Source organism: Actinoplanes sp. CA-142083 (assembly GCF_050942195.1).
Lineage (GTDB): Bacteria > Actinomycetota > Actinomycetes > Mycobacteriales > Micromonosporaceae > Actinoplanes.
In genome coordinates this window covers 5,242,870-5,298,795 of sequence record NZ_CP192076.1, presented here as the reverse complement: position 1 = coordinate 5,298,795, position 55,926 = coordinate 5,242,870, and the positions used below count along the sequence as shown (strand labels likewise).

The 55,926-nt window shown below is 72.1% G+C and carries 55 protein-coding genes and 1 pseudogene (2 of these 56 cut by a window edge); 29 read left to right on the top strand and 27 right to left on the bottom strand.

All coding sequences use genetic code 11. The annotated features are described in order from the left end of the window. Window positions 1–592 carry the 3' end of a sensor histidine kinase gene (locus ACQPZX_RS24240; protein WP_433384682.1) on the top strand. Its footprint begins 632 nt before the window's first position, so the window shows 592 of its 1,224 coding nt (coding positions 633–1,224); the start codon falls outside the window, past its left edge; the stop codon is at window positions 590–592. Next, entirely contained in the window at window positions 585–1,229 is a 645-nt protein-coding gene (locus ACQPZX_RS24235; RefSeq protein WP_433384679.1) for a response regulator, read from the top strand. Before ACQPZX_RS24240 ends, ACQPZX_RS24235 begins: the two co-directional genes overlap by 8 nt. On the opposite strand, the gene ACQPZX_RS24230 is transcribed toward ACQPZX_RS24235, so the two are convergent. Further along, window positions 1,213–3,747 carry a LuxR C-terminal-related transcriptional regulator gene (locus ACQPZX_RS24230; protein WP_433384676.1) on the bottom strand — a complete coding sequence of 845 codons (2,535 nt, stop codon included), beginning with the start codon at window positions 3,745–3,747 and terminating at the stop codon, window positions 1,213–1,215. The genes ACQPZX_RS24235 and ACQPZX_RS24230 overlap by 17 nt on opposite strands. 104 nt (window positions 3,748–3,851) lie before the next feature. Here ACQPZX_RS24230 and ACQPZX_RS24225 point away from each other — a divergent pair, with 104 nt between their 5' ends. Beyond that, window positions 3,852–4,193, top strand: coding sequence for a hypothetical protein (locus ACQPZX_RS24225; RefSeq protein ID WP_433384673.1), 342 nt, complete (start codon window positions 3,852–3,854; stop codon window positions 4,191–4,193). Beyond that, a complete protein-coding gene (locus ACQPZX_RS24220; protein ID WP_433384670.1) occupies window positions 4,190–4,822 on the top strand; it encodes a nucleotidyl transferase AbiEii/AbiGii toxin family protein in 633 nt (210 codons plus the stop codon). Before ACQPZX_RS24225 ends, ACQPZX_RS24220 begins: the two co-directional genes overlap by 4 nt. Here the strand turns inward: ACQPZX_RS24220 and ACQPZX_RS24215 are convergent. After that, entirely contained in the window at window positions 4,819–5,538 is a 720-nt protein-coding gene (locus tag ACQPZX_RS24215; protein ID WP_433384667.1) for a methyltransferase domain-containing protein, read from the bottom strand. The genes ACQPZX_RS24220 and ACQPZX_RS24215 overlap by 4 nt on opposite strands. A gap of 90 nt (window positions 5,539–5,628) precedes the next feature. Between ACQPZX_RS24215 and ACQPZX_RS24210 the strand changes: the two genes are divergently transcribed. From ACQPZX_RS24210 to ACQPZX_RS24195, 4 genes and pseudogenes are all read left to right on the top strand, one after another. After that, window positions 5,629–8,121 (top strand): DEAD/DEAH box helicase, encoded by a 2,493-nt coding sequence (locus ACQPZX_RS24210; RefSeq protein ID WP_433384664.1) that lies wholly within the window; start codon window positions 5,629–5,631, stop codon window positions 8,119–8,121. 151 nt (window positions 8,122–8,272) lie between these two features. Continuing rightward, window positions 8,273–9,823 (top strand): annotated as a pseudogene (locus ACQPZX_RS24205) (sensor histidine kinase); the annotation flags it as partial. Next, a complete protein-coding gene (locus ACQPZX_RS24200; RefSeq protein WP_433384661.1) occupies window positions 9,820–10,488 on the top strand; it encodes a response regulator in 669 nt (222 codons plus the stop codon). The pseudogene ACQPZX_RS24205 and the gene ACQPZX_RS24200, both read left to right, overlap by 4 nt. Before the next feature lie 124 nt (window positions 10,489–10,612). Continuing rightward, window positions 10,613–11,545, top strand: coding sequence for an alpha/beta fold hydrolase (locus tag ACQPZX_RS24195; RefSeq protein ID WP_433385403.1), 933 nt, complete (start codon window positions 10,613–10,615; stop codon window positions 11,543–11,545). On the opposite strand, the gene ACQPZX_RS24190 is transcribed toward ACQPZX_RS24195, so the two are convergent. The 3 genes from ACQPZX_RS24190 to ACQPZX_RS24180 are packed head-to-tail and all read right to left on the bottom strand — an operon-like array spanning window position 11,534 to window position 14,585. Next, complete coding sequence (locus tag ACQPZX_RS24190) at window positions 11,534–12,877, bottom strand: pyridoxal phosphate-dependent decarboxylase family protein (protein WP_433384658.1); 1,344 nt, start codon at window positions 12,875–12,877, stop codon at window positions 11,534–11,536. The two genes, ACQPZX_RS24195 and ACQPZX_RS24190, sit on opposite strands and share 12 nt — an antisense overlap. Window positions 12,878–12,886: 9 nt before the next feature. Next, window positions 12,887–13,741 (bottom strand): alpha/beta fold hydrolase, encoded by an 855-nt coding sequence (locus tag ACQPZX_RS24185; RefSeq protein ID WP_433384655.1) that lies wholly within the window; start codon window positions 13,739–13,741, stop codon window positions 12,887–12,889. A gap of 46 nt (window positions 13,742–13,787) precedes the next feature. After that, window positions 13,788–14,585, bottom strand: a complete 798-nt coding sequence (locus tag ACQPZX_RS24180) for an endonuclease/exonuclease/phosphatase family protein (RefSeq protein WP_433384652.1) — start codon at window positions 14,583–14,585, stop codon at window positions 13,788–13,790. Between the two features lie 100 nt (window positions 14,586–14,685). Between ACQPZX_RS24180 and ACQPZX_RS24175 the strand changes: the two genes are divergently transcribed. Further along, window positions 14,686–15,465 (top strand): class I SAM-dependent methyltransferase, encoded by a 780-nt coding sequence (locus ACQPZX_RS24175; protein ID WP_433384649.1) that lies wholly within the window; start codon window positions 14,686–14,688, stop codon window positions 15,463–15,465. A gap of 687 nt (window positions 15,466–16,152) precedes the next feature. Here ACQPZX_RS24175 and ACQPZX_RS24170 read toward each other — a convergent pair. After that, window positions 16,153–17,220, bottom strand: a complete 1,068-nt coding sequence (locus ACQPZX_RS24170; protein WP_433384646.1) for an epoxide hydrolase family protein — start codon at window positions 17,218–17,220, stop codon at window positions 16,153–16,155. A gap of 62 nt (window positions 17,221–17,282) precedes the next feature. On the opposite strand from ACQPZX_RS24170, the gene ACQPZX_RS24165 reads away from it, so the two are divergent. The 3 genes from ACQPZX_RS24165 to ACQPZX_RS24155 all read left to right on the top strand — a co-directional run bounded on the left by ACQPZX_RS24165 (window position 17,283) and on the right by ACQPZX_RS24155 (window position 19,545). Beyond that, window positions 17,283–18,221 carry a helix-turn-helix transcriptional regulator gene (locus ACQPZX_RS24165; protein ID WP_433384643.1) on the top strand — a complete coding sequence of 313 codons (939 nt, stop codon included), beginning with the start codon at window positions 17,283–17,285 and terminating at the stop codon, window positions 18,219–18,221. 25 nt (window positions 18,222–18,246) lie between these two features. Next, entirely contained in the window at window positions 18,247–19,035 is a 789-nt protein-coding gene (locus ACQPZX_RS24160) for a transglutaminase-like domain-containing protein (protein ID WP_433384640.1), read from the top strand. 102 nt (window positions 19,036–19,137) lie between these two features. Beyond that, complete coding sequence (locus ACQPZX_RS24155; RefSeq protein ID WP_433384638.1) at window positions 19,138–19,545, top strand: GNAT family N-acetyltransferase; 408 nt, start codon at window positions 19,138–19,140, stop codon at window positions 19,543–19,545. Between the two features lie 13 nt (window positions 19,546–19,558). Here the strand turns inward: ACQPZX_RS24155 and ACQPZX_RS24150 are convergent, their stop codons facing one another. The 6 genes from ACQPZX_RS24150 to ACQPZX_RS24125 form a co-directional block, all read right to left on the bottom strand. Continuing rightward, entirely contained in the window at window positions 19,559–20,170 is a 612-nt protein-coding gene (locus tag ACQPZX_RS24150) for a transposase (protein ID WP_433385239.1), read from the bottom strand. After that, a complete protein-coding gene (locus ACQPZX_RS24145; protein ID WP_433377869.1) occupies window positions 20,095–20,583 on the bottom strand; it encodes a winged helix-turn-helix domain-containing protein in 489 nt (162 codons plus the stop codon). Before ACQPZX_RS24145 ends, ACQPZX_RS24150 begins: the two co-directional genes overlap by 76 nt. Window positions 20,584–20,729: 146 nt before the next feature. After that, window positions 20,730–24,572: an FxSxx-COOH system tetratricopeptide repeat protein gene (gene fxsT / locus ACQPZX_RS24140; protein WP_433384635.1), complete on the bottom strand. Its 3,843-nt coding sequence runs from the start codon at window positions 24,570–24,572 to the stop codon at window positions 20,730–20,732. Continuing rightward, the gene (locus ACQPZX_RS24135; RefSeq protein WP_433384632.1) at window positions 24,562–25,524 is read right to left on the bottom strand and encodes a hypothetical protein; all 963 of its coding nucleotides are present in this window, start codon (window positions 25,522–25,524) and stop codon (window positions 24,562–24,564) included. Before ACQPZX_RS24135 ends, fxsT begins: the two co-directional genes overlap by 11 nt. Then, window positions 25,525–27,507, bottom strand: coding sequence for an FxsB family cyclophane-forming radical SAM/SPASM peptide maturase (locus tag ACQPZX_RS24130; protein ID WP_433384629.1), 1,983 nt, complete (start codon window positions 27,505–27,507; stop codon window positions 25,525–25,527). A 9-nt stretch (window positions 27,508–27,516) separates the two neighbouring features. Then, entirely contained in the window at window positions 27,517–27,651 is a 135-nt protein-coding gene (locus ACQPZX_RS24125; protein ID WP_433384626.1) for a hypothetical protein, read from the bottom strand. Between the two features lie 68 nt (window positions 27,652–27,719). On the opposite strand from ACQPZX_RS24125, the gene ACQPZX_RS24120 reads away from it, so the two are divergent. Then, the gene (locus tag ACQPZX_RS24120) at window positions 27,720–28,334 is read left to right on the top strand and encodes a nitroreductase family protein (RefSeq protein WP_433384623.1); all 615 of its coding nucleotides are present in this window, start codon (window positions 27,720–27,722) and stop codon (window positions 28,332–28,334) included. Between the two features lie 103 nt (window positions 28,335–28,437). Here ACQPZX_RS24120 and ACQPZX_RS24115 read toward each other — a convergent pair whose 3' ends face one another. Genes ACQPZX_RS24115 through ACQPZX_RS24105 form a run of 3 tightly spaced genes read right to left on the bottom strand, consistent with a single transcriptional unit; the run spans window position 28,438 to window position 29,096 of the window. Beyond that, window positions 28,438–28,650, bottom strand: a complete 213-nt coding sequence (locus tag ACQPZX_RS24115) for a hypothetical protein (protein ID WP_433384620.1) — start codon at window positions 28,648–28,650, stop codon at window positions 28,438–28,440. 54 nt (window positions 28,651–28,704) lie between these two features. Beyond that, window positions 28,705–28,830: a LuxR C-terminal-related transcriptional regulator gene (locus ACQPZX_RS24110; protein ID WP_433384617.1), complete on the bottom strand. Its 126-nt coding sequence runs from the start codon at window positions 28,828–28,830 to the stop codon at window positions 28,705–28,707. Beyond that, a complete protein-coding gene (locus tag ACQPZX_RS24105) occupies window positions 28,809–29,096 on the bottom strand; it encodes a hypothetical protein (protein ID WP_433384614.1) in 288 nt (95 codons plus the stop codon). Before ACQPZX_RS24105 ends, ACQPZX_RS24110 begins: the two co-directional genes overlap by 22 nt. A 100-nt stretch (window positions 29,097–29,196) precedes the next feature. On the opposite strand from ACQPZX_RS24105, the gene ACQPZX_RS24100 reads away from it, so the two are divergent. From ACQPZX_RS24100 to ACQPZX_RS24085, 4 genes are all read left to right on the top strand, one after another. Next, complete coding sequence (locus ACQPZX_RS24100; RefSeq protein WP_433384611.1) at window positions 29,197–29,535, top strand: VOC family protein; 339 nt, start codon at window positions 29,197–29,199, stop codon at window positions 29,533–29,535. A gap of 72 nt (window positions 29,536–29,607) precedes the next feature. Then, entirely contained in the window at window positions 29,608–29,913 is a 306-nt protein-coding gene (locus ACQPZX_RS24095; protein WP_433384608.1) for a hypothetical protein, read from the top strand. A 194-nt stretch (window positions 29,914–30,107) separates the two neighbouring features. Beyond that, a complete protein-coding gene (locus ACQPZX_RS24090; protein WP_433384605.1) occupies window positions 30,108–30,812 on the top strand; it encodes a hypothetical protein in 705 nt (234 codons plus the stop codon). A gap of 105 nt (window positions 30,813–30,917) precedes the next feature. Then, on the top strand, window positions 30,918–31,667 hold the full coding sequence (locus tag ACQPZX_RS24085) for a hypothetical protein (RefSeq protein WP_433384602.1): 750 nt from the start codon (window positions 30,918–30,920) through the stop codon (window positions 31,665–31,667). Between the two features lie 57 nt (window positions 31,668–31,724). Here ACQPZX_RS24085 and ACQPZX_RS24080 read toward each other — a convergent pair whose 3' ends face one another. Further along, window positions 31,725–32,459, bottom strand: a complete 735-nt coding sequence (locus tag ACQPZX_RS24080) for an RDD family protein (protein ID WP_433384599.1) — start codon at window positions 32,457–32,459, stop codon at window positions 31,725–31,727. Between the two features lie 162 nt (window positions 32,460–32,621). Between ACQPZX_RS24080 and ACQPZX_RS24075 the strand changes: the two genes are divergently transcribed. Next, window positions 32,622–33,566, top strand: coding sequence for a DUF3500 domain-containing protein (locus ACQPZX_RS24075; protein WP_433384596.1), 945 nt, complete (start codon window positions 32,622–32,624; stop codon window positions 33,564–33,566). Here the strand turns inward: ACQPZX_RS24075 and ACQPZX_RS24070 are convergent. Both ACQPZX_RS24070 and ACQPZX_RS24065 read right to left on the bottom strand, forming a co-directional pair. Next, window positions 33,563–34,369, bottom strand: coding sequence for a hypothetical protein (locus ACQPZX_RS24070; protein WP_433384593.1), 807 nt, complete (start codon window positions 34,367–34,369; stop codon window positions 33,563–33,565). The two genes, ACQPZX_RS24075 and ACQPZX_RS24070, sit on opposite strands and share 4 nt — an antisense overlap. 182 nt (window positions 34,370–34,551) lie before the next feature. Further along, entirely contained in the window at window positions 34,552–35,403 is an 852-nt protein-coding gene (locus ACQPZX_RS24065) for an oxidoreductase (protein ID WP_433384590.1), read from the bottom strand. Window positions 35,404–35,501: 98 nt separating this feature from the next. Between ACQPZX_RS24065 and ACQPZX_RS24060 the strand changes: the two genes are divergently transcribed. Both ACQPZX_RS24060 and ACQPZX_RS24055 read left to right on the top strand, forming a co-directional pair. Further along, complete coding sequence (locus tag ACQPZX_RS24060) at window positions 35,502–36,473, top strand: aminoglycoside phosphotransferase family protein (RefSeq protein ID WP_433384587.1); 972 nt, start codon at window positions 35,502–35,504, stop codon at window positions 36,471–36,473. 28 nt (window positions 36,474–36,501) lie between these two features. Beyond that, window positions 36,502–36,807 carry a trypco2 family protein gene (locus tag ACQPZX_RS24055; RefSeq protein ID WP_433384584.1) on the top strand — a complete coding sequence of 102 codons (306 nt, stop codon included), beginning with the start codon at window positions 36,502–36,504 and terminating at the stop codon, window positions 36,805–36,807. A gap of 38 nt (window positions 36,808–36,845) precedes the next feature. Here the strand turns inward: ACQPZX_RS24055 and ACQPZX_RS24050 are convergent, their stop codons facing one another. After that, window positions 36,846–37,484 (bottom strand): hypothetical protein, encoded by a 639-nt coding sequence (locus ACQPZX_RS24050; protein WP_433384581.1) that lies wholly within the window; start codon window positions 37,482–37,484, stop codon window positions 36,846–36,848. A 75-nt stretch (window positions 37,485–37,559) separates the two neighbouring features. Continuing rightward, window positions 37,560–39,320: an ABC transporter ATP-binding protein gene (locus tag ACQPZX_RS24045; RefSeq protein ID WP_433384578.1), complete on the bottom strand. Its 1,761-nt coding sequence runs from the start codon at window positions 39,318–39,320 to the stop codon at window positions 37,560–37,562. 81 nt (window positions 39,321–39,401) lie between these two features. Between ACQPZX_RS24045 and ACQPZX_RS24040 the strand changes: the two genes are divergently transcribed. The 3 genes from ACQPZX_RS24040 (at window position 39,402) to ACQPZX_RS24030 (ending at window position 41,088) form a co-directional block, all read left to right on the top strand. Beyond that, entirely contained in the window at window positions 39,402–39,812 is a 411-nt protein-coding gene (locus ACQPZX_RS24040) for a MarR family winged helix-turn-helix transcriptional regulator (protein WP_433384575.1), read from the top strand. A 107-nt stretch (window positions 39,813–39,919) separates the two neighbouring features. Next, the gene (locus ACQPZX_RS24035; protein ID WP_433384573.1) at window positions 39,920–40,654 is read left to right on the top strand and encodes a phosphotransferase enzyme family protein; all 735 of its coding nucleotides are present in this window, start codon (window positions 39,920–39,922) and stop codon (window positions 40,652–40,654) included. A gap of 14 nt (window positions 40,655–40,668) precedes the next feature. Continuing rightward, window positions 40,669–41,088, top strand: a complete 420-nt coding sequence (locus tag ACQPZX_RS24030) for a hypothetical protein (RefSeq protein WP_433384570.1) — start codon at window positions 40,669–40,671, stop codon at window positions 41,086–41,088. 86 nt (window positions 41,089–41,174) lie between these two features. Here ACQPZX_RS24030 and ACQPZX_RS24025 read toward each other — a convergent pair whose 3' ends face one another. From ACQPZX_RS24025 to ACQPZX_RS24010, 4 genes are all read right to left on the bottom strand, one after another. After that, window positions 41,175–42,011 (bottom strand): tetratricopeptide repeat protein, encoded by an 837-nt coding sequence (locus tag ACQPZX_RS24025; RefSeq protein ID WP_433384567.1) that lies wholly within the window; start codon window positions 42,009–42,011, stop codon window positions 41,175–41,177. 69 nt (window positions 42,012–42,080) lie between these two features. Further along, window positions 42,081–44,258, bottom strand: a complete 2,178-nt coding sequence (locus ACQPZX_RS24020) for an FtsX-like permease family protein (protein WP_433384564.1) — start codon at window positions 44,256–44,258, stop codon at window positions 42,081–42,083. After that, entirely contained in the window at window positions 44,255–44,929 is a 675-nt protein-coding gene (locus ACQPZX_RS24015; protein WP_433384561.1) for an ABC transporter ATP-binding protein, read from the bottom strand. Before ACQPZX_RS24015 ends, ACQPZX_RS24020 begins: the two co-directional genes overlap by 4 nt. Next, window positions 44,926–45,450, bottom strand: coding sequence for a PadR family transcriptional regulator (locus tag ACQPZX_RS24010; RefSeq protein ID WP_433384558.1), 525 nt, complete (start codon window positions 45,448–45,450; stop codon window positions 44,926–44,928). Before ACQPZX_RS24010 ends, ACQPZX_RS24015 begins: the two co-directional genes overlap by 4 nt. Window positions 45,451–45,582: 132 nt before the next feature. Between ACQPZX_RS24010 and ACQPZX_RS24005 the strand changes: the two genes are divergently transcribed. Beyond that, a complete protein-coding gene (locus ACQPZX_RS24005) occupies window positions 45,583–45,792 on the top strand; it encodes a hypothetical protein (protein ID WP_433384555.1) in 210 nt (69 codons plus the stop codon). Window positions 45,793–45,820: 28 nt separating this feature from the next. On the opposite strand, the gene ACQPZX_RS24000 is transcribed toward ACQPZX_RS24005, so the two are convergent. Continuing rightward, window positions 45,821–49,474, bottom strand: a complete 3,654-nt coding sequence (locus ACQPZX_RS24000) for a PAS domain S-box protein (protein WP_433384552.1) — start codon at window positions 49,472–49,474, stop codon at window positions 45,821–45,823. 69 nt (window positions 49,475–49,543) lie between these two features. Here ACQPZX_RS24000 and ACQPZX_RS23995 point away from each other — a divergent pair, with 69 nt between their 5' ends. Then, window positions 49,544–51,577, top strand: coding sequence for an ATP-binding response regulator (locus tag ACQPZX_RS23995; RefSeq protein ID WP_433384549.1), 2,034 nt, complete (start codon window positions 49,544–49,546; stop codon window positions 51,575–51,577). Here ACQPZX_RS23995 and ACQPZX_RS23990 read toward each other — a convergent pair. Both ACQPZX_RS23990 and ACQPZX_RS23985 read right to left on the bottom strand, forming a co-directional pair. After that, the gene (locus tag ACQPZX_RS23990; protein WP_433384546.1) at window positions 51,552–52,109 is read right to left on the bottom strand and encodes a TetR/AcrR family transcriptional regulator; all 558 of its coding nucleotides are present in this window, start codon (window positions 52,107–52,109) and stop codon (window positions 51,552–51,554) included. The genes ACQPZX_RS23995 and ACQPZX_RS23990 overlap by 26 nt on opposite strands. After that, window positions 52,109–52,981, bottom strand: a complete 873-nt coding sequence (locus ACQPZX_RS23985; protein WP_433384543.1) for a class I SAM-dependent methyltransferase — start codon at window positions 52,979–52,981, stop codon at window positions 52,109–52,111. The genes ACQPZX_RS23990 and ACQPZX_RS23985 overlap by 1 nt, the downstream gene beginning before the upstream one ends. 141 nt (window positions 52,982–53,122) lie before the next feature. Between ACQPZX_RS23985 and ACQPZX_RS23980 the strand changes: the two genes are divergently transcribed. The 4 genes from ACQPZX_RS23980 to ACQPZX_RS23965 form a co-directional block, all read left to right on the top strand. After that, the gene (locus tag ACQPZX_RS23980) at window positions 53,123–53,821 is read left to right on the top strand and encodes an alpha/beta hydrolase (RefSeq protein ID WP_433384540.1); all 699 of its coding nucleotides are present in this window, start codon (window positions 53,123–53,125) and stop codon (window positions 53,819–53,821) included. Further along, window positions 53,818–54,924 carry an acyl-CoA dehydrogenase family protein gene (locus ACQPZX_RS23975; protein ID WP_433384537.1) on the top strand — a complete coding sequence of 369 codons (1,107 nt, stop codon included), beginning with the start codon at window positions 53,818–53,820 and terminating at the stop codon, window positions 54,922–54,924. Before ACQPZX_RS23980 ends, ACQPZX_RS23975 begins: the two co-directional genes overlap by 4 nt. After that, window positions 54,921–55,571, top strand: coding sequence for an isochorismatase family protein (locus tag ACQPZX_RS23970; RefSeq protein WP_433384534.1), 651 nt, complete (start codon window positions 54,921–54,923; stop codon window positions 55,569–55,571). The genes ACQPZX_RS23975 and ACQPZX_RS23970 overlap by 4 nt, the downstream gene beginning before the upstream one ends. A gap of 74 nt (window positions 55,572–55,645) precedes the next feature. Further along, window positions 55,646–55,926, top strand: the 5' portion of a protein-coding gene (locus tag ACQPZX_RS23965) for a universal stress protein (RefSeq protein ID WP_433384531.1). It continues 508 nt past the right edge of the window; the window shows 281 of its 789 coding nt (coding positions 1–281); the start codon lies at window positions 55,646–55,648; its stop codon lies off the right edge, out of view.

The window sequence follows — 55,926 nt, the reverse complement described above, 5'->3', positions numbered from 1 at the left end:
CGAGCGGGCCCGGATGGCCCGGGAGATCCACGACACCCTCGCCCAGGGCCTCACCGGCATCGTCACCCAGCTGCAGGCCGCCGAGCACGCAGCCGACGAGCCCGCCGCCTGGCGCCGGCACCATGACGCCGCGACCGCGCTCGCCCGGGAGAGCCTCACCGAGGCGCGGCGGTCGGTGAACGAGCTGCGGCCCGAGCCCCTGGAGACCGGCCGGCTGGCCGACGCGATCACCGAGGTGGCGGCCAAATGGTCGGCCCGGCAGGGCGTCCCGGCCCAGGTCACCGTCACCGGCGAGACCCGCACGCTGCGGCCGGAGGCCGAGGTGGCGCTGCTCCGCACCGCCCAGGAGGCCCTGGCCAACGTCGCCAAGCACGCGCCGACGGCCACCCGGGTCGGCCTCACGCTCTCCTACATGGACCAGCAGACCGCTCTCGACGTCCGCGACGACGGCCCCGGCATAACCGACAACGGGCACCGTGGCTTCGGGCTCGAAGCAATGCGTCAGCGCATCGAGGCCCTCGACGGCACACTGCAGATCGAATCGGAGGCGGGAATGGGAACCGGAATTTCAGTGTGCGTGCCGCATGAGTGATCCGATCAAGCTGCTCATCGCCGACGACCACCCCGTCGTCCGCGACGGCCTGAGCGCCATGTTCGCCCGCGACCCCGAGTTCACCGTGGTCGGCGAGGCCTCCGACGGCGCCGAGGCGGTCCGGCTCGCCGAGACCCTCGCCCCCGACGTCATCCTCATGGACCTGCGGATGGCCGGCATGGACGGCGTCACCGCGATCGGCGAGCTCGCCAAGCGCGGCATCGCGTCGCGGGTGCTCGTGCTCACCACCTACGACACCGACAGCCACGTGCTGCCCGCCATCGAGGCCGGCGCCACCGGATACCTGCTCAAGGACGCGCCCCGCGACGAGCTGCTGCGCGCCGTGCGCTCCGCCGCCCGCGGCGAGGTCACCCTCTCCCCCTCGGTCGCCGCCCGCCTGATGAGCCGGCTGCGCACTCCCGCCCCGTCGACCGGCCCGCTCAGCCAGCGCGAGCTGGAGGTGCTGCGCCTGGTCGCCGCCGGGCACACCAACCGGGAGGCGGCCGCCCGGCTGTTCATCACCGAGGCCACCGTCAAGACGCACCTGCTCAACATCTACGCCAAGCTCGACGTCAACGACCGCGCCGCCGCCGTCGCCGAGGGCTACAACCGGGGCCTGCTCACTCCGTCGCGGTGAGCGCGTCCCGCAGCGACGCCCGCGACGACACCCCCAGCTTCGGGAACACCCGGTACAGGTGCGCGCCGACCGTGCGCGGCGACAGGAACAGCTTCGCCCCGATCTCCTTGTTGCTCAGGCCGCTCGCTGCCAGCTCCGCGATCTCCCGCTCCTGCGGGGTCAGCGCCGACACCCCGCCCGAGCCCGCCCCGCCCGAACCCGCCCCGCCCGAACCCGCCCCGCCCGCTTTCAGCTCGGCCCGCGCCCGCTGCGCCCACGGCAGCGCCCCCAGCCGGTCGAACTCCTCCGCGGCGAGGGCCAGGACCTGCCGGGCGGCGGCCCGCTCCTTCTGCCGGCGCAGCCACATGCCCTGCGCGAGCCGCACCCGGGCCAGCTCGAACGGGAACTCCGCGGCCGCCGGATGCGCCACCGCGCCCTCGAAGGTCGCCCCCGGCTCCTCCACCAGCGCCAGCGCCGCCTCGACGAGGAACGCCAGCCGCCCCGAGACCGCCGGCAGGCCGAGATCGCGGGCCGCCAGCGCGTGCGCGCGGGCCTGCCCGGCTCGGCCGGTGTGCACGGCCGCCTCCACCAGGTCGAAGAACGTGCGCACCGCCTGCTGCGAATACGGCGTGAACGTGCCCGGCGCGGTCAGGCCCGTCGCGTACGCGTACGCGGCCTCGTAGTCACCCGACGTCAGACCCGCCGCCAGACCGATCGCCTCGGCCAGCTCGGTCAGGAAACCCACTCGGCGCGGCCGCGCCCACCGGTCGAGCCGGTCCGCCGCCCGGCGGGCGGCGTCGAGATCGCCGCGCCACGCCGACAGCAGGCCCAGGAACCCGTAGAACTGGTGCTCGAACAGCGCGTACCCGTGCTCGATGGTCAGCTCGAGGCCGCGCCGCCCGGTCTCGGCGGCCGCGTCCCACTCCCCCGCCCCGATCTGGTCGAGCAGCACCAGCTGCAGCAGCGTCATCGCGTTGGTGACCGCGCCGCCGTGTTCCTCGCGGGCCGCCATCCGCCGAACCAGCGAACGATGCTCGGCGAGAGCGTCCACGTAGAAGGCCGCCACGCCGAGCCGCATCACGTCCCACGGCTGGCCGTCGCCGACCCGGCCGAACGCGGCGTGCACCCGCTCGGCCACTCCCCCGCCCCGCCGCGCGACGTCGCCCCAGGCATCCAGATAGATGCCCGTGAGATCGTCCGCGCCCGGCGCCAGCGCCGACTCGGTGGCCCGCCACAGCGCCGGATCGCCCGCGAAAAGGCTGCTGGCCAGCAGGAGATCGGGACGCTTCCCCTCGGCGGAGAACAACGCCGCCCGCACATCCCCGTCCCGATAGAGCGCCGCATACGTGCTCTCCCCCAGCGATGACGCCTCGTCGAGCAGCGCCGCCTGGGCCGCCACGAACGCCGCCTCTTCCAGGCGCCGCGACCGCTCCCGCGGGCTCGGGCTCAGCTCGGCCGCCCGGGTCAGCATCGCCACGGCCGCCGCCGCGCCACCTCGCCCGCTCGCCGAATGCGCCGCCTCTTCGAGAGCGGAAGCGACCTCCTCGGACGCGTCCACGGTCGCCGCCGCCAGGTGCGTCGCATATCGCTCGGCGTCCGCCTCGTACAGCGCGGCCAGGTCGAGGTGCGCGGCCCGCCGCTCGTTCGGCGTCGCCGTCTGCAGCAGCGCCGCCCGCACCAGCGGATGCCGGAACGCCGGCTCCCCGCTCTCCGGGTCCACGATCACCAGCCCGGCGGCTACCGCGCTGTCGACCCCTTCGAGGCGGTAGCGGACCCGGCCGTCGAGCGCGGCCCGCAGCAGAGCGGCCCGCTCGTCCGGGGACAGGCGGGCGATCCGCTCGCCGTACAGCCGCCGCGCCAACGGCAGGCCCGCCTGGCGAGAGGCCGTCTGCGGAAGCTCCAGCAGCGCGAGTGGGTTGCCCTGCGCCTCGTGCAGCACCTGGTCGCGTTCCGCCGCCGCCAGCCCCGGCGCCCGCGCATCGAGCAGCCTCTCGGCCGCCTCCGCGGCGAGCGGGACAACCGGCAACTCGTTCAGGGCGGCGGCGTCCCAGCCCGAGGCGATTTCCGATCGTACGGCGGCCAGCAGCCGAACCTCGTGCCCGGCCAGCCGCCGCCCGATGAACGTGAGCACCTCGGTGGACGGCGGATCGAGCCACTGCGCGTCGTCCACGATCAGCAGCAGCGGCCCGGCGCCCGCCGCCAGCGCGAGCAGGTCGAGGACCGCGATGCCGAGCGCCAGCACGGTCGGCGGTTCCGCGTCGCCCTTGCCGAAGATCGTGTCGAACGCCGCGTCGAGCCCGCCGGCGTGCGGCAGCACCGGGTAGAGCAGCTGGTGGAGTCCCGCGTACGCGAACCCCGACTCCGCCTCGACCCCGACCGCCTTGAGGACGCGCCGCTCGGTCGTGATGGAGGCCAGCAGAGCGCTCTTGCCCACACCGGCCTCGCCCCGGATCACCAGGGCGCCGCCGCCGGGCGCCGACACGAACGCGTCCAGGGCGGCCAACTCGGCGTCGCGCCCGATGATCTCTGCACTGCTCACGCGCGAAACGTAGCGAACAGCCGTGCGCCCTCGCACGGCGCGTAGACCATCCTAGGAACCTAGGGTCTTATGGTTCGCGCGGGTTGTCGGTTTACGCTGATCACATGCCCGCCACGACGCGTGACACTCCGGTCGCCCTCCTCGCCCGGCCGCACCGTCCCGTCCTCGTCGCCGGCACCCTCGCCGAGCTCATCGGCCCCACCGAGGGCCTGGTCGAGCTGCCGCTGCGGCTGTGGTGGGGCCCGCGGGGCACGTTCGATCTGGCCGAGCCGACCATGCTCGCCTGGATGTACGAGAACGTCCTGCGCGAGGCGATCCGCGTCGGCGAGCTGCGCTCCTATCTGCACGGCCCCACCCTCGTACGCGTATGGCCGCATTTGAATCTCCCGAGGGCCGTGCGCGTGGCGTGGGAGGCCCGTCATCCCCGCCTGCGTCGCGCCGGGTGAACTTCTACCGCGACGTCGCGCGGGTGGCCCTCACGGTCGCGCAGAAACACGGGTTCGTCCTCGGCGGCGGCGTCGCGTGGCTGGTCAACGGCCTGGTGGACCGGCCGACCGAGGACGTCGACCTGTTCACCGACACCGACGGCGCCGTCTCCGCGGCGGCCGGCGAGGTGGCGGCGGCGCTGACGGAGGCCGGCTACCGGGTGGTGCGCGAGGAGGGCGACGAGCTCTTCGCCGGCATGGATGAGAACCTGCAGGAGTTCGTCGTCAGCGGCGACGGCCAGGCGCTGCGGCTGACGCTGTGCCGGCTCGACCGCAACCGGGCGCCGGTGGTGATGGAGCTCGGCCCGGTCATGCACCTCGACGACCTGGTCGCGACGAAGGTGGCCGCGCTGGTCAACCGGCGCGAGGTTCGCGACTACATCGACGTGGCGGCGGCGCTCGAGCGCTATCCCCTGCAGCGGATCCTCGACCTGGCCCGGGCCGTCGACCCGGCGATAGAACAAGCGGACATCGCCGACGCCGGTCGCTACCTGGACCGGATCGACGATGCCCGCTTCGCCCTGTATGGGATGGACGCGCCGCAGATTGCCGAACTTCGCGGCCGCCTCAAGGCGTGGCCCAGGGCCTAGACGTCCGCGCGCCGCAGCCAGTAGTTCAGCGTGAACGGACCGTGCCCGTACGTCTGGGCGCCACCCAGCGCGTCGCCGACGCCCGTCGTCACCTTTTCGATACGCAGCTTCGCCTGATCGAAGATCGGCTTGCAGGTCTTCTCGGTCAGCGACAGCGGGTGCATGTGGTCGGCCTTGTCGTGCATGTCGAACGTCAGGAAGGCCACCCCGTCCGGCTTCAGGTACTGCCGGATGTTGTCGACGATCTGCGGGAAGTCGAAGCAGTGGTCGAGCACGTTGATGCTGATCACCAGGTCGGAGCGGCCGACGAGGCCCTCGACGAGCTGCTCGGCCGGCTCCGAGTACACCTCGGCGGCGTCCTTGAGGTCGCAGGCCGGGATCTCGGCGAGGAACCGGTCGGCGAGGGGCTCGACGACGACCAGGTGCGCGTCCGTGAAGAACTTCGTGCGCAGCATGCTCCCGGCCCCGACGTCCACGACCACCTTCCCCGCGTACTGTTCCGGGGTGAAACCGAAGTGGCGCAACAGCCGATCGGTCTGGTTCATGAAGTCGGGGGTCTTGCGCCACGTGTCGTTCTTGTGGAAGAGGAACTCGCCCTCCTGCGCCTCGCTCGCCCACTTGTCGCGCGACTCCGTGGTCTTCGCCACGACAGTGCTCGCGCCCTTCCGGCCAAGCAGCCGGTTCACCACTCGCCGGAAATCCACCATTGTGCTCATGGCTGGGCAGAGTACGGGATCATGCGGGTTCGGGACCCCCCGAGTTGTGAATCTCCACACTTTCTTAGATGTCGATAAGGTTAACGGATCATGACGCTGACGGATCGCCTGCCCGGTAACGCCGACCCCGACGCGGTCTTCGACGCCTTCCAGAAGTGGGCCACCGAGCAGGGCCTCGCCCTCTACACCCACCAGGAGGAGGCGCTGATCGAGCTGGCGACCGGCGCGAACGTCATCCTCAACACCCCCACCGGCTCGGGCAAGAGCCTGGTCGCGACCGGCGCGCACTTCATCGCCCTCGCCGGCGAGCGCACCACCTTCTACACCGCGCCGATCAAAGCCCTGGTCAGCGAGAAGTTCTTCGCCCTCTGCGCGACCTTCGGGGCGCACAACGTCGGCATGCTCACCGGCGACGCCAGCGTCAACCCGGACGCCCCGATCATCTGCTGCACCGCCGAGGTCCTGGCCAACCTGGCGCTGCGCGAGGGCGCCGACGCCGACGTCGGCCAGGTCGTGATGGACGAGTTCCACTTCTACGCCGAGCCCGACCGCGGCTGGGCCTGGCAGGTGCCGATCGTGGAGCTGCCCCAGGCCCAGTTCCTGCTGATGTCGGCGACGCTCGGCGACACCACGCGTTTCGTCGACGACCTCAGCCGGCGGACCGGCCGCGAGACGGCCGTCGTGGCCAGCGCCGAGCGACCGGTCCCGCTGATTTTCTCGTACGCGATGACGCCGTTGCACGAGACGATCGAGGAACTCCTCCAGACGCACCAGGCCCCGATCTACATCGTGCACTTCACCCAGGCGGCCGCGCTCGAGCGCGCACAGGCGCTGATGAGCGTCAACATGGCGACCCGCGCCGAGAAGGACGCGATCGCCACCGCCATCGGCAACTTCCGCTTCACCGCCGGCTTCGGCAAGCAGCTGTCCCGGCTGGTCCGGCACGGCATCGGCGTCCACCACGCCGGCATGCTGCCGAAGTACCGCCGCCTGGTGGAGACCCTCGCCCAGGCGGGCCTGCTCAAGGTGATCTGCGGGACCGACACGCTGGGCGTCGGCATCAACGTCCCGATCCGCACGGTCCTGTTCACCGGCCTGTCGAAGTACGACGGGGTGAAGACGCGGCTGCTCAAGGCCCGCGAGTTCCACCAGATCGCCGGGCGGGCCGGACGCGCCGGCTTCGACACCCTCGGCACGGTCATCGTGCAGGCGCCCGAGCACGTCATCGACAACGAGCGCGCCCTCGCCAAGGCCGGCGACGACCCCAAGAAGCGGCGCAAGGTCGTCCGCAAGAAGCCGCCGGAGGGCACGATCGGCTGGGGCGAGCCGACCTTCGACCGCCTGGTGGCCGCCGACCCCGAGCCGCTCACGTCGTCGTTCCAGGTCTCGCACGCGATGCTGCTCAACGTCATCGCCCGCGGCGGCGACCCGTTCGCAGCGATGCGGCACTTGCTCACCGACAACCACGAGGAGCCGGGCGCCCAGCGCCGGCATATCCGCCGAGCCATCGCGATCGCCCGCGCGCTGGTCGCGGGCGGGGTCATCGAGCGGACCCCGACCGGCACCTATCAGTTGGTGGAAGACCTGCAGCTCGACTTCGCCCTCAACCAGGCCCTCTCGCCGTTCGCGCTGGCCTGCCTGGAGCTGCTCGGCCGCGAGGACCCGTCCTACGCGCTCGACGTGGTGTCGGTGATCGAGTCCACGCTCGAGGATCCGCGCCAGGTCCTCTACGCGCAGCGCACGAAGGCCCGCGGCGAGGCCGTCAACGCCATGAAGGCCGAGGGCATCGAGTACGAGCAGCGCATGGAGCTCCTGGAAGAGGTCACCCACCCGCGCCCCCTGCTCGAACTGCTGGAAGGCGCCTACGAGACGTACCGGCGCGGCCATCCCTGGGTGGCCGACTACGAGATCAAACCCAAGAGCGTCGTGCGAGACATGTACGAGCGGGCGATGACATTCACGGAGTACGTCTCGTTCTACGGCCTGTCCCGCTCCGAAGGCCTCGTGCTGCGCTACCTGGCGGACGCGTACCGGGCCCTGCGGCAGACGGTGCCCGAGGACGCCCGCACCGAGGAGCTCACGGATCTCATCGAATGGCTGGGCGAGCTGGTGCGGCAGGTCGACTCCAGCCTGCTCGACGAGTGGGAGCGCCTGCGGAACCCTCTCGCGACCGAGGAGGAAATCCGCCTCGACGACAAGCCGCCGGCGGTCACCCGCAACACGCGGGCCTTCCGGGTGCTGGTCCGCAACGCCCTGTTCCGCCGGGTCGAGCTGGCGGCGCTGCGCCGCTGGGACGAGCTGGGCGAGATGGACGCTGCCGCCGGCTGGGACGCCGACCGCTGGCAGGACGCCATCGAGGACTACTTCGAGGAGTACGACACGATCGGCACCGGGCCGTCCGCCCGGGGCCCGGCCTTCCTGCACATCGACGCCGGGGCGGCGGTGTGGACGGTCCGCCAGGTCTTCGAGGACCCCGACGGCGACCACGACTGGGGCATCGACGCGACGGTCGACTTGGCCGCTTCCGACGAGGCCGGCGCCGCCGCCGTGGTGGTGACGGCCGTCGGCCCCCACGCCGGATGACATCGCCGCCGGTCGGTGGCGGCTTTCCGGCACTGCGGCCGGTTGGCGGCGGCCTTCCGCAACCGCGGCCTGCCGGCGGCGGCCCTGCCCCAACTCGGCCGGGTGGCGGAGGCTGATGGGTACCTCGCGGCCGGGCCCTCGCCTGATCGCGCCGCCACTCTCCCGGCGCCGGCGGGCGGCGGGCTTCGCCCTGGCGGTGCTGGGCCTGCCGCTCGTGGCGCTGCTCACGCACGCCGCGGGCCTGGCGCTCAACGGCGAGATTCCCCTCTTCCTCGCGGCCGTCGTCGGCGTCGCCCTGGTCGGCGGACTATGGCCGGCGCTGCTCGCCGCGGTCGGCGGCTTCCTGCTGGTCAACTACTACTTCGTGCCGCCCCTGCACACCCTGGCCATCGCCACCCGCTCGCATGTGGTCGCGCTGGCCGTCTTCGTGGTGGTCGCCGTGGCGGTGTCGTGGGTCGTCGATGTGGCGGCCCGCCGCACCCGCCAGGCCGACCAGGCAGCCGCCGAGGCCCACACCCTGGCGACGATGGCAGGCGCCGTCCTGAGCGGCGGCGACCCCCTGAACGCCCTGCTCCACCAACTGCGCGACACCTTCGCCCTCACCTCGGTCGCTCTCCTGGAACGCACGCCGGACGGCGACTGGCACGCCGCCGCCTCGGTCGGCCCGTCTCTGGATAGCCCTGCAGCCGATTTCCCCGATTTCCGACGCGGGCGGCTTGACTCTCCCCTTGGGGGAGACACCAGGCTTGAGTCCGAGATACAAGGCAGCGACGGACAAGACGGAGAGGAGGTGGACGCCACCGCAAAGCCGCGCGACGGCGTGCGGGGCGGCGAAGCGGAGATCTGGGTGCCGGCCGATGACGCCACGATGCTGGTGCTTCGGGGTGCTGAGCTCGGGGCCGAGGATCGGCGGGTGGTGCAGGCGTTCGCGGCGCAGGCGGCGGTGGCCTTGCGGCAGCAGCGGCTGACCGTGGCCGCCGAAGGGGATCGGGTGCGTACTGCCCTGCTCGCGGCGGTGGGGCATGACCTGCGGACGCCGCTGGCCTCGGCGAAGGCGGCGGTGGCGGGGCTGCGTAGTGCGGAGGTGGAGTTCGACGAGGAGGACCGGGAGGAGTTGCTGGCCACCGCGGACGAGTCGCTGGATCGGCTTGCCGGGCTGGTGGCGAACCTGCTGGACATGAGCCGGCTGCAGGCGGGCGCGCTGGGCATGACGCCGGCCGACGTGGGGCTCGAGGACGTGGTGCCGCAGGCGCTGGACGAGCTCGGGGTGGCGGGGCGCGGCGTGGTCGTGAAGCTGCCGGACGATCTGCCGGCCGTGCGGGCCGATCCGGGGCTGCTCGACCGGGTGCTGGTGAACGTTGTGGGGAACGCGTTGCGGTTCAGCCCGCCGGGGCGGCCGCCGGAGGTTGTGGGGGTGGTTCGCGGGGAGATGGTGGAGTTGCGGGTGGTCGATCACGGGCCGGGGATTCCGCGGGACAAGTGGGAGCAGGTGTTCCTGCCGTTCCAGCGGCTCGGCGACCGGGACGCCCACCACGGGGTGGGGCTCGGGCTGGCGCTGGCCCGGGGACTCGCCGAGGCGATGGGTGGGACGCTGCTGCCTTCGATGACCGGCGGCGGTGGACTTACGATGATCTTGTCGATGCCGGCCGCGCCGGGCGCTGCTGCTCCGGGCGTGCGCGAAGACTTGGAGAGGCCGTCGTGACCCGCATTCTCGTCGTGGACGACGATCCGCAGATCCTGCGGGCGTTGCGGATCAACCTGCGCGCTCGCAAGTACGACGTGGACGTGGCTTCCGACGGCGCGGGGGCCCTGCACGCGGCGGCGGCGCACCCGCCGGACCTGATCGTGCTGGATCTCGGGCTGCCCGACATGGACGGCGCCGAGGTGATCCGCGGGCTGCGGGGCTGGAGCACCGTGCCGATCGTCGTGCTGTCGGGGCGCGCGGATGGAACCGACAAGGTCGCGGCGCTGGACGCGGGGGCGGACGACTACGTGACCAAGCCGTTCGGGCTGGACGAGCTGCTCGCGCGGATCCGGGCGGTCACCCGGCGATCCCACCAGCAGGAGCCGGGCGCGGCGACGGCGACTGTCGGGCGGTACACGATCGACCTGAGCGACCACACGATCACGCCGGATCAGCGTCTGACCCCGACCGAGTGGCAACTGCTCGAGCATCTGCTGCGCAACCCGGGCAAGCTGATCACCCAGCGGCAGTTGCTGCACGACGTGTGGGGACCGCAGTACGGCACCGAGACCAACTACCTGCGCCAGTACATGGCCCGGCTGCGACGTAAGCTCGAGGAGGATCCGACCCGGCCGCGGCACCTGATCACCGAGCCCGGCATGGGCTACCGCTACCAGCCGTGAGCCGCCGCGCGACGAGCAACGCGGGCGTGAGTCGCCGTGGGTCACCCTGTCGGGTGTTCATCATTCGCGACTCCCGACTGGCGGGTGGCGCGGATACTGGTGGTGCCGCCTCGGCGTCGATAGCCTGGCGACCGTGGCCCGACCGGCGGGAGAACTCGTGTACTCGGACGTGACGACGGCCGACGGGCGACGCCTGCGCTACGAGGTGTCCGGCGCCGGCTCCCCTGTCTTCCTGATGCACGGCACCCCGGGCAGCCGCCTCGGGCCGCGCCCGCGCGACAGCGTCCTCTACCGCCTCGGCGTGCGGCTGATCAGCTACGACCGCCCTGGCTACGGCGGCTCCGACCGCGACCCCGGCCGCTCGGTCGCCTCCTGCGCCGCCGACGTCGCCGCCATCGCCGACGATCTGGGTCTCGACACCTTCGCGGTGGTCGGCCGGTCGGGCGGCGGCCCGCACGCGATGGCCGCCGCCGCGCTGCTGCCGGAGCGGGTCACTCGGGCGGCGGTCCTGGTGAGCCTGCGGCCGAGTGACGCCGACGACATGGACTGGTACGCGGGGATGAACAGCGCCAACGTCCGCGAGTTCAGCACCGCCCGGCACGACGAGCTGAAACTGGTGGAGAGCCTCCGGCTGCAGGCCGACCGCACCAGGCGCAGCCCGGGCAGCCTCCTCGAGACGCTCCGCGGCCAGATCAGCGGTCCGGACCGGCGCGTCGTGCGGGACGTGACCTTCGAGCGGCTGCTGCTGGAGACGTACGCGGAAGCCATGCGCCCCGGCCCGTGGGGCTGGATCGACGACAACCTGGCGCTGCGGCGCGACTGGGGTTTCCAGCTTTCCGAGATCACCCAGCGGGTGCGGCTGTGGCACGGCGCGGACGACAACGTCGTGCCGGCCAGCCACACCAGGTGGCTCGCCGAGCGCATCCCGAGGGCCGAGTTCGAGATCCAGACCGACACGGCCCACTTCGGCGCGATGGAGATCCTGCCCGACATCCTGTCGTGGCTGGCCGCCGAGAACGAGCCCGAGCTGGTGGGAGCGCGCGCCCTAGCCCGCTAGCTCCTCGACCCGCTCGTGCAGGTGCTCGACGTAGGTCTCAGACTCCGGCTTCATCAGCACGCTGCGCAGGATCCGCGCGCCGTCGGCGTCCGCGGCGATCCCGGGGTGCCGCGCCGAGAAGCGCTCGCCTCCGACCCGAAGCGTGCTGAGGAAGACCGGATCCTCCTGGTCCGTCATGCCCTCCTGCAGGATCCGGGCGCTGACCGCGTCGATCTCCGAGAGGGAATCGCCCGCGAAGTAGCCGACGATGTCGAGCTCCGGCGGTTGATAGAGCCGCAGCCGCCCGGACGCCTCGATCAGCTCCGCCCAGCGCAGCGCCGCCCGCCGCCCCGCCGCCAGCACCTGACCGAGGCCTTCACGGGTGGGTGGCAGCAGCTGGAACGTGAGCCACAACCCGGCCGCCGCCGCGCCCGCCCGCGAGCATTCCAGGCTGATCTCGCCGAGGTGCAGCTCATCGGAGGTGAAATAGGTGTAGGGCGAATCGTGCACATAGAACCGCCCGACCGAGGGGTCGCCAAACAAGACAGCGCCGCATCCGTACGGCTGAAGGCCGTGTTTATGGGGATCGACCACGATGGAGTCGGCCTGCGCGATCGCCTGCCACGGCTCCGTCGGTATCCCCAGGTCGCCGGCCAGCAGCGTGAAGAACCCGCCATAGGCGGCGTCGACGTGGATCCGCACGCCGTAGCGTTCGCGCAGCGCCGAGGCCTCGTGGATCGGCTCGATCGCGCCGAGGCCGGTCGTGCCCGCGGTCAGCACGACCGTGCCGATCTTCCCGCCGCGCAGCAGCTCCTCCAGCGCCCCGAGGTCCATGCGCCCCCGGTCATCGACCGGCACGGCGTGGCCGTCGACCCCGAGCACCCGGCACATCCGCCCATGCGTGTAGTGCGCCTCGGTGCTGTAGGCGACACCCTTTCCCGGGTGCAGCTCGCGGGCCACGAAGAGCGCCTCGAGGTTGGCTATCGTGCCGCTGGTGGTCAGATGCCCGAGGTGGGTCTCGTAGCCGAACATCGTGGCCAGCTGCTGGACCACTTCGCGCTCCATCGCCGCCGTGGCCGGCCCGCCGTCGAGGGCGTGGTTGTTGGGGTTGATCAGCATCGCGGTCACGTAGCCGGCGACGGCGGCCGGGTGCGGCGGCTTGAGCATCTGCCCCGCGTACCGGGGGTGGAAGAACGGGTAGTTGTCGGTCAGCCGCTCCGCGAAGGAGGCGAACGCGGCGGCGAACCGCTCGTCGTCGACGGCGAGGGACGGATGCGGCTCGAAGGGGCCGAACGTCTTGGCCCAGGCCGCGTTCGCCGCGACCGCTTCGGTCAGCCACCGGCTCAGATCCATCTGATCACCCTAATCAGTACGCGTGATCAGGTCGCCGAGCAACTCCGGAATGCCGGGCGAGAAGTAGACGTGGCCCATGCCCTCCACGATGTGCAGGCGGGCGCCCGGGATGGCGGCGGCCAGCGCCTCGCCGTGCGCCGGCACGTAGATCGGGTCCTGGTCGCCGTGCAGGACCGTGGTCGGTGCGGTGATCGCCGACAGCGGGGCGAGCCGGTCCGGGGTCATCGTCCCGCCGGCCCGGCTGTGGTTCGCGGCGGCGGACGGGTCGGTCGCTCGCGCCCAGCAGCGTTCCAGCATCGCCCGGACGGCCGGCTCGTCGAAGGGCAGCACGTCGCCGTGCATCACCCGGAAGAGGGCGACGTCGGCGTCGACGCCCTTGGCATCGGACTGATGCCGCAGGAACCGCGGGGTCGGCGGCGGCAACTCCGCGACGATCCCGCGTTCCCAGACCGCGACGTGATCGAAGCTCATGGGCGTCGTGGACAGCAGCGTCAGGGCGCTCAGCCGGGCCGGCTCGTGCACGGCGATCCATTGCGCCACCATGCCGCCCATCGACGCCCCGACGATGTGCGCGGATGGCAACTCGTACGCGTCCAGGACGGCGAGGGCGTCGGCGGCCAGGTCGGCCAGCCCGTACGGACGCCGGTCGAAGTCGACGACGCTGGAGCGCCCGGTGTCGCGATGGTCGTACCGGATCACCTGCATGCCGTGCCCGACGAGCCGGGTGACCAGAGCGTCGGGGTAGGTGTAGCCCTGAGCCGAGGCACCCGCGATCAGCAGGACGGCGGGATGGCCGGGGTCTCCGGTGCGCTCGGTCCACAGGCGCAGCGGCCCGGAGGTCGCGAACCGTTCAAGGTCACCCATGTCGTGGACGCTACCGTTGCGCGCCACCGGATTTCCGCCGGCGGTGTCAGATGTCGAGGATCAGCGCCCGGTGGTCGGAGACTTCGGGCTCGGCCGGGATCTCGAAGTGCTTGACCGCCGCGACGTCGGAGACCAGCAGGTAGCTGGCGTGCCGCACCGGCTTGCGGTAGTGCGACGACCGGGTGTCGGCCGTGCCCACCAGGTCGGTGAGGCCGGCTTCCGCCAGCACGCCGAACGTCTCGCTGTCCGGCAGCAGATTGAGATCCCCGCAGACCACCACCAGGTCGCGAGGACCGCGGACCCGCCGTACGATCTCCGCCAGTCTCTCGGCCTGCCGGCGCCGCGCCGGGGTGTCGCCCTTGCCCGCCGGATCGCGCAGCCCGTGCGCCTGCAGAACCCAGATCGACCGGCCACTCGCGCGCTCGACCGTGCGCACGGCCAGAGCGATCCGGGGCCGGTCGCCCGTCGGCCACTCATCGTGGTCGGCATACTCTCCGTGCACGAACGCGGAATCGACCCCGCAGACCGGCAGGTGCTCGCCGATCAGGGTCGCCAGCCCGAAGTCCTGCCGGTGGCGGCCACCCGTCTCGTCGCACACGGGCCCCGAGTCGCTGGTCACGAAGATCGCCTGATGGCGCGGCAGCACGGCGCGCACGTCGTCGAAGAGATCGGCGCGTTGCGGCAGCGTCCGCTCGCCGTCCTCGAAGCGCGTCCACCCGGTCAGCCCCGGTGTCCGCGTCACTTCCTGCAGGCAGACGACGTCCGCCTCGCTGCCCGGCAGCCACGCCAGCAGCGCGTCGGACAATGCGCCACCCCAGGCGTTCACGCTCGCAATCCGCACCACGACCCCCGCCATCCCTTGCCGTTCCGCAACCTGATCTTAGAGGCCCGGCCCGCCCGGAAATCGCTGGCGCGACTACCCTTCGGTTGCTCAGCATGGTCCGATGAGCGCGGGCTTCTTCGAGTACTACGGCGTCGACGGCGTGGAGGACACCCGCCTTCGGCGATCCCCGCACGGCCGCCTGGAGTTCCTGCGAACCCAGGAGCTGCTGCGCCGCCACCTCCCACCGGGCCGACACCGGATCCTCGACGTGGGCGGCGCCACCGGCATCCACGCGGCCTGGCTGGCGGCGGATGGCAACGACGTCCACGTAGTCGACCCGGTGCCCGCCCACGTAGCGGCCGCCGCCGCCCTGCCCGGCGTCACCGCTTCCGAGGGCGACGCCCGCACGCTGGCCGCCCCCGACGCGAGCGCCGACGTGGTCCTTCTCTTCGGCCCGCTTTACCACCTCACCGCCGCGTCCGACCGCGCACAGGCGCTCGCCGAGGCCGTCAGAGTGCTACGCCCCGGCGGCCTGCTGGCCGCCGCCGGGATCAGCCGCCACTTGTCACTCCTCGAGAACGGCACCAACGGCCAGCTGACGGCCGCCGACGAGCCCCCCATCCGCCAGGTGATCGAGACCGGCGACTACGACGGCCACGTAGGCTTCCTCGCCTCCCACTTCCACACCGCCGACGAGCTGCGCACCGAGGTCGAAGCCGCAATTTCACAAGACGTCACCGTCTACGGCGTCGAGGGCCCGGCCTGGCCGGCTCTGGACGTGGCAGGCCTGGACGCCTTCGACACCTTGGTGGACAGCGCCCTCCGCTGCGCCCGCATAGCCGAGCGAGACCCGCTGCTCATCAACGCGAGTGCCCACTTCCTGGCGATAGCTCACGCTTGAGCCCGCCCGTGGCCGGCCGGCGGATCCATACCCTCTTCAATTGCCCGGCGGAGGTTCGTCGGCGCTTTCGGGAAGGTAGCCGCAGAGATGTGGGCCCGCAGTCGGCCTTGTGGTCGCGGCTCCAGAGGTAGGTGTCACGTTCGGTGGTGCGAGAGTAGTTGGCCGGATCCGGCACCCGGCCGGGGCCCGAACTGGCCAGCGTCCCAGCAGAACGATGGTCTGCTGCCGCAGCGTCATCGGCGACGCGCCCTTGCGGTATACCGGCAGTGGCTGTCGTGGTGTCCAGCGCCGCCCGTCCTGCTCGATGTGGGCAGCATCCATGCGCGCCGGTGGTGTGCCAGGTCCAGGCCATCGGCCGCTCGGCCATCGCTCACGCCGCCCCACCATCACGGCCACAACAGGCGCGCATGCCGGAGTACAACAACCACGGCGACGTCCTGGACGAGTACTGGCCACGGCTGACCGAAGAGCTGCCGGAATACCAGTTCCACCTGCTCGGTGACGAAGAGCAGATCCTGGCCAGGGCGCGCTCGATCCCGTTGCATGGGGACGGCACGGTGGAAGATCTTCCGCAGGGGATCGACGGAGCGCTCGTTCGCGGGTTCGAAGAGCGCGAGCCCAACGTGTTGTGCGCCCTTCTGGTCGCTGTCCCACGGGGAGTGCAGCGTCGGCGTGCCGCTCTGAGAACTACAAGCTTCCGAAGAACGCTCGCAGGTCGCCGGCCAGCTCGGTGGGCGCCTCCATCGCCGGGAAATGGCCGCCGGTGGGGAATTCCGTCCAGCGGGCGGTGGCGGGCGCGGGCACGAGCTTGCGGACGGTCTCGTCGGCGCCGAAGACGGCGAACGCCTGCGGGACCGTCGTCGGGCCGCCCCACTCCGACGAATGTGCCTGGTCGTACAGCGTGTGTGCGGCCGACGCCCCGGAACCCGTGAACCAGTACACGCTGGCCGTGGTCAGCAACTGGTCGTCGTCGAACGGCAGGCGGGTCCACTCGTCGAACTTCTCGGCTATCCATGCCAGCTGGAACAGGGGCGAGTCGCTCAACCCGTACGCGATGGTCTGTGGTCTTGAATTTTGAATCGCGAGATAGCCGGAGCCGTCGCGGCGGAACCCGTCCATGCGGTCGAGGATCAGCTTGTCGACGGGATCGCCGGCGTCGAGACGGTCGGCCATGCCGGGCATGAAGGTGGCGGTGGCCGCGGCCGTCGCCGGATCGGTCACCACGTGCACGCCGGTCACGTGCTCGGGGTCGAGGGTCGCGACCGAGCCCGAGACGCCCGCGCCCACGTCGCCGCCGTGCACGCCGTAGCGCTCATAGCCCAGCTCGGCCATCAGCGACACCCAGGCCCGGGCCGCGCGCATCATCGTCCACCCCGGACCGGACAGAGGCGTCGAAAAGCCGTACCCCGGCAGCGACGGCACGACCAGATGGAAGTCGTCGAGCAGCGGGATCAGCCGCAGGAACTCGGCGGGAGAGCTCGGATAGCCGTGGGTGAGGACCAGGGCGGGAGCGTCGTCACGAGCCGAACGGACGTGCAGGAAGTGGATGCGCTGCCCGTCGATCGTGGCGATGAACTGCGGATATCGGTTGAGGGCGGCCTGCCAGCCGACCTCGGGCCAGCGATCGGCGAGGCCCCGGAGGCGGTCGGCCTCGATGCCGCGACCGGGGAAGGACATCGGCCAGCGCGCTGAGGTCAGGCGCTGCCGCAGATCGTCGAGCGAGTTTTGCGGTACCTCGATGCGGAAGGTTTGCATGGGTTGCACGTTAGGGAGGATCGCGGTCAGTTTCGTTCCGCATTTGCGGCCACGATGGACGGATGTTGGAAACCTCCGCTCGCCTGCTGCGTCTGCTCTCGCTGCTGCAGGGCCGCCGCGACTGGACGGCCGCCGACCTGTCCGGGCGGCTCGGCGTCACCTGCCGCACGGTCCGCAAGGACGTCGACCGGCTCCGGCGCCTCGGCTATCCGGTCGAGGCGCGGCCGGGGGTGGCCGGCGGCTATCGGCTGGGCGCCGGGGGTGGCCTGCCGCCGCTGCTGCTCGACGAGGAGGAGGCGGTCGCCGTCGCCGTCGGGCTGCGCACCGCCGCCTCCGGCTCGGTGACCGGCATCGAGGAGGTGTCGGTCCGGGCCTTGGCGAAGGTCCAGCAGGTGCTTCCGGCGCGGCTGCGCCGCCGGGTCGAGGCGATTTCCGTGTACGCGTTGCCGACTCCCTCGCCGGACCCGACCGTCGACGCCGAGGTGCTCACCATGATCGCCGGCGCCTGCCGCGACCACGAGCGGGTCCGGTTCGACTACGTGTCCCAGAACGGCACCGTGACGAGCCGCGACGTCGAGCCGTACCGTCTGGTCCACGACCGAAGACGGTGGTACCTGCTGGCCTGGGACACGACAAGATCCGGCTGGCGCTCGTTCCGGGCCGACCGCATCACCCCGCGCGTGCCCGGCGGCCCTCGCTTCACCCCGCGCCCCCTGCCTTCGGACGAGGCGATCACCGCCTTGGTCTCGCGCGGCCCCTGGCCCTATCGCGCTCGCGTGGTCGTGCAGAAACCCGCCCAGTACGTGCGGGACCGCATGCCCGTCCGCGTCGAGGTCGCGGAGCTCGGCCCGGACCGCTGCGAGTTCCGCCCCGGCTCCGACGACCCGCTGACCCTGGCGCTGTACCTGGGCCTGCTCGACGCCGACTTCACCGTGATCGACGGCGCCGAGCTGGTCAAGGCCCTCGAAAAGCTGGCCGCCCGCTACTTCCGCGCGATCTGAGCGAATTTTGTATCCTCGCAAGCCTATGACCGACATCGCACGCTTCTATCGGCAACCGAGCCCGACCTCCGATCTCGGCCGGCACCGGGACCGGGTGCCCGGCCTTCCCGCTGACCCTGAGGCGCTCAGTGCGATCGTGCGCGGGCTGCTGATCCACAACCACACGGCGACGGTTCAGGGCCTGCGGTTCTCCGCCGAGCGCATGTCTCACATGGAGACCGTCGGCGCCGAAGCGATCCTGGACAACGTGATCGGCATCGATCCGGCGCCCTTGGATCGCGAGCGGCCCGCCGAGCGGCGCATGTTCGGCTTCTGCTACCACTTCGCGCTGCTGCACTGCGCCTTGCTGCGCGCGACGGGCACACCGGCCCGCATCCGATGCGGCTTCGGCGGCTATTTCGTGGCGCGACGCTGGATCGACCACTGGGTGGTCGAGTACTGGGATGGCTCCGGCTGGGTGCTGACGGACCCCCAGACCGGGCGCGGCAACTTGACCGGTGACGACTTCCAGGACGGTGTGACCGCGTGGCATCTCTGTCGCGGCGGTGCTTCGCAGCCGGCCGCCTACGGCAACGGGGAGCTGTGGGGCTGGGACGAGTTGAGGGGCAGCCTGATCAACGACGTCGCCGCCCTCGACAAGGTCGAGGTCGCCGGCTGGTATTGGTGCGACCGCCTCCAGGTCGAGCCCCTCGATCAGCCGCACGCTGAGCTCGACAAGTCACTCGACGGTCTCGCGGAGCCGGTCGGGGAGCCCGGGAACCGCCTCGACCGGTATCCGGAGTTTCGGCCGCCGGCCGGAGCCGTCGCGCGATAGAACGCGCGACACTTCCCCTACCACTGCGTGCCCGGCCGTGCGAAGTTCACCGTATGCGCCTGGAGATGGTCACCCGCGACAAACTACGAGGCCGCCTTCGCCGTGAAGGTGCGTCCCGACCAGGAAGACCTGGTCGCGCCGGTCGTGAAGTCGCTCGCCGAGGCGTACGTCTACCGCGACCACGCCTGGCCGAGGCTCATCTACGACGGCGACCGCCCGGTCGGATTCCTGATGGCCTATTTCGACGTCGCGTGGAATCCGGAGATTGAGCCCGACGACCGGCGTCACGGCCTCTGGCGGCTGAACATCGCCGCCGACGCCCAGGGCAAGGGCTACGGCACATTCGCCGTCGAAGCGGTCTGCCAGGAGGCCCGCGCCCGCGGCGGCGATCGGCTCTACGTCTCGTTCGAGCCGCGCGCCGGCGGACCGGAACCGTTCTACCTCAAGCTGGGCTTCCGCCCGACCGGCGAGTACGTCGGCGGGCAGACGATCGCCGTGCTCGACCTCTAGAGACCTTTCGCGGTCAGGGTCCGGGCGGTGTTGGTGGGGATAGACCGGTTCCGGTGAGGTAGCCGTCGATCAGATGGGTGCGGTGTTGCATGCGTTTGAGGCGGTTCTTCACGGCGATGGCCAGACTGCCGGCGGTGCGGGCGGGCAGGTTCGCCAGGCTGCGTTTGAGACCTGACCAGGCTTTCTCGATGGGGTTGAGTTCGGGCGCGTAGGCGGGTAGCCGGTAGACGCGTAGCCAGGGCCGGGCGGCGATCAGGGCTTTCATCCGGGTGGAGCGGTGCGCGTTCAGGCCGTCCCAGACGAGCACGATCGGCGCCTGCAACTGCCGGTGTGCGGCGTCGAGCAGCCGGGCGAAGTCGCGTTCCCGAAAGCCTTTCGGCTCGCCTTTACGGCCCCGGCCGGAGGTTTTGGTGCGGTAGATCAGCCTCGATCGGTGGCCGGGCCGGTAACAGACCAGTCCGGCCACCGAGACTCGGGCGTTGCCGGTCGCGGTGACGTGCGCGATCGGGGTGACGCCCTTGGGCGCCCAGGTGGCGGCTTTGTGCGGTTTTAGCGTCTGGCCGCACTCGTCGGCGAAACAGATCCAGGCGGCCCGTCGTGCGGCGACTCTTTTACCGCCGGCCACTGGTAGCGGCGCCAATGCGCGATCGCAGCCTCGTCCCGCTCGATCGCCCGGTACGACGGCAACTGGCTGGTCCAGCCGAGCCGGCGCATGGCTTCCCACGCCGTGGTGATCCCGACCCGCACGTCGAACATCGACGCGATCAACGCCACGATCCGGACCAAAGTCCACCGCTGATCCTCGCCATGGCCGGCCGCAGCGGGCCCTTGTTCCAGACGGGCCTTCAACCGGGCCAGCTGGGCGTCCGACAGCTTCGGACCCGGACCTGCCGGCCCTCGCGAAGCCAGCGCGTCGACACCGCCGGCCGCCCAGGCCCGCCGCCACTGATACGCCGACTTCGTCGACACCTCCAGCAACGCGGCGACCTCGAGCGCCGACCTGCCCTGCGCGAACAACAGCGCCGCTCGCTGCCGCACTCGCTCTCGCCGTACCCGTTCCGCCTGGTCAACGCCGCCACCGTCGCCATATCGCATGCGACCAGCAGACCCGACACCCGCCCGCCAGCACGATCACCCACAAGCGTCACAGTGGATCAGACACAGACCCCCAACCCGAAAGGTCTCTAGAACGGGTGCGGGTCCAGCGTCCGGTGCAGGTAGCGCCTCTCCCGCATCGCCTCGACGGCCGGGTGGGTGGGTCCCAGCGCCGCCGCCAGCCGGCCCAGTGCCGCCTGCTCTTCCTCCGGCGTGCTGCCGTACAGGTCGCGGCGCATCAACACGAGGTTGGCGGCGCAGCGGGCCGCGTCGGGGTGCTCGGGGCCCAGCAGGTGGTCGGTGCGCTCCGCGAGGGGCTCGAGCATCTCGTACGCCTCCGGCACCGCGCCGTACTCGGCGGCGAAGATGGCCTGGTTCATCCGGGCCGCCAGCGTGTACGGGTGGTCGGCGCCGAGCATCTTCTCCAAACCCTCGCCCGCCTGCCTCGCCAGGTCGCGCGCGCCGCCCGGGTCGCCGATCGCGCGGGTGACCGCGGCCCGGTTGTTGACGCAGGCCACGGTGTGCGGGTGGTGCTCGCCGAGGCGGTCCCGGTAGTGCCGCTCGACCTCGGCCAGCTCGCTGCCGGCCGAATGCGCCTCGCCGATGGCGAGGAGATTCACCGCGCGGCTGAGGCGGCAGAACAGGGTCTCGGGGGCGGCGGGACCCAGGAGCTGATTCAAATTCTCGTACGCCGTTTCCAGGCGTTCCGCGGCTTCGGCGGCGCGGCCGGCGCTGCGCTCGGAGACGGCCAGGTTGGTCATCGCGCCGTAGGTGCGCGGTGACGTGTCGCCGAGGACCTCGCGGTGCCGGGCCAGGATGTCGCGCAGCAGCGTGATCGACTCGGTGTACTCGCCGGCCTCGCGCAGGTCGCGCCCGAAGTTCGTGCCGGCCGTCAGGGTCAGCGTGTGGGTCCGGCCGACGATCAGCATGGCCCGGTCGTACACCTGGCGGGAGCGGTCGCGGGCGGCCCGGATCTCGCCGGCCATCCGCAGCGACGTCGCGAGGTTGTTCTGCGCGTTGAGCGTGCGCGGATAGTCCTCGCCGAAGTACTCGATCCACGCCGCCGTGGTCTGCTCGTCGAGCTTGCGGGCGTCCGAGTACCGGCCCAGCGCACGCAGGTCGCGCCCGAGCCCGGCCGCGGTGATCAGCGTGTGCGGGTGGTGGTCGCCCAGCAGGCGGCGCTGGTCGGCGAGCACCCGCTCGTCGATCTGCAGGGCCTCCTCGAAGTCGGCCTGGTCGCACACGATGTTGGCCAGGTTGTACTGGAGCTGGAGCAGCTGCCGCTCGAGGACGGGGTCGGCGATCGAGGCGCGCAGCCGCTCCCAGCGCCGCACGAACTCCTCCCCGGTCCGGCGCGCGTTGGACAGGTCGCCGGAGGTCCACAGGTAGCGCAGCCGGTCGATGATCAGCCGCCGCACCGCCTCCTCGCGCGACTGCCAGGCCTGGGACACCTCCAGGTGCGGCCAGATCTGCTGGAAGCGCGGCCAGGTCGCCGGGTCGTCGACCTCGCCGGCCGGCCGGTGGGCGGCCAGCACCAGGTGCGCCTCGTGGCGGGCCAGCTCGAGCTCCTCGTCGGACATCCGCTGCCGCACCACGCTCTGGATGATCCGGTGCACCCGGATCGTGCCGGTGCCGACGTCGAGCTTGAGCAGGGCCAGCCGGTTGATGTCCTGCACCAGCCGCCCGCGGTACATGGTCTCGCTGACCAGCGGGTCGAGCGGCGAGAGCAGCGCCGCCATCCGGTCGCCGTACACCAGGTCGAGGGCGACCTCGGGGGCCAGCACCGAGCACAGCTGCAGCAGGCGGTGCGCCGCCGGCGACCGGTCCTCGAGGCGGCGCAGCGACAGGTCCCAGATCGGGTCGAGGCTGTCGGAGACGACCTGCTCGATGTGCCGGAGGTATTCCGCCACCGAGGTGCCGGTGTCGGCCAGCCAGGCGCCGGCCGCCGCGATCGCGATCGGCAGGTCGCCGAGCGCCTCGGCGAGCCGGGCGGCGTCGTCCGGCCGCATGGTGGGCACGCGGCGGCGCAGGTGGGCGACGCTCTCGCGGCGGTCGAAGACGTCGACCTGGATGGTCTCGGCGCGGTCGGACCACTGCGCGTCGCGGGAGGTGATCACGACGTGGCCGCCGGGGCCGGAGGGCAGGAAGCGGGTGACCGACTCGATGTCCTCGGCGTTGTCGAAGATCATCAGCCAGCGGGGCAGGGTCGCGCCCCGGTTGAGCGCGGAGAGCGTGGCGCGGGCCTGGTCGGCGATCGTGCCGCCGCCGGGCAGGCCGAGCTCGCGGCCGAGCTCGGACAGCTGGGTGTCGATGAAGGTGGTGGGATCCGAGTTGATCCACCAGACGAAGTCGTACGCGTTGCGGAACCGGTGCGCGTACTCGATCGCCACCTGCGTCTTGCCGATGCCGCCCATGCCCTGCAGCGCCACCGGGGACGTGCCGGAGAGCACGACCGGGCTGCCGATGGTCTGCAATCGGGTGCGCATGTCGACCAGGTCGTCCTCGCGGCCGGTGAACTGCACGTTCCGGATCGGCGCGTTGAAGATCAGCGCGGTGCGGCCGGGGAAGCGCATCCCGATCCGGGCCCGGTCGAACGCGTCGACCGGGTGGCCGACCAGCTTGAGCAGCCGGGTCACGGCGATCTCCTCGGTCTGCCCGACCAGGAACGCCGAGTCGGCCTCGGTCTGCCCGCGCAGCGGCCGCACGTCCGCCACGTACACGACCAGCGGGGTGCGGCGGTCGCGCGGCACCCGGCCCTCCTCGGCGTCCACGTTGGCCGGCGAGACGATCGTCAGCGGCCGGCCCTCGGGGGCCGGGGAACTGTCGGCGTCGAGGCCCGTCGGGGCGAGGTTGACGGTCACGCCGGCGGCCCGCAGCACCCGGGCGATCCACTCGGCCCAGAGCCGGTCCTCGGCGGCGAACCGCAGCGCGACCGCGGTCTCGGGCAGCACCGTCGGGCGGACGAACCGCGCGGCCGTCCGCTCGCGCAGCGACTCCTCCATCGGCGGCAGCGACTGGATCTCGCCGTCGGTCAGGTAGGCGACCAGCGTCTCGTAGGCGGCGAGCATCGAGGTGCGCGATCCGGGCCGGTCGCCGAAGGTGGCGAGCGTTTCCTCGTACGCGTAAAAGGGTTGATAAGGCACCTCGACGGTGGCCCAGTACGCGTCGCGCTCGGCCGGTGTCATGCCGCTGGGCAGGCCGGTGAAGCGCTGCCGGGCGGCCAACCGGCCCGCGTCCGCGCGCTTCTTCTCGGCCAGGTCGACCCGCATCGGCACCGGCAGGATCCGGATCGGCCGCCGCCCCCGCTGGCGAGCGACGTTGCCGGCGACCAGCGCGGCGCCCTCGATGCCCTGGTCGCTGAAGGTGAAGCAGTCGACGAGCACGTCGGGCATGTGGACCGTGCAGATGCCGGCCACGTCGGACCAGCCGGTGCGGCTGTCGAGCAGCGCGTAGTCGTACCGGTCCTTCATGTCCTCGCGGAGCGCATCGAAAAGCTGACCGCCGCCGTAGCGGGTGTAGAACTCGTCCCAGTCGCGCTCGTAAACGCTGCGGGCATAGTCCTGGTTTTGATTGCCCGCCGCGAGAAAGTCAAGGGTGCCGCCGCCGGGGAACTCCCAGTTGAGGGTGAACGCGTGCGCGCTGACCCGGGCGAAGTCGCGCTGCCAGTCGTCGGGCCGCGGCACGTCGAGCATGGTGGCCTGCTCGTAGCGGCGGACCAGCTCGACGATCCCGCCGGCCGACTCGAACGCGGCCGGCTCGATGAACGGCCGGTAGAAGCGGTGCAGGCCGGGCGACTCGAGGTCCCAGTCGGCGACGAGGACCCGCTTGCCGTTCGCGGCCAGGATCCAGGCCACGTTGGCCAGGGCCATCGTGCGGCCCGTCCCACCCTTGTACGAGTAGAACGTGACCACCTTGCCGCGGTCATCGGTCATTGCGGTCCTCTCCCCCGATGACGGGCAGCGCCGAGTCGGCGCCCTTGGGCAGGAACACCGGGGCGCTCCTGCGGTGGGCGTGGCAGGCGCTGTCGATGATCGACGGCAGCCGGTCGGCGAGCCGCGCCGGGTCGGTGACCACCGCGATCCGGCGGCGCGCGACGCCCGCGGCCATCAGCCTATCGGTGAGCGTTCCGGCGCCGACGACGAGGACGGACGTCGACTCCGGCAGCGGCGTGTCCAGCGCCGACCCGTCGGCGACCAGCACGAGTCCCGCTCCGGGTCCCGGCCGATCGGTGATCCGGGCCGGGTAGCCGAGGCGCTCGGCCACGTTGACGACCAGCTCGGCGGTGGCGATGTTCCCGGTCAGATCGGTCACCGTGAAGACCGGATCGGGGGCGCTGTCCACGACGACCGCCTCCGGCGCGGGCCGGGGAGCAGCCCGCGACGCCGCCACGATCCGATCGGCCAGCCGCCGCACGACGGCCCGATAGGACTCCCGGAACATCGAGAGCCGCGCCATCGCCTGGAGCCCTTCCGACGCGTACGCGGAAACGCCCGCACCCAGGCGCAACGCGGCCTCTCTCTCCTCGGCCCGCTCCCAGCGTGGCCAGGGCACCCACAGCACCGGCAGGACGAACCGGGCGGCGGCCTGCGGGTTCTCGAAACGCCCGACGAAGGACGCCATCTCGCGCAGCGGCCACGCCTTCGCGAAATACCCCGGCGAGTAGAGCGCCACGAACACGTCGGAAACGCTCAGCGCCCGTTTCAGGCTGCCGCGCCAGTCGTCGAGCGGCGCGGACAGATCGTCGTAGTAGCCGCCCGGCACGCCCAGCGCAGCGACCTCGGTGGTGAGCGCGGTGTGCAGGATCCCGGCCCAGTGATCGATATCGGGCCGGTCCTCGTGGCGCAGGCGCGGCGCGTGCCCGTAGCTGAGGTAGTAGGAGTACATCTAGGACCATCCGGCGACGGTCTCGGCCATCCGCGCCACGAATCGCTCCCCCGCCTCGGTGAGCCCGTCGCCGCCCCGCAGCGCGGCGATGGCCGCGGCGGTCCAGTCGCGATACATCGCATACCGCGGCCTGAGCGAGGGGTCGCGCTCGGCGCGGCGGCGCCAGATGTCGGCGATTCCCAGATGCGCGTACGTCCCCTGCAGAGCGGCCTCGATCGGGCGCGGATCGGGCCGCCATCCCACGTCCAGTCGCCCGGATGCGTCTTCCTTCACGAGGTCGATCAGGTCGAGCACCGCGCCCAGCTTGGTGTGCTGGAACTCGTGCACCAACAGGACAGCCATCTCTTCCGGATCGGGCGTGTAGGCGATGCCCAGCGCTCCGAAGGCGTCCCGCGAGGTGGCGCTGCGCTGCGTCCCGTCCTTCGCCGCCTCCAAAGGCGTGATCGTCTTGACCCCCCGTCGGAGGCCCGCCAGTTGCTCCGGGGCGTCGATCTCGACCACCTTCCAGGCGGCGTCCAGGACCTCTTCCCAGGCGGCGACGTCCTCTTTCGCCAGCGCGCCGGCCACCGGGAAGCCGTAGACATCGCGAAACGGGCTGGCGTCATCCAGGGATTTGTCAGAAAAATCGGGCAGCACCACGAACCCGTCAGTGAGGCACCGGACGGCCCAAGCGCGAACATAGGGCCGGGAGAGCATCTCGTCGAACGCCGCCGGATCCGCCCGCTCGCTCGCGACCAGCGACGGCGCCCCGAACCGGGCCACGATCTCCGCGACCAGGGCGCGGTTGATGGCCAGCTGCGCCGACGCGAGCTCCCCGACCGCCGCGGCGTCGCCGAACCCGTACGCGATCCGCTCGAACACCTCCGCCGGCAGCGACCCGATCTCCGACGACGGCGCGGGCTGCGAGTTGAGAGTGATGATGAGCTCCTTCAGGTCGTCGCAGTACACCGACGGGTTGTCGAAGCCGGTGCCGGGCCGGTAGCGGTGCGCGACGAGGCCTCCCCCGCACTGTCGCACCACCGCGCACGCCCGGCAGGTGGCCGACAGCGCCCCGATCCCGCCGCGCCGCCGTGCCATCGCGGGCTGCCGCGTCACCTCGTCGGCACTGTGATCGAAGACGGTCATCCCGATCGCGGCGGCGCCGTCCCACGTGGTCTTCATCGAGTCCGGCTCCTCCCACGCCCCGTCGGTCTCGATCACCACGACGTCGCCGGCGTCGATCCCCAGCGCCTCGGTCCCGCTCGGCCCGCCCCGGCCGAGGGCGCGCACCGAGTCGAAGAGCCGGATCGGCACCGGCCTCCCCTGCGCGGTCCAGCGCTCATGGACAGCCAGGAGCCAGGCGGCATACGAGCCGGCCGGCGGCGGGTGCTCCCAGGTCGCATGGGGCAGGAGGAAGTCGATCCGCGGCGGCGCCTGAGCGATCAGCGCGTCGTAGACCTCGACCGGATCGTTCGCGAGGTCCACCGTGCACAGCAGCCCCGCGTAGATCTGCGGATGGCGGCGCAGCACCGCGATCCCGCGCAGCGTCGGGTCATAGCTCGACGCGCCACGACGGAAGATCCGGTGCAGGTCGTTGTGCTCGCGGGCGCCGTCGAGGGACACCCCTGCCTTGACGCCGAATTCGAGCAGGATCGAGGCGTACGCGTCATCGAGCCGTACGCCATTGGTCTGCATCCCGAGGTCGAGCTCGCACACCGCCCCCACCGTGCGGCGCAGCTCGGCCAGAAGCGAGCGAAGGCGAGCGGGCCCGAGCAGCAGTGGCTCCCCGCCGTGCAGGATCACGCTCACCCGCGGCAGCCCGTGCGCCGCCGCGTGCTCCGCGATGCGCGCCGCGGCCACCGACGCGGTGGCAGGCGTCATGAACGGCGGCCGCCCGCGCCACGACTGATCGGCGTGCTCGTACACATAGCAGTGATCGCACGCCAGATCACAGCGGGAGGCGACCTTGAGCACGTAGTGGCGCAGCGGGCGCCACGGCGACATCACCCCTGGTCAGATCCCGGACGAGAAGGGTGTCACCCCATCGCGATCACGGCGCACGATCCGGCGCACGACACGCGCCGCGGCGGCACGGTCGATGCGGTCGATCGGGGTGGTGCGGGCCTCATCGAGCGGCGTCTTTTCCACGCCTGCGAGCATAGACAACACTCGAGGTCATGTCACGGCCACGTTTGGTGACGGCATAGGGTGTGCCCATGGAAGATCCGGAGATCACGGTCCTGGAGGCGCTGCACTCCACGCCGGCCCGCCGCTACCTGTCCGCCCAGCCGATCGGCGACGACATCGTCCGCAAGCTGCTCGACGCCGCCGTCCGCGGCCCCAACGGCGGCAACACCCAGCGCTGGGCCTGGATCGTGCTGCGCGACCCGGCGGTCAAGGCGCGGATCGCCGAGTTCTACCGCGAGGGCTGGGAGACGCTCTACGGCGTGCACCGCGAGCGCATGCTGGCCGCCGACGACCCCAACTTCCGGGCCGGCGACCACCTGGCCGCCCACATCGAGGAGGCCCCCGTCTGGATCTTCCCGGTCCTGCTCGGCGCCGCGAAATCCGGCAACCCGAGGCTCGGCTCCTCCATTTACGGCGCCGTCCAGCAGCTGATGCTGGCCGCCCGCGCCTACGGCATCGGCTCCACGCTGACCACCCTCTACTCCGGCCACGAGGCCGAGACACGCGACTTGCTCGGCCTGCCCGACGACGCGCTCACCATGGCCCTGGTCCCGCTCGGCTACCCGAGCAAGGGCCGCTGGGCCGAGCCGAAACGGCGCCCCCTCGACGAGGTCGTCTTCTGGGACAAATTCCAGACCCTTTAGACGTACGGGTCGAGCAGAGCACCCGCCGCTCAGGCCCGGCGCCGTCGTTGGTCACGCCATTGCCGCCACCGCCGGGCTGAGCTGCCGGCAAGCGCACGACCTGTCAGGTGCGTGCGGGAGCAGGGGTGCGGCTGACCTCGCCGTCCTGCTCGTCCTGTGGTTTCTCCGTCGCGCGCCGATATCCCTCGGCGCCCGGGCCACCGGCCAGGCCGTGTCCCGCTGTCGGCGACCATCGGGGCAGCCATCGAGCTGCCAGCACGACACCCAAGCCGATGATCACCGGCGTCATCAGTCCCGCCAATACGGACAACACCATGCTTCGATAGTGCCCCACATTCACTGAGAGCAACAGCCCCATCACGTACGGCAATCAGTCGACGAGGGCCCGCGGCAGCGAATCCCGGAGCTGGCGGCGTGAGGTGACGCCCAGCTTGGTGAAGACCTTGCGCAGGTGCCACTCGACCGTGCGGGGGCTCAGGAACAGCCGCTCCCCCACCTCGGGGTTGGAGAGCCTTCGCGCACGAGCTCGGCGATCTGGCGCTCCTGCGGGGTGAGCTCGTCGCTGACCGCGGCCTCGGCGGTGCGCTTGCGGGCGGCGGCGCCGGTGGCGAGCAGCTCCCGCCGGGCCCGCTCGGCGAACGCCTCCATGCCCATGCCGGCGAACATCTCGTGGGCCGTGCGCAGTTGCTCGCGGGCCTCGGTCCGCTGCTGCCGGCGGCGCAGCCACTCGCCGTAGAGCAGGTGGGCGCGGGCCAGCAGCATTCCGCGTTTCGTAGCCCTCGCCCCGGCTGTCATCATGGTCCACTTCCGCCGGGAAGAGAAGCCTGTCGCGCCACGGGCCGGGGGCGGCGAGAATGCCCGCATGCCCACCTACATCAAGTCCGTCACCTTCGACTGCCAGGACGCCTTGGTCGTCGCCCGCTTCTGGGCCGCCGCGCTGGGCGGCGAGCTCGACGAGGACGCCACCTCCGACAAGGCGTACGTGGAGGCTCCCGGGTGGGGCGCTCCCAGCCTGTGGTTCCAGCGGGTGCCCGAGCCCCGGACCGCCAAGCTGCGCATGCACTTCGACCTGCGCGCCCCTGCCGGCGTCCCGGACGAGGTGAAGCGCCTCGAGGCGCTGGGCGCCACTATCAAGGAGACCCACGGCGACCTTGTCGTCATGCAGGACCCCGAGGGCAACGAGTTCTGCGTCGAGTCCTGACCGGCTCGATCCCTCCACGTCGTCCCCTAGGACACCGGATGGCCGGCCGCCTTCGCGTCGATCGCCGCGGCGATGGCGGGCATCGGCTGGATCCACGCTCCCGGGCCCGGCGACGACGACGCCCGGAAGTGGTCGTTCTGCTTCCCGGACGTCGCGTGGCGCAGCCACCACCTGCACATCTTCGAGGCCGGCTCGGACAGCTGGCCCGGCCTGCTGGCCGCCATCCCACGGGTCGGCGAACCCCAGGCGGTCCGGATACAGCTCGGCGCATGCGCCTCGTTCCGCGTCGGACTCGTCGATCAGGCCGAAAGTCACCCCGTCGTGGACGGGGAACCTCGCAAGGTGCTGGGCTGGTTCGCGGAGCGGGTCCTGGGGTGATCGGGCAGCTCAGCCCGGCGGTCGCGGCAAAGGCGTGACCAGCGACGGCGGTCGCGTTGAGCGGCGGGGACTGCTGCTTCCTCGTACGTATGAAATTGCTCGTTCCAGGGAAATTTCAGCTTCGCGTCAGGGGCTGCCGTCATGATTCTCCGCGTTCGGCGCGACACACCGTCGTGCCGGTTGGGGGGACACACATGCGCAGGATGGGGGCCGTCGCGGTCGCCGTGGTCGCGATGCTGGGCGGGATGGCGGGGCCGGCGCGCGCCGACGACGTGCCGAAGCTGACGGCGTTCTCGGTGTCGGCGGCGGCGGTCGACGTCACCTACGGGACAGCGCAGATCACCGTGACCATGTCGGTGAGCGATCCGGGGGCGACCGGCGTGGGGACCGGCAACGTCATCGCGCACGGGCCGGACCGCGGATACAACCCGGGTGGACGCCTCGTGCAGGTCGGCGGGACGGCCAAGAACACCCAGTACCGGGCCGACATCACGCTGCCCGCGGGCAAGGCGGTCGACTACCGGATGAACATCACGTTCCTGCCGTTCGGCGAGTTCAGCCTGGTGGACCTGCAGTCGCAGCTGGTGGCGTCGGGCTGGGCGTATCACACGGTGGCCTCGGTGAACGCGGCTCCGGCGGCGCCGGCGCACCTCACCTTCCAGCGGGACCTGACGAGCGGCCGGCCGATCATCATCGTCAGCTGGGATCCGCCGCGCTCGGGGCAGCCGATCGCGACCGCTTCGGCGGTGACGGGCACGGGCTGCGGCACGTTGCAGAGCACCAACTACGCGGGCGCGCGGTTCACGGCGCCGGCATCCACGACCACGTGCACGGTGACGGCGAGCCTGAGCAACAGCGCGGGCAGCTCGCCGGCGACCACCGCGTCGGGCCGGATATGAGGCCGCGGCGTGCCGGGTGGCGGCCCGGCACGCCGCTCCCCGAGAGCGTGGGGGCCCGCCCTATCCCAAGAGCGCGAGCGGGCCCCCACACCTAAACTCGTGGTCGTGGCGACCGAAGTGGTGCTCGGCGAGGTGACCTGTCCGTCCGGGCAGCTGGTGATCATGGACGGTGGCTACGTCGAGCTGTGGTCCGGCGACCAGGTGCCCGACGACGAGGAGAACCCGGCGACCGACTTCGCGATCGAGGGGGCGGATGCGGAGGCCGCGGCGGCTTCCTTCGACCGTCAGACCGGCACCCGCCTGTACGACATTCCCGTCCACGCCGTCGCCGACCTGACCGATGTCTTCGACGAGCACTGCCGGGAGCACGGCCTCGACGCGTGGCTGCGGGCGTTCGAGCGGCAGGTCCCGCACCGCGAACGGGTCCGGCACGCGGTCGCGGCCCGGGAGTCCGGATTCGGCGTCACGGGTGTTCCGGTGCTGTCGATGGAAGCGCCGGCCGGCCGGGCGCTGCGGGTCACCGCCGTCCCCGGCAAGCACGGCTGGCAATCGATGCGGATCGAGCTCGGCGATGCCCCGGTGGCCGACTCGTGGGAGTTCGGTGAGCTCGGCGTCGACCACGCGCGACTGGTGTTCGCCGACGCCGACGCGCTGGGCTCGTGGGAGCACACCGGGCCGCTGGACGGGCTGGTTCTCTCGGGGCGCGACCACGAGGCCGGCGTGATCGAGATCGGTGGCGCGAGCGTCCTGATGGCGATGACCTCGGTGGGCGACGGCTTCTTCCTCGTCCACCTCGACGTCGACGCCGATGGCATCCCCGTCGCCCTCCGCATCGACCTCGCCGGAGAGCACTGACGGGAATCGCGTGGCCGGCCCGTGTCCAAGCGGAACACGGGCCGGCCGGCGCGACGGTCAGCCGATCTTGATGACCTGGGTGCCACCGGCGAACTTGTCGAACCAGTGCTGGCGCTGCGGGTCGCTGTTGATGTTGACCACGATCACGATCACCGCGGCCAGCCCGGCCAGGCCGCTCAGCACGCCGCCGAGGATCGGGACGATGCGCAGGATGCCGAACCCCATGTAGATGTTCCGGCGGATGGCCTGCTCCAGCGTCGGGTTGCTGACGCGATCGGGGCCGAACACCTTCAGCTTCATCACCTGCTTGCCGAGCGTCTGGCCCCGGCTGGACTCGAGGTAGCCGAAGTAGCCGAGATACAGGGCCGCGGTGAACACCGCCGACAAGAAGCCGGTCAGGATCCACGAATTCGAGATGACCGCGAGCACGAAGTTGATGATCACGGCCACGACGCCGACGATGAGGCCGTCGATGAGCTTCGCCACGAACCGGTCGGCCAGGGTGCCCGGCTGGCCGACACCCACCGGCGCGGAGTAGGGCTGCTGCTGCTGGTAGCCGGGCCCGGGCGGCGGGCCGCCGTAGGGCTGCTGCGGGTAACCGGTCCCCGGCGGCTGGGCGCCGTAGGGCGGCGGCGGGGGCGGAGCGCCGTACTGAGGCGGCGGGGGTGCAGCGCCGTACTGAGGCGGCGGGGGCGGAGCACCGTAGGAGGGCGGCGGGGGCGGGGACGAGGGATATCCGGAAGGAGCCGGCTCGTCGCCAGGTGACCCCGAGTAGGGCCCGGGACTGACCATATTGTGGTCCATTTCTGGTGTGTCCGGTTGGGAACACACCGGTGAGAGGCTGAAGCAGCGTAGATACTGTCCGGCATGCGGCCTTGAATGCCAAGGCCGGCTTCCACCGCCCGCCGACAAAATGCCGATGGCCGGGAGGGGAAGAGTAGCTAATGTCAGCGCATGACGACTGCCGCCATCGACGCGCAACGATGCGCGCGTGCGCTTCTCGCGAGCCTGGACGACCAGCAGCGCGACCTGGTTCGCGGCGACCTCGCCGACCCCGGCCTGCGGCGCTGGACCTATCTGCCCGGCGACCGGCCCGGCCTGTCGATGGAGCATCTCACCAGCGCCCAGCACGCCCTGGCGGTGGAGCTGCTCAGGTCGGCCCACTCGCCGGAGGGCGGGGACCTCGCCGTCGGCGTCATCGAGGTCGAACGGGTCCGGCGGGAACTGGCGACCGGCTCACCGCCGGCCGGCGACCGTTACTGGCTGCGGGTACTCGGCGACCCGGACGGCGATCAGCCGTGGGGCTGGCGCATCAACGGCCACCACCTGGCCGTCCACGTGGTCGTGGGGCCGGCCGCCGTCACGCTGACACCGCATTTCATCGGCTCCGAGCCGGCCACCATCCCGTCCGGCCGCCGGATCCTCGGCGCCGACGAGGACCTGGCCCGGCGACTGGCCGCCGGGTTCGATCCGGACCAGGGTGCGCTCGGCATCAGCGCCGGCCTCGCGCCGGACGACATCCTCACCCGGGACGATCCGGTGGCCGACCCGGCCGTGCTGCCCACCGGCATCGGCTGGGACCACCTGCGTCCGGAGCAGCAGGACATCCTCGGCCAGTTGGTCCGGCGATACCTCGGCCGCGCCCCGGCGCCGTACGCGCTGGCCTGCTGGCGCGACGCCGAGGCGGCGGGCCTGGAGCGAATCCGGTTCGCCTGGGCGGGCCCGACCACCCCCGGCGAGGGCCACTACTACTGCGTCCGGGCGCCCGAGTTCCTCATCGAGTACGACAACACCCAGGATGGCGGCAACCACGCCCATTCGGTGTGGCGGCACCTGCGCGACGACTGGGGCGGCGACCTGCTCCACGACCACTACGCACGGCGGCATACGGCGCCTTAAAGATCGTCGCGGAAAGCCAGCCCGGCCGCGTCCATCGCCTCGCGCAGATGCCGGAGGGCGTAGGGCCCGACTCCGTGCAATGCCTGCACCTCGCCGGCGCTGAGTCCGGCCACCTGCTCGAGCCGGACCACGCCGCGCGCGGTGAGCGCACGTGTCGCGGCGGCGCCGAGGTGGGGCAGCGGGATGCCCGGCTCCGGCGCCGGCCGGTCCCGGGCCTTGCGGGGATGACCCTCGTGGTCCAGCACCGCGGCGCCGCGCGGCGAGAGCCGGTACCCGATGTCCAGCGACTCGGTCAGGCCGCGCTCCTTCAGCTTGCGCACGTTCTGTTTGAACGAGGGGGTGTCACGGCCCATCCTCTGGGCGAGGTCGGGTGCCCGGGTGGCCGGCAGCTCGTCGATCAGCAGCAGCGTTGCCCGGGTCCACGGCCCGGTCGGCGAGGCTCGGTCGAGCCGGTCCAGCCACGCGACGATCGCGTCGATCTCGGCGGCGTCGGGCACCGCCTCGCGCAACGCCTGCCGCGGGTCGGCGCCCGCGTACCGCAGCCCGATCCGGTACACCGGCCGGTCGGCGTGCACGCGGTCCAACCCCTGCCGCAATGCCGCCAGCGTGGCCGCGCCGGCCCGGCGGGCGTCCGCGGCGGTCAGCGAGCTCACCGGCACGCGATCGACCGACGTGATCTCGACCAGTCCGACCGCGGTACGCATCCGGGTACCGACCCGGACCCGGGGCCGCTCCCACCGGCGGAACGCCACGTCGACATCGCCGGCCCGGATCGCCGCCAGTTCCGCTGGACGCATCTGCATGCCACCCAGTTCAACACACACCCGGGGATACTGGTCGCCGTGACGATCAAGGCGTTGATCTTCGACGCTGGCGGCGGCGGTGGGACGCCGGCGCGCTGCTGGATCGGGTGGGGCTGCGCGCGCGGTTCGAGGTGGTGGCGACCGGCGACGAGATGGCCGCGCACAAGCCGACCTCTCGCGCCTCACGAGCGTCCGAGGCGACGGGCGGTGTCGCTGGCGAGGGCCGTGAACAACCCCACCAGCACGCGATCGTACGCGCGATCGGGCAGCAGCCACCGTGCTGCCAGGGCCGCCTTCGCGCCGCGCCCGACCGCGTAGCGCGCCCGGGGGCGCCGTGCCGTCGCGGCTCGGGCGATCGCGCGGGCGACGACCGTTGGCGACGAGATGCCCTTGGCCTGCGAGGTCAGCGAGGCCGCGTACCGACGGGCGTAGTCCGCGTAGGCGCCGTCGCCCGAGCTTGCCAGCAAGCGCTCGCCGGCGACCCGGGGGAACTCGGTGTCGATGCCGCCGGGCTGGATCATGACGACCTGGATGCCCAGCGGTCTGAGCTCGACCCGCAGGCAGTCGCTGAGGCCTTCGAGGGCGTACTTCGTCGAGTGGTACCAGCCACCCAGCGGCTGGTACATCCGTGCGCCGACCGACGACACGTTGATGATGCGACCTTGGCCCCGCGCCCGCAGGTGCGGCAGCACCAGCTGGCACAGGCGGGCCGCGGCGAAGACGTTGACCTCGAACTGGCGGCGGGCCTCGTCCAGCGGCACGTCCTCGAGGGCGCCGAAGGAGCCGTAGCCGGCGTTGTTGACCAGGACGTCGATGCGGCCCGACTCGGTGACCACCCGGTCGACGAGCGCCCGCAGGTCGGCCTCGTCGGTGACGTCGGCGCGGACGGTGTGGACGCCCAGCGCGGCCAGCGGCGCCATGCGCTCCGATCGGCGGGCGGCCGCGTAGACGCGGAAACCGCGGTCGTGCAGCAGGCGGCTGGTGGCCGCGCCGATCCCCGCGGACGCGCCGGTCACGATCGCGACCCTGGCCATGTGCCCACCCTTCGCCGGCCGGGAAGAGCGTAGCCGTGTCCACAACGGACTGCAGCCGCTCAGCCGGATGCCGGACAAAAGCACTACTGTTCCTCCGCGTGACCCATGTCGAGATCGAGATCACCGCCGAGCTGGTCCGGGACCTGGTGCGCGAGCAGCATCCCGACCTGGCCGATCGGCCGGTGCGGCTGGGCGCCCGGGGCTGGGACAACCAGCTGTGGCGGCTCGGCGACGACTTGGCGGTGCGGCTGCCGTGGGCAACCGGGAGCTCGGACGCGCTGCTGCGCAAGGAGCACGCCTGGCTGCCGGCGCTGGCGCCGCGCCTTCCCCTCCCGGTGCCGGTCCCGCAGCGGCTCGGCGAGCCGTCCGGCTTGTTCCCCTGGCACTGGTTGATCACGACGTGGGTGCCGGGCACGCCTGCCGACCGGAGCCCGGTGACGCGCGGCGCGGACTCGGCCGACCGGCTGGCGGCGTTCCTGACGGCGCTGCACCAGCCTGCCCCGGACGATGCGCCGGCCGGCCGGGACCGCGGCGGGCCCCTCGCCGATCGGGCCGAGGCGTTCGCCCGGGGGCTGGCCGCGGTCACCAAGCGCGGACTGATCGACGATCCGGAGGCGGTCGGCGCCGTCTGGCAGGACGCGCTGAGCGCGCCGCCTTGGGACGGCCCACCGCTGTGGCTGCACGCCGACCTGCATCCGGCCAACGTTCTCACCGACGGCGGCGCCCTCTGCGGCGTCATCGATTTCGGGGACCTCTGCGCGGGCGACCCGGCCTACGACCTCTCCGCCGCGTGGCTGCTGCTGCCGGAGGATGCCATCGCCGGATTCCACGCGGCCTATCGGCGGGCGGGAGAAACGGACGCCGCCACGATGCGCCGGGCGCGCGGCTGGGCGATGGCGCGCGTCCTCAGCGGCATCCTCATCGCCGACGACGACGGTCCGGGCGGCAAGCCCAGCTGGGGGCCGCCCGCCAGGGCCGCCCTGAAGCGCCTCATGACGGCAGCTCAGCCCGGCGGTCGCGGCAATGGCGTGACCAACGACGGCGCCGGCGGGGCGCGGCGGGGGCTTTAGCTTCCTCGTACGTGCAAAGCTTTTGGTCATGATTGAACTGGCCGCGGTGGTGCAGGAGCTTCGGACCGAGTTGTACAAGGCCATCGACGCGGGTGATGGGGAGCGTCTGTCCTTCGAGCTCGGCCCGATCGAGCTGGAGGTCAGCGTCGGCCTGGAGCAGACGGACACGGCCGGCGGCAAGATCCGGTTCTGGGTGGTGGATCTCAACGGCAGCCTGAGCGACAAGAGCATCACGACGCAGAAGCTGAAGCTGACCCTCACCCCCAGCCTCGAGGTGGGCGGGCAGCGGACGACGCCGCACGTGTCCGGCCGGGCCGAGCGCGGCGAGGAATGAAATCGGCCGGCCCAGGTGGGCCGGCCGATTTCAGAAACTCACTTCTTCTTGCCCTTCTTGCCCGCCGGCGCCGCGGCCGGCGGCGGGTACTTCACGTTGAAGTCCCGGATCACCGGCAGCCCGACCCGAACCAGGTCGCGGGTGCGGTGCTCGACGTCGGCGGGGGTCAGGTGGTGCTTCGGCGTGGGCAGCTGCGCCGCGATCGTCCCGGTGAAGATCAGCAGGTCGTCGACCGAGCCGGGGAACGAGCGGGACATGTCGGCGGCCGCGCGCAGCTGGGACTCGGGCAGGTAGGCGACGTGCTCGGCCATGCCGGCCTCCCAGGCCCGCGGGTGCACCAGGTAGCCGGCGGGAAGCCGTCCCGGACCGCCCATCGGGGCGAGTGCCTTGGCGCGCTTCACCGGGACCGGGTTCGCCTTGCTGACCATGTAGAGGCCGCCCGCGGCGAACAGCGCGACCGGGATCATGATGGCTGCGGCGGCCGGCATGCCGGCGATGATCATCACGAAGGCGAGCACCCCGAGGATCATGGCGCCGGCCATGTACTCGCGGACGCCGTCACGGGAAGCGCCGTGCTCGGCGTCGGTGATGCAACGCTTGATGATGGCTTCCAGGACCGGGTCGGTGGGGCGCCACCCGTCCGCCCGTACGGGCATCTCACGCGTGGATTGCGCCATCGGGGTCCTCTCTCACGAAGGGGAAGTCGGTGTCGCCGAGCGGTATCGGCAAACAGCCACCCGCAGCTGAGGGATTTACGCGGCCAAGGCGGCGTATCGGCCGCCCGCGCCGACCAGCGCGTCGTGGGTGCCGGCCTCGAGGACCCGGCCGTGGTCGACCAGAACGATCTGGTCGGCGTCGCGGATCGTCGACAGCCGGTGTGCGATCGTGACCGTGGTGCGGCCCCGGGACAGTTCGTCGAAGGCGCGCTGCACGGCCCGCTCGGTCTCGTTGTCCAGGGCGCTGGTCGCCTCGTCGAGCACCAGGATGCGCGGGTCGCGCAGCAGGGTGCGGGCGATGGCGATGCGCTGCTTCTCGCCGCCGGAGAACCGGTGCCCGCGCGAGCCGACCATGGTGTCGTAGCCGTCGGGCAGCCCGGTGATGACGTCGTGGATCTGGGCGGCCCGGGCGGCGGCCTCGATCTGCGCGTCGGTGGCGTCGGGGCGGGCGTAGCGCAGGTTCTCCCGGACCGTGGTGTGCAGCAGGTACGTCTCCTGGCTGACCACGCCGACGATCGAGGACAGGTCGGCCAGGGTGAGGTCGCGCAGGTCGACGCCGTCGATGGTGACCCGTCCCGCGGTGGGGTCGTACAAGCGGGCGATCAGGGCCGCGATCGTGCTCTTGCCGGAGCCGGTCTCGCCGACCAGCGCCAGGGAGGTGCCGGCCGGGACGTCGAGCGTCACCCCGGCGACGGCGGCGGCTGTGCTGTCCCCGTACGCGAAAGTCACCTCCTCGAAGCGCAAGTGGCCCCTCGGGGCTGGCAAACGCACGGGCCGCGCCGGCTCCTCGATCTCGACCGGCAGGTCGAGGTACTCGAAGATGCGCGCGAACAGGGCGAGCGACGAGGTCAGCTGGACGCCGACGTTGAGCAGGGCCATCAGCGGCCGGAACAGGGCCGCCTGCAACGCGGTGAAGGCGACCAGCGTGCCGATCGACAAGTGAGCGAACGGCATGCCCGCGGCCAGGTAGATGACCGCCGGGATCGCCGCGAAGACGATGCTCATCGACGCCATCCGCCAGCGGCCGGCCAGCTCGGAGCGCAGCTCCAGGTCGATCAGGCGGGTCGACGACTGCGTGAAGCGGGAGATCAGCGCGGGCGCGGTGCCCAGCGTCTTGGACAGCTGCACGCCGCTGATCGACAGGCCTTCCTCGATGGTGACGTTGAGGTCGGCGAGCTCCCGCTGCCGCTGCGCGGTGATCTCGCGGCGCATGCGGGCGACCCGCTTGGAGAACCAGATGGCCGGTGGCAGCACCGCGAGGGAGACCAGCGAGAGCTGCCAGGAGAGCGCGGCCATGGCGACCAGGGTGGCGATGGCGGTGGTGAGGTTCGCGGCGATCGAGGTCGCGGTCGAGGTGACCACCGACTCCATGCCGCCGATGTCGTTGGTGATGCGGGACTGCACCTCGCCGGTGCGGGTGCGGGTGAAGAAGCCGATCGACTGCCGCTGCAGGTGCGTGAAGACGTCGGTGCGCAGCCGGTGCATGACCTCCTGGCCGACCCGGGTCGAGATCCAGGTCTGCACGACGCCGAGGGCCGCGGTCACGGCGGCGACGGCCACCATGCCGATCACCAGCCACACCAGCAACGTCAGGTTCGCGTGCGGCAGCGCGTCGTCGATGACCGCGCGCAGCAGGAACGGCGAGGCCATGCCGATGATCGACGAGGCCACGATGATCAGGACAACGACCGTCAGCGGCCAGGTGTGGTCGCGGAACAGTCCGCCGATGCGGCGCAGCGAGACCTCGCGGGCCTGCTGCTTCTCGGCCTGGGTGTTCTTGCGTTCGGGGCGCGGCAAAGGCGTCCCTCCTTCCGTGCGGTTTTACTGAGGTTACCTCATCATGAGGGAACAACCGCAAATCCTGCTACCGTATTCCGGGTGGAGAACGAGGAGTCGCTGTCGGAGGCGTTCTGGTCGGTGGCCCGCCACCTGCGCCATCGCACCCGGGTGGCGCTCGAGCCGTGGGACCTCTCGCCGTCGCTGGCCCGCGCCCTGAGCGTGCTGCTGCGGCACGGCGACATCCGGCTCAGCGGCCTGGCCGACCACCTGCGCATCGCTCCCCGCACCGCCACGGAGGTGGCCGACGATCTCGCCCGGCTGGGCCTGGCCGCCCGCCGTCCCGACCCCGACGACCGCCGGGCAACCCTGCTCGCCCTCACTGATCAGGGTGCAGAGACGGCCCAGGCGATCCGGGCCGCCCGATCGGCCGAAGGCGAGCAGTTCTTCGCCGCCTTGACGGCCGAAGAGCGCGAGACCTTGGCGTCTCTCTTGCGCAAGCTGCGCGACTAAAACCCCTATCGAGTACGGGTCGGCCACGGCCCCCGCGTTTTCGACGCCGGCGCCGTCGTTGGTCGCGCCTTTGCCGCGACCGCCGGGCTGAGGTCTATTTTTGGCCGGTGGGCTGGGAGGCATTGGAGCATTGGGGCGCCGACGTCGCTCAAGTCGAGCCGCTCGCCGGCGGAGTCGCCAACGACGTGTGGAGCGTGCGCATCGACGGGCGCCTGGCGGTCGGCCGCCTCGGTTTCCGGAGCGACGCCGATCTCGCGTGGGAGACCGGCCTCCTGAGGCATCTGGATCGTGAAGGCCTGCCCGTGCCGGTGCCGATCCCGGCCAGGGACGGCCGGCTGTTCGCCGACGGCCTGGTGGTGATGGCCTACGTGGAGGGCGGACCACCCGAGACGCCGGCCGACTGGCGTCGCGTGGCCGGCACCCTCCGCGAGCTGCACCGGTTGACGCGGGGCTGGCCGCAGCGCCCCGGCTGGCGCTCGTCGACGGACCTCTTGACCGCCGAGACCGGCACGAGGATCGACCTGCGCGCGATGCCCCCGGAGGCCGTTGCCCGATGCCGGGCCGCGTGGGCACAGCTCACCGGACATCAGATGTCCGTAGTCCACGGCAACCCCGCCAACCCCGGCAACGTCCGGATGACCCCCGATCGGGTGACGCTGATCGACTGGGACGAGGCGCATGTCGACATCCCCGACCTCGATCTCGTGCTGCCCGGCAACGCCGCCGCCCTCGATGACGGCGCCTACGACCTCGCCGCGCAGGCGTCGGCCGCGTGGGAGGCCGCCGTCTGCTGGGACGACGAGTACTCGATCAGGCGGCTGGCCGAGGTCCGTCCGGTCTGACCTACTATGGATTCATGGTTGAACGCGTTCAAGTTTTGCTGGCGCTCCGCTGCGCCCGCCCGAGCGCCCAGGGCCCGGAACCGGGTCAACGCAGCATGGCCGCCCTGGCCGTCGCGTACGTCGTCATCCTGTCCACGATGGTCAGCGCCTTCGGCGCCACCTCAGCGCTCTACGTCGCCCTGCTGGCCGCGCCGCAGTTGGCCCGCCGCCGAACCACCTTCACCGCCGCCAGCGGTCTGGTAGCCGCCCTGGTCCTCGCCGCTGCGCCCTTGGGCGGGCTCGCATTCTGGCCGGCCGTCCTTCCGCTGTTGCTGGCCCTGATCCCGATCCCGGAGCGCTGGTCATGGTTCCTGACGCCGATCGCGCTGGCGTTCGTCACGGCGCTGCTTGGCCTCGCGGCATACGCGTTCAGCCTGCCGACCCGCACGTGGTGAGCGGCGTCGGCGGCTCGCTGCCGTCGACGATGTTCCCTGCAGGCGGCCCTAAGCACGGCGAGCGGCCCCGGGTTCGGCGGGCGGGCCTAAGAACGGTGGCGGGTCAGGGCGGTGGCGCACGCCGCCGAGCCGGCCGCGCACAAGAGGGCGACCGTCAGCGCCGGCGGCACGTCGAGCGAGGCGACGCGGTCGAGGACGCCGATGATCAGCAGGGCGGCCAGGCACACGGCGAAAGCGACCGCGGTCAGGTGGGCGAGAACGCCGCTGCCATTCGGCTCGGGGCGGCGGCCGCCGGCCGGGATGCGCAGGGCCTCGGCGAACTCGTCCGCCACCCGGACCAGCGACTCGGCGTCGACGATGCGCTGCTCGGCGGCGGTGAGGCGGCGCAGCTCGATCTGCGCCTGGGGGTGGGCGGGCTCGATGGCCAGGGCGCGGCCGTGGGCCTCGCGGGCGCTCAGCGGACGGCCCGCGGCAAACAGCGCGACGCCGTGGGCGACGTGCAGGTCGGCGTCGTAGTGGGCGAACTCGGCCCCGGCGGCCAGGACCCGCTCGGCCTCGGCGAGCCGGCCGGCGGCGAGCAGGGCGCGGCCGTGGCGTTCCAGCAGCCGGGGGTTGCCGGGGTCTTCATTCCCGGCCGACACCGCGGCCGCGACGGCCAGCTCGTGGCGGCCGGCGGCGGTGTACGCGGCGCTCACCCAGTACAACGCCTCGGCGCCGTGCGGCTCCAGGCGCAACGCGGCGCGGGCGGCGTCGAGCGCCTCCGCCGGCCGGCGCAGCGCCAGGTGAGCCCGGGTCAGCAGCAGCCAGGCGTCGACGTTGCCGGGCTCCTCGCCGACGACCGGGGCGAGCAGCGTGGCGGCCTGGCCGGCCCGGCCGTTGCACAGCAGGTCGTCGGCCTGGTCGAGGAGGAGTTCGGTGCGCACCCCGGCACATTCGGCGGCGCCCCCGGCGACTTGTGAAAGCCGCCGGGTGCGTCCCGGTTGCGCTTGATTTCAGTCGTTGCGGGCCGACGCCGGCGCCGTGACCCGGCGCAGCAGCGGCATCGTCGAGGCGATCAGCGCGAGCGACACCGCCAGGCCGAAGCCGACCAGCACGTAGTACGAGGCGCCGGGCGCCTTGAGGTCGTAGTCGAGCTGCGACCGCAGGAACAGCGCCGCCGCCGTGAAGCCGGCGCCGATCGCCACGACCGCCACCGCCAGCAGCGGCACAGCGCTCTCCAGCGTCACCACCCGGCGCAGCTCCCCCAGCCGGACGCCGGCCAGCCGCAGCAGCGCGAACGGCCGCCTCCGCTCGTTGATGCCGCCGACCAGGCTGACCGCCAGGCTGCACCCGGCGATCACCAGGCTGGCCACGATGACCACGTCGGCGAGGCGCTGGAACTGCACGAGCGAGCGGGCGAAGTCGCTGCGGAACTCGTTCTCGGTGGATGGCAACCGGGTGCCTGGGAAGGCTTTCTCGAGCACCGTGCGGGCGTGTTCCAGGTGTTGGGTCGACCCGTCCGTGAGCACGACGATCGAATGCACCGGCTTGCCCGGCAGGTCGGCCGCCGGCACCGGCGATGCCGGCCAGACCGGCGGCGTCGCGTCGGGGTAGGTGAGGTCGGGGTAGACCGCCGCCACCTCGGCGCCGGCCGGGCAGCTGCCCAGCTCGGGGCGGCCGGCCAGGTCGGCGCAGCTGATCAGGCCGGACGGGCGGTCCGCGGCCGGCTCCTCGAAGCGGACCACGAGCACGGTGCCCAGCCCGGCGGGCACCTCCGCGTCGGCGGGCGGCGGCGGTCCCTCTCCGGGGAACCAGATGACGGAGAGGTTGTTGTGGATGGCCGTGCCGGCCGGCGCCACGCCGCGGTAGGCCACGATCGAGGTGATGACGCCGGTGGCGACGCTGGTGACGAAGAGCGCGAGCATCAGCCCGCTGACCGCGCGGAAGCCGGCGCGCGGGTCGTCGGCGAGCCGGCGGCCCGCGATCAGGGCGGCGGGCCGGCGGGCGAGGCGGGCGAGCAGGCGGGAGCCGGCCATGGTCAGGTACGGGCCCGCGACGACCAGCCCGACCATCGTGAGCAGGATGCCGCCGAGATAGGCCGAGGTCTGCCCGTTGGTGGTGGCGGGCCGGCGGCCGATGAAGTACGCCAGCTCGAGCAGGCCCGCCCCGACCGGCACGAGACGCCAGGCGCGCGGCGGCCGCGGGGTGACCCGGCGCGCGACGCCGAGGGGCGTGATCCGTACGCGGCGCAGCGCGAACCGGGCCGCGACGGCCGCCCCCGCCGGCACCCCGACGGCGACGAGCAGCGTCTGCGGCCAGCTCAGCGAGAGGTCCTCCGCATAGAAGCGCTCCCCGGTGAAGGTGATGCCCGCCAGCGCCAGCCGGACCAGCGGGAACAGGGCGAAGCCGAGCAGCGTGCCGGCCGCGGCGGCGACGGTCGACTCGATGGTGGCGATCGTGGAGATCTGCCGCGGGGTGGCGCCGACCAGCCGCATCGCGGCGAAGCGCTGCTCGCGCCGGGCCGCGGACAGGCGGGTCGCGGTGCCGATGAACATCAGCAGCGGGAAGAGCAGGGCGGCCGCGACGACGCCGAGGACAAGCGTGAGGCCGTCGCTGCCGATGCCGACGTAGCAGCCGCCGCACTCGCTCGGCGAGACGCTGACGATGCGGGTGATCTCGGTGGCGCCGATGATGCCGCGAAGCTCCTGCGGGATGCGGCCGACGACGGCGATCAGCGAGTCGGGCGACGGCAGCGCGGCCTCGCCGAGGACGCCCGCCGGGCGGCCCGGGAACCGATCGCCCAGCGAGGAGGCGGGAACCGACGCGAGCAGCTCGGCCAGGGCCGGCGAGACGAAGTACTCCCCCGCGGCGGGCAGGCGGGTCATCCCGGGCGGCACGGGCCCGGACGGGCCGGTCGGCGCGACGTCGACGCGGGCTATCCGGCGGCCGTCGAAGTAGTCCTCGCGGATCACCCATCCGGCCGGATCGGCGGCTTCGGGACCGGTCGCGGCCGCGGTCACCCCGCTGTTCAGCCACGCGAACCGCAGGTTCTGCGCCTGCACGGCGTTGATCCCGGCGAGCGTCGCGAGCAGCAGGGCGACGCCGATCGCGACGGCGGCGCCGACCAGCGCGAGCCGGGCCAGGGCGGCCCGGCCGCCGCTGAGCGCGAGCCGCAGCCCGAGGCGGATCACGACGCCACCGCGGGCGTGGTGACGCGGCCGTCGCGGACCATGATCTCGCGGTCCGCGTACGCGGCGACGCGCGCGTCGTGGGTGACCAGGACGACCGTGGTGCCCTGGTGCCGGGCGAGCCCGACCATCAGCTCCATCACCTGCTCGCCGGTGAGCGAGTCGAGGGCGCCGGTCGGCTCGTCGGCGAACAGCACGGCCGGCTCCCCGACCAGCCCGCGGGCCAGGGCGACCCGTTGCGCCTGGCCGCCGGACAGCTCGCCGGAGCGCCGCCGCTCGAGCCCGTCGAGGCCGAGCCGCCCGAACCACTCGCGGGCCCGGCGCAACGCCGGATCGCGGCGCACCCCGCCGAGCAGCAGGGGCAGCGCGACGTTCTCCTCGGCGGTGAGCTCGGGGACGAGCTGGCCGAACTGGAAGACGAAGCCGAACCGGTCGCGGCGCAGCTCGCTGCGGGCGGCCTCGCTCAGGTCGTCGATCCGCCGGCCGAGCGCGTGGATCTCGCCGGCGTCGGGCACCAGGATGCCGGCCAGGCAGTGCAGCAGCGTCGACTTGCCCGAGCCGCTGGGGCCCATGACCGCGACGATCTCGCCGGCGTCGATGGTGAGGTCGGCGCCGCGCAGCGCGAGTGTGGAGCCGAACGCCAGAGAAACGGCCTTTGCCGACAAAAAAGTCACGGCTTCACCTGCGCGCGCAGCGCGTCCAGCCGGGCCGAGGTCGTGTCGATCCAGCGCAGGTCGGCCTCGAGATGGAACAGGCCGTGGTCGGCGAGCAGCCCGTCGACCAGGCCGCCGGTGCGCTTGACCTCGGTGAGCTCGCGCATCCGGGCCATGTGGGCGCGGCGCTGCGTGTCCAGGTATTCCTCGGCCGGGCGGTCGAGCATGAGGGCCAGCACAACCTTGGCGAACAGCACGGTCTGCTGATGCGGCTCGGGGGCGACCGGCTCGAGCAGCCACTCGTCGACCTGCGTCGCGCCGAGCTCGGTGATCACGTACCGCTTGCGCTCGGGCCCCTCCCCGGGGGTGACCTCGTCCATCACCACCTTGCCGTCGCGGGCCAGCCGGGACAGCGTCGAGTAGACCTGGCCGAAGGGCAGCGCCCGCCCGTGGCCGAACCACTGGTCGTAGTCGCGCTTGAGGTCGTATCCGTGGCTGGGCTGCCGCTCGAGCAGGCCGAGCAGGGTCAGGGGAACGCTCATGCCGACGACCATACACCCGGGGTATACACTCGGTGTATATGGTGGCCCAGGTCACACAGCTGATTCTTAACCGCACCCGGTCGACAACCGAATCTGGCGGTTGCAAGTCAGGAGTGAAGGAGGGACAAACCGATGAGCATGCGAATCGGCGGCGCCGGCGGCGCCCAGTGGGGATCGCACATCGCCAGCATCCACCTGCGGACGGACTACGTGCGGCTCAGCACCGATGTCCAGTCCGGCGCCGACGAGCGGAAGATCCGCTCGGACAAGGCGGCGATCGTCGAGAGCCGCCGCGACATAGCCGCGACCCGCCGCTCCGGCGTCGTGGACGTGACGGTCTAGGCCGCGACGCCGGAGTGGGCAGGCAGGGTCAGGCCCGGGCGTCAGCCGTGGCCTGATCGGCCAGGATGGCGTCGACGGCGGCGAGCATCGCCTGGGCCTGCGGCCTCAGCTGTGACAGCGGCTCGATCGCCGCGTCGAGGTCGCCGTCGCGGGCGGCCTGCTCGAGCCGCTCGCAGACCTCGGCCAGGTCCTGCGCGCCGAGGTTGGCCGCCACCCCCTTGAGCTGGTGGGCCTGCTGGCGCAGCCGCTCGGCGTCGTCGAGCGCGACCGCCTGGTGGATCTGTTCGACGTGCCCGGGCGCGTGCGCGCTGAGCCGCCGCAGCAGGCCGCCCAGCTCGTTCGGGCCGAGGGCCGCCCCGGCGCCGCGCAGCAGGTCGAGCCGCTGCTCGATCTGCTGCCGCACATTCGGCGTATAGATCGGCAGCAGAGCCCACTTCTCGAGGGCGGCGGCCAGGTCGGCCGGCATCAGCGGCTTCGCCAGGTGGTCGTCCATCCCGGAATCCAGGCAGCGCGAGCGGTCCTCGGGCAGCGCGCCCGCGGTCATGGCGATGATCGGCACGTGCTCCCCCGGCCGCTCGGCCAGGCGGATCGCGGCCGTCGCCTCGTACCCGTCCATCTCCGGCATCAGGCAGTCCATGAAGATGGCCTGATAGTGCTGCGTCGACGCCATCTCGACCGCCTCGCGCCCGTTGGCGGCCACGTCCGCGCTGTATCCGAGGTTGGCCAGGATTCCCAGCGCCACCGTCTGGTTGATGTCGTTGTCCTCGACCAGCAGCACGTGCCCGCGCCCCGACGGCGACTCGGCGGTGGTGCGCAGCGCCCGGTCCTCGGCCGGCCCGGCGAAGATGCCGACCAGCGCGTCGTACAGCTGCGACTGCCGGACCGGCCGGGTGAGCACCGCGTTGAAGCCGGCCGACCGGGCCCGGCCCGGCGGCGACGGCTCGCCGCCGACGAGGATCAGCTTGGGCGTGGGGATGACCGGGTCGGCGACGACGACGGCCGCGAGCTCCGCGCGGTCGAGGATCACGACATCGTACGGGCGGCCGCACTCCGCCGCCGCGGTGAGCGCACCCACCGCCGCCGCCTCGTCCGGCACCGCCGTCGTCCCGATCACCCAGGCAGACAGTTGATCGTTCAGGGCGGCGGTGTCGTCGCCGGTCATCAGCAGGACCCGGAGCCCGTCCAGCGCGTGCCGGGGTGGGGAGTCGCCTTCGACCGCGGGCCACAGCGGCACGGTGAACCAGAACATGCTGCCCTTGCCGGCCTCGCTGGTCATCCCGATCTCCCCGCCGAGCACCCCCACCAGCTCCCGGCTGATCGCCAGCCCCAGCCCGGTGCCCCCGAAGCGGCGGGTGGTGCCCGCGTCGGCCTGGATGAACGGCTCGAACAGCCCGGCCTGCTGGTCGATGTCGATGCCGATACCGGTGTCGGAGACCTCGAAGCGCACCGGGACGGCGCCGTCCGGGAAGGGTCCGTCGGCCGGGCTCGCGGTGACCGTCACGCTGCCGCCGGCGGTGAACTTGACCGCGTTGCCGGCCAGGTTGAGCAGCACCTGGCGCAGTTTGCCGGCGTCGCCCGAGACCGGCGCGGCCAGCACCGGGTCGCAGCGCGACGACACGGTCAGGTCCTTGGCGCCGGACGCGTCGGCGACCAGGCCGACCACCTCGTCGAGCAGCCGCCAGAGCTCGAAGTTCGCACGTTCCAGGACGACCTTGCCGGACTCCAGCTTGGAGAAGTCGAGCACGTCGTTGATCACCGAGAGCAGGGCGACGCCGGCGCTGTTGATGCCCTGCGCGTACCGCCGCTGGACGTCCTGCAGCTCGGTGCCGAGCAACAGGCCGCTCAGGCCGATCACCCCGTTCATCGGCGTCCGGATCTCGTGGCTCATCGAGGCGAGGAAGTGCGACTTGAGCCGGGCGGTCTCCACGGCCTGGTCGCGGGCCTGGGCCAGGGCCTGCTCGGTCTGCCGGCGGGCGCTGATGTCGCGGGCGAACGCGTGGAACGTCGACGGGCCGTCGCGGCGGATCCGCCACATGGTGAGCTCGATCGGCAGCTCGCTGCCGTCGGCGGTGACCGCGGCCATCTCGGTGGGGCGGTCGAGCAGCCAGTCCCAGCGGCCCTCGAGGACCCGGTCGAGAGCGGCGGCGTAGCGCCGGGGCAGGATCGTGTCGACCACGTGCCGGCCGAGCACCTGCTCGCGGGTCCAGCCGAAGACCTGCTCGGCCTGCCGGTTCCATTCGGTGATCAGCCCGCGGAAGTCCATGCTGATGAACGGGTCGCTGGCCGCCGTCATGATCATCTGGAACTGCTCGCGCTCGAAGCGCAGGCGCCGCTCGGCCTCCACCTCGGCGGTGATGTCGTGCGAGATCGTCGAGGCGCCGACGATGCGGCCGTCCGGGTCGCGGATCGGCGCCATGCTCAGCGAGACGTAGATCGTGCTGCCGTCCTGCCGCACCCGCCGGGTCTCGTGGTGCTTGATCAGCTCGCCGGCCCGCACCCGGGCCAGCAGCCGCCTCTCCTCGTCCGGCCGGTCGAAGGGCAGGATCACGGTGACGTCCCGGCCGATCATCTCGGCGGCGGTGTAGCCGTAGAGGCGGGCCGCGCCGGGGTTCCAGGTGAGGATCGTGCCGTCGAGCGTCTTGCTGACTATCGCGTCGCTGGAGGCGGCGACGATGCCGGCGAGCTGCGCGTCGGACTGGGCCTGGGCCAGCCGGTCGGTGATGTCCTGCACGGTGGCGAACACGACCGTGCCGCCCTCGCCGTCGACCGCGGAGAGGCTGATCTCGACCGGGCACTCGGTGCCGTCGCCGCACTTCGCGGTGAGCTGCATGCCCTCGCCCATCGGCCGGGGCATCGGCGCGGCCAGGTACTCGCGGCGGTGGCGGGCGTGCCGTTCGCGCAGCGGGGTGGGCACGAGATCGTCGACGTTCATGCCGACCAGCTCCTCGCGCCGGTAGCGGAAGACCTGCACCGCCCGCGCGTTGGCCAGCAGGATCCCGCCGGCGGCGTCGATGCAGAGCATCGCCTCCGGCGAGGCGTCCAGCAGGGCCTTGAACTTGCTCTCGGCGACGCGCAACTGGGTGGTCTCGTTGGTCACCCCGCAGATCGCGTACGCCTCACCGCCGTCCTCCCGCAGCGCGAAGAACGTGCTGACGAACGTCCGGGGGCCGTGCTCGCCGGGCAGCTCGTCCTCGAAGACGAGCGGGCCGTCGGCCTCGACGATGAGGCGGTCCCGCCGGGTGATCTCGGCCAGCCGCTCCGGGGTGTGCACGTCCCGGTCGAGGCGGCCCGCGGTGCTGCCGACCGGGAGGCCCTGCACCTGCTCGAACGCGGCGCTGGCCATCTGATACCGGCCGTCGACGCCCTTGATGAAGAACGACGTGGGCGTGTGCCGCAGGATGGTCTCCATCCGGGTGTGCCGGACGTACTCGGCCCGGGTGACCGCCTCAACCTCCTCCAGCTGGGCCCGCCGCGTCCCGATGACCAGGCTGACGACGGTCACGCACCCGACGCCGGCGACGACCAGCAGGACGGCCTCCCACCGGGGGCCGTACCAGCCGGCCTCGGCCCCGGCGGCGGCCAGCCCGCCGGCGACCGCCAGCGCCAGAAGGGCGGCCAGCGCGGGCAACACGGCCACGGAGCGGCGGCGGCCGCGCTCATCGGCCGCCGGCGAGGACGACATATATCCGGAATATCACTTTCGGGCCCTATTTTGGGCGGTAATTTTGACGAGAGGCGGAGGAGGAATGCCGTGGCGACAGTGCTCGTCGTGGACGACGTGGCGGCCAACCGGGAGCTGATGGCCATGCTGCTCGGCTACCGCGGGCACGAGGTGATCGAGGCGTGCGACGGCGCCGACGCCCTCGCCCTCGCCCAGAGCCGCCATCCCGACGTGGTCGTCTCCGACGTGCTGATGCCCGGCATCGACGGCCTCGAGCTGGTCCACCGGCTGCGGTCCGCGCCCGACGAGCAGGCCGCGCACGCGCCGGTCATCTTCTACACCGCCAACTACCTCGAGCCCGAGACCCGGCCGATCGCCGAGGCGTGCGGCGTCTCCCAGGTGGTGCTGCGCAGCGCCGACCCGCGCGAGCTGCTCGAGGCCGTGGACGTGGCGCTGCGCAACGGCCCGGTCGACATCACCCCGCGCCCGGCCGACGAGTTCGCCACCGTGCACGCGCGGGCCATCAACGCCAAGCTGGTCGAGAAGGTGCGGGCGCTGCGGCACACCGAGCGCCGGTTCGAGGCGATGGCCGCCTCCTCCCCCGTCGGGATCGTCCTGCTCGACGAGGGCGGCTGCGCCACGTACGTGAATCCCCGCCTCTCCGAGATCACCGGCCTGCCCGCCGACCGGCTGCTCGAGCGGGGCTGGCTGGCCTGCCTCGAGCCGGCCACCCACACCGAGGCCCTCGAGATCGTGCGGGCCGGCGCGGCCAACGCCGTCGAGGCGGTCGAGCACCGGTACCGCAACCGGTTCGTCCGCGACGGCGGCGACGCCCGGTGGCTGCGCGTGCACCTGCGGCCGGTCCGCGACGCCGAGGCCGAGCTGGCCGGCGCGGTGGTCATGGTCGACGACATGACCGACGTGGTGGCGGCCGAGGAGCGGGCCGGGCGGGAGACGCGGCAGCGGCAGGACGAGGCCCGCCGCCGCGACGCCGAGCGGCTCGACAGCCTGCGCCGGATGGCCGGCGGGATGGCGCACGACTTCAACAACCTGCTCGGGGCGATGCTCGGCTTCCTGACCCTGGCGATCGAGCAGATCACCGACGAGGTCGACGCGGGACGGATGGCGCCGGCCACCGGCACCGCGCTGCTGGGCGACCTCGACCAGGTCACCAAGGGCGGCGAGCGCGCCAAGAAGCTGACCGAGCAGCTGCTCGCCTTCGGCCGGCGCGAGATCAGCCGGCCGGTGGCGGTGGACGTGGACGCGTTCCTCGCCGAGTCCGCCGGGGCCCTCGCCGACGCGGCCGGCCACGGGATCAAGCTGGACCTGCGGCCCGGCGACGTCCCGCCGGTAACGATCGACCCCCGGCTCCTCGAGCGGCTGCTGCACCTGCTCGTACAGAATGCTCGCGACGCCATGCCGGACGGCGGGACGATCACCGTGACCACCGGCCGGTCCGCCACGGGCCAGGCCACGATCAGCGTGTCCGACGACGGGCGCGGCATGCCGCCCGAGGTGCTGGCGCGCGCCTTCGAGCCGTTCTTCTCCACCAAGCCCGGCAGCCGCACGGCCGGGCTGGGCCTGGCCACCGCGCACGGGGTCGTCACCCAGGCCGGCGGGGAGATCACGCTGAGCTCGGAGCCGGGCGAGGGCACGACCGTGCTGATCAGCCTGCCGCCCAAGCCGGGCACGCCGGCCGTGGCGGTCAGCGCGCCGCCGCCGCCCGCGCCGGCCGCCCCGAAGCCGCAGGAGAGCCTGACCGTGCTGCTGGTCGACGACGAGGACGACCTGCGGGACGTGACCGCGCGGTTCATCGGCAAGGCCGGCTACCGCGTGCTGACCGCCGCCGACGGCAACGAGGCCCTGAAGGTCGCCGAGCGGCACCAGGGGCCGATCCACTGCCTGGTCACCGACGTGATGATGCCCGGCATGGACGGCCGGCAGCTGGCCCACAAGTTCCTCGGCGACCATCCCGACACCAAGGTCATATTCATTTCCGGGTACGCCGAGGCGCTGATCGACGACGACGGCCGCTCGCTGGAGCCCGGCCGCACGATCCTGGCCAAGCCGTTCTCCAGCGCCGAGCTGACCGCCGCCCTCAAGGCCGCGCTAGCAGTGCGGTGAGCAGTCCCTCGACGGCCCGCACGTAGGCCTCGTTGTCGAGCGTCTCGTCCCAGGTGGTCTGCAGGACGAGGCCCTGGTAGATCGCGATCAGCACCCGCGCCAGCGCGTCGCCGTCGGCCGAGCCGAGCGCCTCCGCGACGGCTGCCCGGGGGTCGTCGACGTTGCGGCGGGAGAGGTCGCGGATGCGCTCGTTGCGGACCGCCTCGGCCCAGATCTGCACGCCCAGCCGGTTGCGGTCGGCGGTCTCCGGGCGGCCGACCTCGCGCAGGTAGTCGAGGTAGGCCGCGGCCCGCTCGCCGACCGTGCCGGTCGCGAAGACCTGCCGCTGGTCGTGCCACTCGGTGACGATCGCGGCGATCATGTCGTCCTTGCCGGTGAAGTAGCGGTAGACCAGGCCGGCGCTGATCCCCGACTCGCGCACGATGTCCTGCATGCTCGTGCGGTGGAAGCCGTCCCGGGCGAAACAGGTCGCGGCAGCGTCGAGGATCTGGCGGCGGCGCGCGGCGAGGTGGGCGTCGCTGACCTTCGGCACTACTGGATCTCCGCTTCCGCGACCCGGTAGAACGACGCGGCGTTCTCGGCGCGGCCCAGGGGCTGCAGATATCGCTCAGCGGCGTCGCGCGTGGACTGATCGAGGGCGAGCCGCATGTCGCGGTCGGCCAAATATGCCGGGAGGGCGGCCGGGTCGAAGCCGAACGTCCAGGGCTCGCCCTGCCGCCGTACGGCCTGATGCCAACTCTCGGCGCCGGTCACCTCACCGCGCAGGACGCGCCGGTCGACGTACGTGAAAATGAGCTTGCTCCCGGTGGCCGTCAGCGAAGCCAGACGCCGCAGCGTGACGTCGACGGCGGTCTCGGTCAGATAGTTCGTGACGCCCTCCCAGACCACGACGGTCGGCTCCAGCGCCGCGAAGCCGTTGGTGAGCAGCGCTTCGCCGAGATCCTCGCCGAGCAGGTCGACGGGGACATAATGGACGTGGCGCCGCCGCTCGGGGCGGACAGCGCCGCGCACGAGGCGCCTTTTCATCGCCTGGGTGGCCGGATGGTCGGCCTCGAAGACGGGCACGCGCTCGATGCCGGGCAGCCGATAGGCCCGGCTGTCGTAGCCGGCGCCGAGCAGCAGCACCTGCCGCGCGCCGTGCGCCAGCGCCGCGATCACCAGGTCGTCGATGAGGCGGGTGCGGGCGACGGCGCTCGGGCGGGGGCCGGGCCAACGATGATCGATGTAACTCTCCAGCCACCGCCCGACGGGCCGGATCCGCGCGGCGCGGGCCAGGCCGCGGTAGCCACCGCGCAGGAAGCGGACGGCCAGGGGGTCGTCGAAGACCCGGTCGTGGCCGCGCGCCGTCTCCAGCGCGCGGAACAGCGCCACCTGCTCGGCGGTCCGGCTCGCCCTGTTTCGCATGCCGCCACTCTAAATGAACGAACGTCCACTTTTCTACAGCGGCGCCGCGATCTCGACAGCCGATTGATTAGCCCGGCTACTCAATTCCGATCGGGGATCGTCGTTGGACATGATCGCGCGGCGGCCGGGATGCTGATCGGCATGACTGACGCGTATGACGAGCCGGCCGGGATCGCGCCCCGCGGAACCGTGCTGGTGGCGGCCGGGCGCGGCGAGACCGCCGGTGCCTACGTCCGTTTCGCCCGCCGGATCGCGGCCGACGGCTACCGGGTGCGGGTGCTGCCCGACGTGACAGCCGACCTGGGCGCCTCGTTCGCCGCCGCCGAGAAGCTGCTGGTGGACGACGCCCTGCCCGGCCCCAAGGTGATCGCCGGCTCGGACACCGGCGCGCTCTTCGGCCTGGCCCTGGCCGCCCGCAAGGCCCCCAGCCTGGACGCGCTGGTCGTCGCCGGCCTCCCGGTCGCGCGCCCCGGCGGCGTCAACCTGCTCGGCTGGGAGGCCGAGGTCGAGGCCCGCACCGCCTGTCCCAACCACCAGCGGCTCCTGGGCGAGGGCGCGGCGACACCAGGAACGCTATTTGCCGCCCCTATTCCTATCGTGTTGATCGGCCATGCGGGCAATGTGAGCCTGCCGACGCTCGGCCTGCACGGCGACGCCGACACGATCAGCCCGCTCGACGAGGCGCGCCCGCACTACCCCGGCACCCTCGTCACGATCACCGGCGGCCGCCACGACGTGCTCAACGACGTCAGTCACCGCACCGTGGCCGCCACCGTGGTCCTGTTCCTCGAGCGCCTCCGGCTCGGCGCCGACCTGCCGGTCATCGCCACCATTGCATGAAACCCGTCGATCTCACGCGATTGCCGTCGGTGACGGCGGCGTTGGCTTCCAAGGCGCATACGTACGACGAGACAGGCGAGTTCCCGCGGCACAGCCTGGAGGTGGTCCACGAGGCGGGCTTGCTGACCGCCACCGTGGGCCTCGATCACGGCGGTCCCGGCCTCGGCGCGGCCGACCTGACCCGGATCCTGCTCGCCCTGGGCCGTGGCGACCCGTCGGTGGCCCTGATCGCCTCGATGACGCAGCTGGTGCATTTGCTGCAGGCGCACCAGCCGACCTGGCCCGAGTCCCTCTACGAGCGGGTCCTCGCCACGGATGGCCTGGGCCTGCTGAACACCCTGCGGGTGGAGCCCGACCTGGGCTCCCCCAGCCGCGGCGGCCTGCCCGCAACCGTTGCCCGCCGCTCCCCCGACGGCTGGGTCCTGAACGGCCGGAAGCGCTTCTCCACCGGCGCGACCGGCCTCGACTGGATGCTGATCTACGCCGCCACCGACGAGCCGGCGCCCCGGGTGGGCAACTTCGTCGTCCCCGCCCGGACGCCCGGCATCTCGATCGTCCCCACCTGGAACCAGCTGGGCCTGCGGGCGAGCGGCAGCCACGACGTCATCCTCGCCGACGTCCAGGTCCGCCCGGACCATTTCCTGGCATCCACCGCGCCGCCCGTGGCCTCCGACGCGCTGCATCTTCCCTTGGCCGCGATCTACCTGGGCGTCGGCCGCGCCGCCCAGGCGCAATTCCAAAATTTCGCCCTATCGCGGATTCCGTCCAACCTGGGCCGGCCGGTCGCCACCACCGAGCGGTTCCGGGCCGCGGCCGGCGAGATCTCGGTCCTGCTGACCACCGCCGAGCGGCTCCTGCTCGACGCGGCCTCGCGCTTCGACGCCGGACTGCCCGTGCCCGACGCGGCCGCCGCCCGGGTGATCGCCAACCGCCACGCCGTCGCCGCCGTCACTCTCGCGACACGCCTGCTCGGCAACCCCGGCCTGAGTCGCGACAACCCGCTGGAACGCCACTTCCGCGACGTGCAGTCCGCCCTGGTGCACGCGCCGCAGGAAGATCTTGCCCTCCAGGCGATCGGCAAAGGTGATTTGATGCCGGCATGACGCATGCGTGGCGGATCGAGGATCGCGAGTACCGGCGACAGGAGGAGCGGCGCGGCCGCCGCCACGCCTATACGAAGCTCGTCCCGGCCGCGACCGCCCTGGTCGTGGTCGACATGGTGCCGTTCTTCGCCGAGGAGAACGCCTACGTCCGGGCCATCGTGCCCAACATCGCCCGCCTGGCCACCTCGCTGCGGTCGGCCAGCGGCACGGTCGCCTGGGTGCTGCCCGGCGTCTCCGAGCCGTCCCCGATCCGCGAGGAGTTCTACGGCGCGAAGCAGGCCGAGGTGTTCCGCCTCAGCGGCGGCGTGGGGTCGCTGCGCGACCGGCTCTGGCACGAGTTCGAGGTGGACGACGTCGACCTGATCGTCGAGAAGTTCGCCACCAGCGCCTTCTTCCCCGGCCTGTCCCCGCTGCCCGGCCTGCTCCAGCAGCGCGGAATCGAGAACGTCATCATCACCGGCACGGTCACCAACGTCTGCTGCGAGGCGTCGGCGCGGGACGCCAGCACCCTCGGCTACCGCGTCGTGATGGTCGCCGACGCGAACGCCGCCCGGCGCGACGAGGACCACAACGCCACCCTGTACACGATCTATCGCACGTACGGCGACGTCCGCCCCACCGAAGAGGTGCTCGAACTTCTGCGGTGACCGCCTGAATCGGTGTTGCCAACCGCCACTGTGGCGAGCAACGCTGGGCAGTGCCGGCTACTGAGGAGGCGGCCATGCTCAAGCTGCGCATAGTGGTAGGCGCCGACGGTTCCGCGGGCTCGATCGCGGCGGTCCGCTGGGCCGCGGCCGAGGCCCTGCTCCGCCAGGCGGAGTTGCGGGTGCTCACGGCGTACCACCGCCGAGATCCCCACCAGCACGGCGACGACGGCGCGGCCGCCGTCGTCCACGACGCGGTGGTCCAGGCGAGAACGGTCGCCCCCGACGTCGAGGTCAAAGGGATGGCCCTGCCCGGCTACGCGGCCCCGCTCCTGCTGCACGCCGCCGAGGAGGCGGC

Coding starts and splice junctions, on each gene's coding strand:
- ACQPZX_RS24235 (WP_433384679.1), top strand. CDS start 585: ATGAGTGATCCGATCAAGCTGCTCATCGCCGACGACCACCCCGTCGTC.
- ACQPZX_RS24225 (WP_433384673.1), top strand. CDS start 3,852: ATGCCCGCCACGACGCGTGACACTCCGGTCGCCCTCCTCGCCCGGCCG.
- ACQPZX_RS24215 (WP_433384667.1), bottom strand. CDS start 5,538: ATGAGCACAATGGTGGATTTCCGGCGAGTGGTGAACCGGCTGCTTGGC.
- ACQPZX_RS24210 (WP_433384664.1), top strand. CDS start 5,629: ATGACGCTGACGGATCGCCTGCCCGGTAACGCCGACCCCGACGCGGTC.
- ACQPZX_RS24190 (WP_433384658.1), bottom strand. CDS start 12,877: ATGGATCTGAGCCGGTGGCTGACCGAAGCGGTCGCGGCGAACGCGGCC.
- ACQPZX_RS24185 (WP_433384655.1), bottom strand. CDS start 13,741: ATGGGTGACCTTGAACGGTTCGCGACCTCCGGGCCGCTGCGCCTGTGG.
- ACQPZX_RS24175 (WP_433384649.1), top strand. CDS start 14,686: ATGAGCGCGGGCTTCTTCGAGTACTACGGCGTCGACGGCGTGGAGGAC.
- ACQPZX_RS24170 (WP_433384646.1), bottom strand. CDS start 17,220: ATGCAAACCTTCCGCATCGAGGTACCGCAAAACTCGCTCGACGATCTG.
- ACQPZX_RS24165 (WP_433384643.1), top strand. CDS start 17,283: ATGTTGGAAACCTCCGCTCGCCTGCTGCGTCTGCTCTCGCTGCTGCAG.
- ACQPZX_RS24160 (WP_433384640.1), top strand. CDS start 18,247: ATGACCGACATCGCACGCTTCTATCGGCAACCGAGCCCGACCTCCGAT.
- fxsT (WP_433384635.1), bottom strand. CDS start 24,572: ATGACCGATGACCGCGGCAAGGTGGTCACGTTCTACTCGTACAAGGGT.
- ACQPZX_RS24135 (WP_433384632.1), bottom strand. CDS start 25,524: ATGTACTCCTACTACCTCAGCTACGGGCACGCGCCGCGCCTGCGCCAC.
- ACQPZX_RS24130 (WP_433384629.1), bottom strand. CDS start 27,507: ATGTCGCCGTGGCGCCCGCTGCGCCACTACGTGCTCAAGGTCGCCTCC.
- ACQPZX_RS24120 (WP_433384623.1), top strand. CDS start 27,720: ATGGAAGATCCGGAGATCACGGTCCTGGAGGCGCTGCACTCCACGCCG.
- ACQPZX_RS24115 (WP_433384620.1), bottom strand. CDS start 28,650: ATGGTGTTGTCCGTATTGGCGGGACTGATGACGCCGGTGATCATCGGC.
- ACQPZX_RS24105 (WP_433384614.1), bottom strand. CDS start 29,096: ATGCTGCTGGCCCGCGCCCACCTGCTCTACGGCGAGTGGCTGCGCCGC.
- ACQPZX_RS24100 (WP_433384611.1), top strand. CDS start 29,197: ATGCCCACCTACATCAAGTCCGTCACCTTCGACTGCCAGGACGCCTTG.
- ACQPZX_RS24095 (WP_433384608.1), top strand. CDS start 29,608: ATGGCGGGCATCGGCTGGATCCACGCTCCCGGGCCCGGCGACGACGAC.
- ACQPZX_RS24090 (WP_433384605.1), top strand. CDS start 30,108: ATGCGCAGGATGGGGGCCGTCGCGGTCGCCGTGGTCGCGATGCTGGGC.
- ACQPZX_RS24080 (WP_433384599.1), bottom strand. CDS start 32,459: ATGGTCAGTCCCGGGCCCTACTCGGGGTCACCTGGCGACGAGCCGGCT.
- ACQPZX_RS24075 (WP_433384596.1), top strand. CDS start 32,622: ATGACGACTGCCGCCATCGACGCGCAACGATGCGCGCGTGCGCTTCTC.
- ACQPZX_RS24070 (WP_433384593.1), bottom strand. CDS start 34,369: ATGCAGATGCGTCCAGCGGAACTGGCGGCGATCCGGGCCGGCGATGTC.
- ACQPZX_RS24065 (WP_433384590.1), bottom strand. CDS start 35,403: ATGGCCAGGGTCGCGATCGTGACCGGCGCGTCCGCGGGGATCGGCGCG.
- ACQPZX_RS24055 (WP_433384584.1), top strand. CDS start 36,502: ATGATTGAACTGGCCGCGGTGGTGCAGGAGCTTCGGACCGAGTTGTAC.
- ACQPZX_RS24050 (WP_433384581.1), bottom strand. CDS start 37,484: ATGGCGCAATCCACGCGTGAGATGCCCGTACGGGCGGACGGGTGGCGC.
- ACQPZX_RS24030 (WP_433384570.1), top strand. CDS start 40,669: ATGGTTGAACGCGTTCAAGTTTTGCTGGCGCTCCGCTGCGCCCGCCCG.
- ACQPZX_RS24010 (WP_433384558.1), bottom strand. CDS start 45,450: ATGAGCGTTCCCCTGACCCTGCTCGGCCTGCTCGAGCGGCAGCCCAGC.
- ACQPZX_RS24005 (WP_433384555.1), top strand. CDS start 45,583: ATGAGCATGCGAATCGGCGGCGCCGGCGGCGCCCAGTGGGGATCGCAC.
- ACQPZX_RS24000 (WP_433384552.1), bottom strand. CDS start 49,474: ATGTCGTCCTCGCCGGCGGCCGATGAGCGCGGCCGCCGCCGCTCCGTG.
- ACQPZX_RS23985 (WP_433384543.1), bottom strand. CDS start 52,981: ATGCGAAACAGGGCGAGCCGGACCGCCGAGCAGGTGGCGCTGTTCCGC.
- ACQPZX_RS23980 (WP_433384540.1), top strand. CDS start 53,123: ATGACTGACGCGTATGACGAGCCGGCCGGGATCGCGCCCCGCGGAACC.
- ACQPZX_RS23975 (WP_433384537.1), top strand. CDS start 53,818: ATGAAACCCGTCGATCTCACGCGATTGCCGTCGGTGACGGCGGCGTTG.
- ACQPZX_RS23970 (WP_433384534.1), top strand. CDS start 54,921: ATGACGCATGCGTGGCGGATCGAGGATCGCGAGTACCGGCGACAGGAG.